Below are 57,671 nucleotides of genomic sequence, written 5' to 3' on the forward strand. Positions count from 1 at the left end.
CTTACGCTGCTTTCCACGGCTTTGCTAGCATTGTGCAGTGCGAAAAGCCCCAGGTTGCCTGTTACACCCTTAAGGGTATGTACCAGCGAATACGCTTTATCAAACTCACTCGTTTTCATGAATGACTGTAAATCATCGTCTAAACCACGATATTCGTCTGAAAACTTATTTAGTAAGGTTAACAACAGTGTTTTATTACCACTAAGCTGAGACATTCCGAATTCAATATCTAAGACTGTTGCCGACTGATCCATGTGTGTTCCTTTAAACTGTGATGCGTTAAGTGTATTTCAGAAATGCACAAATTAATAGAATCATAGCAAGCCAATACAAGTAAAGCGCTAAAAAGTCTGGTAATCTTCGGTGAATTGTCGGGCTAAAACGACTAAAAAAGCGTGTGTCAAAGCGTCACACACTAGACGTACCATAGAAGGATGAAGCATGTCAGTAATGCGGGCTACACGTATTTTCACCGTGTTTATTGTTTTTTGTAGTTTGGCAGCTTGTCAAAACACAAGTGATAAAAAGGGCGACAAGGGCGAAAAAGACACCACGGCAGTGACTATCGCCTATGAAAAGTATCAATTAGATAATGGCCTTACGGTTATTTTACATGAAGACCATTCAGACCCCCTAGTGCATGTTGATGTGACTTATCATGTGGGGTCTGCCAGAGAAGAGGTGGGGAAATCTGGCTTTGCCCATTTCTTTGAGCACATGATGTTTCAAGGCTCTAAGCACGTCGCCGATGAACAGCACTTCAAAATAATCACTGATGCAGGTGGCAGCCTAAATGGTTCTACCAATACCGACCGTACGAATTATTACGAAACAGTACCGGCAAACCAACTTGAAAAAGTATTGTGGTTAGAGTCAGACCGCATGGGGTACTTGTTAGAAGCGGTAAATCAAACCAAGTTTGAGAACCAACGTGAGACCGTTAAAAACGAACGTGCGCAACGTGTCGACAACCAACCTTATGGACTAAGACACGAACTTAACGGTGAAGCTATGTACCCTGAAGGGCACCCCTATTCTTGGATGACCATCGGTTACGTAGAAGACCTAGACAGAGTGAATGTTAACGACCTAAAAGCATTCTTTAAGCGTTGGTATGGCCCAAATAACGCTGTGCTTACCATCGGTGGCGACATTGATGTGGCCAAAACAAAAGCGTGGATTGAAAAATATTTCGGTGAAATCCCCCGTGGACCAGCAGTAGAAGAACCTGAACCTCAGCCGGTCACGTTACCGGAAACGCGGTATATGACCCTAGAAGATAAAGTGCATCTTCCGTTACTGCAAATTACGTTTCCTACGGTATATGCCCGTCATCCAGACGAAGCTCCCCTTGATGTGCTAGCCGATATTCTCGGTGGTGGAAAAACCTCCTTGTTTTACAAAAACCTAGTGAAAGAAGGTTTAGCGGTGCAAGCGGTTGTTTCTCACCCTTGTCGAGAGCTAGCTTGTGAATTCCAGTTACTCGCACTCGCCAACCCAGCAAAAATATCTGCATTGAGCGACTTAAGAAAGGTCATTAACACCACCTTGGCTGAGTTTGAACAACGGGGTGTGAAAGCTGACGACCTTGCGCGTACAAAAGGCAGTATTGAAGCGTCAACAGTGTTTGGCTTACAAAGTGTCGCAGGCAAAGTTTCAACCCTTGCTTCAAACGAAACCTTTCACCAAAAAGCAGATTTGGTGTCTGAAGACATTGCAAGGTACAACGCAGTAACGGCCGACGATGTTATGCGTGTATACAAAAAATACATTAAAGACGCCAATAGCGTCGTATTAAGTGTGGTACCTCAAGGGCAGCCGCAGCTTGAAGCCGCGAAGCCCAATTTCCAGCGCCCGGTAAGAACACTTCCTGAGCCTAGGGAAACCACAGAAGATCAGCTTAGTAACCTGACAACCCCTGAATCAAGTTTCGACAGAACCATAGCACCTGAAGCGGGTGATGTTCCTGTGGTGAATGTACCTGACTATTGGCAATCAAAGCTAAGTAATGGCATGGACGTGTTAGGTGTCACTATGGATGAAACGCCCACGCTGACCATGACAATAAGCATGGATGGTGGGATGCTACTCGATCCGAAAGGCAAAGAGGGTGTTGCCTATTTAACGGCGCTTCTCATGAACGAAACCACACAAAACTCCAGCAACGAAGAGTTAGCAAATGCGTTGGCAAAACTTGGTAGCTCTATTCGTTTCAGTTCAGCCGGACGCTACTCGCAAGTGTACATTTCCTCGTTAACCAAAAACATTGAGCCAACGTTAAGCTTATTGAAAGAAAAGCTCTTTTCCCCAGCATTTTTGCCCGAGGATTTCGCACGCATGAAAGAGCGGGTGATTCAGGGTCTTCAGCAACAAGCTAAAACCCCATCAAGTTTGGCAAGACGGGCGCGGGATTTGGTGCTCTTTGGAGGCCACAACCGGGTAAGTTTACCTGATGAAGGCACCATTGCTTCTATCCAAAGCATTACATTAGATGATGTCAAAGACTTCTACGCTAAGTACTACTCTCCCAGTAAGGCCAGCGTGGTCGTGGTTGGCAATTTACCCCAACAACAGGTAATGAAAAACCTTGCATTTATTGGCCAATGGCAAGGGCCTGAATACAGTTTTGAAGACTACAAAGCGTTTCCAGAATACGATACGCGCAACATTTTCTTAGTCGACAGCCCCTCAGCGGTGCAATCCATTGTTTATGTGGTTCAACGGGCGCTCGCCTACGACGCCACGGGCGACTATTTTAAAGCCAGACTGATGAACTTCCCATTGGGAGGCGGGTTTAATAGCCGAATTAACCTTAATCTTCGGGAAGACAAGGGCATCACTTATGGGGCTAATAGTGCCTTTTTAGGTGGGAAAACCTTGGGGTGGTTTGAAGTGAGTGCGGATGTAACCGCAGATCAAACCCAAGTCGCCATTAACGAGATGTTTGCCGAAATAGAAAACTATATTGAGCAGGGGCCAACTGACGATGAGCTTAAATTTATGCGCAATGCGTTTACGCTAAGTGACGCGCTAGAGTTTGAGACCCCCACCAGTAAGGCAAGGTTTCTTCGCCAGCTACAGAATTACAACTTGTCTAAAGATTACCGAAAAGAACAAGTTCGCATTATTCAAAGCATAACCAAAGATGAGATTAAAGCATTGGCTTCGCGCTACCTGATAGACGATAAAATGCAAATCATTGTAGTGGGAGATAAAGCATCGTTACTGCCCCAACTGCAATCACTTGGCATGCCGATAATTGAATTATCGGTAGAGGCGAACCACAAAGAAGCGCTAAACTAATACTTAATTCGCATTAGGTTAATCGCTTCCACTTGATTTTAATTTGCTGTTCCCCCATAACGGGGGGAACAACTACGCTATGGACTTGAACATTGACAGTAAACTCATCTTGTTTCGACGAGCGCCTGAATGCGCTTAAATCACCTGAATTTTTATCTTCTCTCAAGCAAATAAAGCGAGGCGTTGAGCGTGAAGCGCTGCGAATAAAAAGCAATGGTGAGTTGTCACAAGCGCCACACCCAAAAGCGTTAGGTGCGGCACTAACTCACGAGTCGATTACCACAGATTTCTCAGAGTCGTTACTTGAGTTTATTACACCGCCAGAAAGCCGTGCTGAAGATACTATCGCCCAATTAAAAGACATTCACAGGTTTACTATCGATAATATTGATGGGGAGCAAATATGGCCCCTGAGTATGCCGTGTTTTATTGAAGATGAGTCGCAAATACCCATTGCCTATTTTGGTGAGTCAAACGTGGGTAAAATGAAGCGGGTGTACCGAGTAGGACTTAAGAACCGGTATGGCAGTATGATGCAAGCTATTGCTGGCGTACATTTTAATTTTTCATTTCCCGATTCATTTTGGGCGTTATGGGCGCAACTTAATGGAAAAGATCATAGTCAGGAACAGACATCAGAAGACTATTTTTCGTTAATTAGAAACTATCGCCGTTTTTGCTGGCTTATTCCTTATCTATACGGTGCTTCACCCGCATTGTGTGGCTCATTTCTCGCGGGTAAAAGTCACGGGCTACCGTTTAAAAAAGTGGGTCAAGGCACTTACTACATGCCCTATGCTACTTCATTGAGAATGAGCGATTTAGGGTACACCAGCGCCGAACAATCATCGCTAAAAATCTGTTATAACAAACTCGATAATTATGTTGCCTTACTTCGTGAAGCGATGGGGACACCTTCTTCCCGATTTAGCCAGTTTGCTGCAGGAGAAGAGGGTAATTATCAGCAGTTAAGCCGCAATATATTGCAAATAGAGAACGAGCTTTATTCTCCTATTCGCCCTAAGCAACCCACTCAGTCTATGGAAAAGCCCACTGATGCATTAGTAAAGCGGGGCATCAATTATATTGAAGTGCGGGCGTTAGATGTTAATCCGTTTTCTGCTATTGGAATTAGTGAAAGTCAGTTTCATTTTCTTGATGTGTTTTTACTCAGCTGTCTTCTTATGCCAAGTGAAGCGCTTGATGAGTCTCAGCTGACTGAAGCAAAAGACAATATGAACAAAGTGGTATTGGAAGGGCGAAACCCAGAGTTAAAGCTGCTTCAAGGTGGGGAGGAGATAAGCTTACCCGCTTGGTGTGAAACCTTGTTCGCACAATTTAAGCAAGTAGCCGCTTTACTCGATACCGCTAATGAAACCGATAAATACATGGCAGCGGTAGACGAAGAATGGCAAAAAGTAATAGACCCAGCTAAAACGCCATCAGGCGTGCTATTGAATGCATTGCTTAAAGACGACAAAGATAATAGTGTATTCGGGTTAGAACTTGCAGAGCGTTACAAAGCGGAGATGGCGGGCTATGCTTATACCCATACCGACGCAGACGCTTTTCAAGCTGCTTCACAAGCTTCCCTCGATGCCCAAGCCGATGTTGAAGCTGCAGATAGCAAAGACTTCGATAGCTTTATTCGTGATTACTTTAACGAACCGCCAGCAAAAAAAAATGCCTGACAAGTGTCAGGCATTGAAAGGTTCCAGGGAAACACACATTTTACTAGAACATTAATTAAGACAAGTCATGCATCAAAAGTTCAAACCGTGGGTTCTTTTTTTAGCGACATTGGTCGTTGTTTTTCCGCTGCTCATCGCTGGGTGCGCCACCACGCCTCCTAAGGACATTAGTAACCTTTGCGAAATTTTTTACGAGAAAGACGATTGGTACGACGCTGCCGCTGACGCACGGGATAAATGGGGCGTTCCTATTCACATTCCAATGGCAATGATGTATCAGGAAAGTTCGTTTAGACATGATGCCTTGCCTCCCCGAGATTATGTATTTTTTGGCTTAATTCCGTGGGGCCGCGTGAGTTCTGCTTATGGTTACTCTCAAGCTAAAACACCAACATGGGCAGATTATATTCGCGAAACGGGTAATCGCGGTGCAGATAGAGACGACTTTGAAGATGCTATCGACTTTATGGGCTGGTTTATCTATAAGTCTCAAAAAGTTAATGGTGTGTCTAAATGGGACGCCTACGCGCAGTACCTGAATTACCATGAAGGCTGGGGGGGGTACAAACGCAGAAGTTATGACAGAAAGCCTTGGTTAAAAAAGGTGGCAGCGAAAGTAAAAGCACGTTCTTTGCGTTACGCAACCCAACTTAAAACCTGCGAAGAAGACTTGCAGAAAGGCTGGTTTATGAAACTGTTTACCTAGCCTTTACCCTGCGCGAATTAGCTTTCTATACCGCTTAATCTCTCACACACCCCACTGCATGATCCCGCGGACACTGTTCTAAATCGGACAGTCAAAAGTGTCCGCTGCGGACACATTTCTATTTCCTGTATTTAAAAAATCACTATTTATCAGTGCTTTAAATTATGGCATGTAAATCGTATTAGTCGTTGTAAGAAAAATAAAACGGCTAATGAGCGTACGTGTTCTTGTGTAACTGGATTGCATTGACTCGCAACAAGGTAAGCAAGGGGCTATGTCTGTTAGCGAACCCATTCACTATTCAGAGGGCTAGACCATGATGATGATGCTTTTTCACTACATAAGTCTTCCAATTTTGGTTTTGATTGTTGGCTTGGTTCTCGCCAATATCGAAAAACAAGGGATATAGGGCAACGCGATGATTAAGGATACAAGTAGTCAAGATGTCGTGGTAAAGCAGCAGCGTCGCCGCACGCCTTGGATAGTTTTTAGTGTGTGTGTGATTGCCATTGTCTGCATGGGGTACGTGGCCGTTTCTGCGCCTCCTGCGGCTATTTCTGTAGCGAAATCCTCATTAAAAGTACACAAGGTGTCAAAGGGCGACTTGGTCCGAGATATTGTGACCACGGGCAAAATAATTGCCGCTAACGCGCCGCAGGTTTATAGCCCAGAGCAAGGCTATGTGTTACTCAAAGTGACCCCCGGGGATTTTATTGAAGTGGGAGACACTGTGGCCATTGTTGACTCCCCTGAATTGCAAAGCAACCTGAAACAGGAGCAACTGGTACTTGCAAGCTTACGCAGCGATCTCGCCAGACAGCAATTGGATGTTAGGCGTCAAACGTTACTACTTAACAAGCAGGCAGATTTGGCAAAAGTTGAACTTGATGCAGCAATGCGTGAAGACAAACGGGCGTCCTTATCCATTCAAAACCACCTTATTAGCCAAATTGATTTTGAAGAGGCACAAGATAATTTAGCGCGAGCGAAAGTGACCCACAAGCATGCGCTTGCCGAAATTGAATTGGCAACCGATACCCTGGCTTTTGAGCTTAAAACCACCGAAGAGAAAGTGGCTAGGCAGGAGCTAGTGGTAGTAGAACTAGCCCGTCAATTGGCCAATTTGCAGATAAAGGCCACTGTGTCTGGCGTGGTGGGGAATGTGCGTATTCAACCCAATGCCCTGGTTGCCAAAAACGAATTACTCATGACACTAGTGGACCTTTCCGCCTATGAAGCACAGCTTAATGTGGCCGAAAGCTACGCGGGCGATCTTGGTATTGGCATGGACGTCGAGCTCACCATGGGAGGGCAAACAGTACTTGGTACCCTGGTTTCTATTTCGCCAGAGGTGGTAGAACGACAAGTCACAGCAAGGGTTCGCTTTCCTGAGAACAGTGTGCAATCTATTCGCCAAAATCAGCAGGTATCTGCTCGCATTCTGCTGGAAAACAAAACAGATGTATTAAAGGTGGCGCGAGGTAGCTTCTTGCAGGCAGGGGGACATACGGCCTATTTAGTGAATGGCGATGTAGCTGAACGTGTGGCTATTCAAATAGGGGCAACCAGTATGCGCGAAATAGAGATTTTAGGTGGCCTGAATGAAGGCGACGAAATAGTCATTTCTAATTATGAAAAATTCAACCAAGCGCCTTCGGTGCTGTTACGCTAAAACAAGGAACACACAATGTTAACCATGCACAACGTAGGCAAGATATATCAAACAGACAGTGTACAAACCCATGCATTAAGAGACTTTTCTCTTACGGTGAACGAAGGCGAATTTATTGCGGTAACAGGGCCATCGGGTTCGGGGAAAACCACCTTTTTAAATATTGCAGGGTTATTAGAACCCTTTACGTCAGGGCAATATACATTAGACGGTATAGACATTGGTGGTTTGTCTGATAATCAGCGCGCGGATATCCGAAACCAAAAAATAGGCTATATTTTTCAGGGTTTTAACCTAATTCCTGATTTAAATATTTACGAAAATGTGGAAGTGCCTTTGCGATACCGTGGAGTACCAGCAAAAGAACGTAAAGTGCGAATTTTAGAATGTTTAGAACAGGTGGGGCTAGCTAGCCGCGCCAGGCACTTACCTCAGCAGCTATCTGGTGGGCAACAACAACGGGTGGCGATAGCCAGAGCGCTCGCCGGAAAACCCCGTTTTTTGCTGGCAGATGAGCCTACGGGTAATTTAGATACCCTTATGGCGCGCCAAGTTATGGAGTTATTAGAAGAGATTAACCAAAATGGCGCCACTATCGTTATGGTCACCCACGACCCTGAATTGGCCCGTAGAGCCCCTCGCAACATTCAAGTGGTAGACGGGGAATTGGCCGATTTAACCTTTTATCAAGGGAAGCCAGCAACGTCTGCCTCAGCCCCTGAAAAAAGTGCCCATGAAAGCGTAGTGGGAGGCTAATATGTTTCTTCACTATATCGATTTAAGCATCAGAAGTATCAAGAGTACGCCTGTAATCAGCGTATTAATGGTGTTTGCCATTGCAATAGGTATTGGCTTAACCATGACAAGCCTTTCTGTGTTTCACATGATGTCGATGGATCCTATCCCTCACAAAAGTCAGGCCATTCATTTTCCTCAGTTAAACATTATGGATGAAGGCGGCGAATGGCATACAGATGATAATATTCCTTACCAACTGACTTATCAGGATGCCATAAACCTCTACAACGCAGACGCAGGCTTTCCTAGAAGCCCGAGTTTTCGCAGTGGGTTTTCGGTACACCTAAATACCCCTGACGTTAAGCCCACCATGGAACCTGCCCGTCTTGTTTATCAAGAGTTTTTCTCTATTTTTGAGCGGCCCTTCATTTTTGGGGCGCCTTGGTCGAAGGAAGAACAACAAAGCAAACCCTATGTCGTGGTTATTTCCGAATCCATTAACAACCGCTTATTCAATGGCCAGAACTCAGTGGGCAAATCCATCTATTTAGACAATAAAAGCTATCGTATTGTCGGTGTGGTTGAAGACTGGGATCACCACATTAAGTATTACGACTTAAATAACGGTGCGTTTAATAGCCCAGAAAAACTTTATGTGCCTTTTTCTATTGCGCCTTTAGAAGAAATAGGGACGTGGGGAAATACCAATGGGTGGAAACACGAAACCTTAAATGGCTACCAAAGCTTATTGCAATCTGAATTGGTCTGGGTGCAATTTTGGGTACAGCTTAATACGGCGGCCGAAAAAGAAGCGTTTAGTGCGCTGATAATGGCCTATATGGAAGATCAGCAATCGAAAGGCCGGTTTAATCGCGATAACTTGCAATACGCCCTTCGTAACGTCACCGAATGGTTAAAATACAATCAGGTGGTCTCAGAGGACAATCGTATTCTCGTTGGCTTGAGCTTTATGTTCTTGCTTGTCTGTGTGGCGAATATATTGGGCTTATTACTGGCTAAATTTCTAAAACGAGCGCCTGAGGTTGGCGTACGCCGCGCCCTTGGCGCCAGTAAGAAGCACATATTTGCGCAGCATATTGTGGAAGTGTCTGTTATTGGCTTAGCCGGTGGCATTTTGGGTATTGTGATTGCGCAACTTGGTCTGTGGGGCGTTCGTACTACCAACAGATATTATGAAGCCCTAGCTACCATGGATGTCTCTATGCTGTTAGCGGCGCCTACCATTGCCTTAATGGCAAGTTTCATAGCGGGTTTGTACCCTGCATGGCTGGTGTGTAGAACCCAACCTGCCATTTACCTCAAAAGCCAATAGGAGCGTATCATGCTAGAAATTAAACCTATATTTAATGCACTGCGTCGCTCAAAAGTGGGGGCTATTTTATTGTTTTTACAAATAGCGCTGACAACGGCTGTGGTCAGCAATGCCGCATTTATGATTAACGATCACCTGTCGTATTTAAAAGAAGATACCGGCTTTGTGCAGCAGGAGATATTTAGCTTTGGTCTTATGACATTTGGCAAAGACATCGATTTGCACCAACAAGCAGAACGAGATGAAGACATGATTCGCCGTATTCCAGGCGTGATAGATGCCGTGTTTATCCAAGCGGTACCGTTAACAGGAGGCGGTTCGTCCACCTCAAGTCATCTACGCCCACCGCCAGAAGAATCGAAATCATTGTCACTGGCCTACTATTACGCCGATGAACATACACTTGACACCTTTGGGGTTACCTTGCTGGAAGGGCGGAATTTTCGGCCGGAAGAGGTGGTTATTGGAAGCGATTTTGACGGACATGGTCCCAACACCGTTATTGTTTCTCAAGCCTATGCGCAGGAGATGTTTGAAGGTGAATCGGCACTGGGTAAAACTATTTATGTGTCGAGCCGGCCGCTAGAAATTATTGGCGTGGTTGAGACAATGAAAAGCCCCTGGCCGAGAGGCGATCGAAGTAGCAGAACCAGCATTATTCCTTTTATTAATGTGCAAAATTTTCACCGCGTGATGGTGAGAACCGAGGCGTCTGAGCGCGACAGTGTGATGAAGGTGATTGAAGACAAAATGCTAAGTCAGTATGACCAGCGGGTGATAATCAATATTAGGGGACTGGAGGAAAGCAAAAACAGTTACGATGCCACCGATGTGCTGATGATGCGTATGTTGATGGTTTTAGTGGTTATTTTAGTACTAGTTACGGCGCTGGGTATTCTTGGCCTTACGCAATTCAATATTAGTAAACGGACGAAGCAAATTGGTACACGTCGGGCATTAGGGGCGAGAAAGTCGGATATTATTCGCTATTTCTTAGTAGAAAATGCCATGATATGCACGGTAGGTTTGGTGATAGGGTCATTTGCGGCGTTCTTTTTGGGGCGTGTATTAATGAACGCCTATTCCATTAATGCCCTAGAAATGCAATTTGTTATCGGTACGGCTGTGGGAATATGCGTAATGAGCTTACTCGCCGTTATTGTGCCGGCAATGCGTGCCGCCAATATTTCACCGAGTATCGCCACTCGTAGTATTTAAGAGCGCAGATGAATGAAAAAAATCTTAATTGTTGATGACAACGCTGCGGTGTTGGAAGCCTTGTCATTACTTTTAGAAATCCACGGCTACCAGGTTGTTACGGCTAGTACACCGAAAGAGGCGTTACAAATCGTAAACTATCAAGCGATTAGCCTGGTGCTTCAGGACATGAATTTCAGCGCCGATACCACGTCTGGCGAAGAAGGCAAAACGCTGTTTTTTGCGCTAAGAGAGCTAAACCCTCTATTGCCGATTATCCTTATTACCGCATGGACCGAATTGGAGCATGCGGTGGCGTTGGTGAAAGCCGGCGCTGCAGACTACATCCCCAAGCCGTGGGATGACGTAAAGTTAATCACCACTGTAAACAACTTAATCGCCCTCGGTGAAGCCTCGGCCACTCATCAATCAGTGAAACAGCAGTCTACCCTTTACGATAGCGCTAAACAGGCCGCTCGCAGTGTGGGATTGGTGTATGAAAGTGCAGCAATGCAGCGAGTGGTAGATATGGCGTTGCAGGTGGCCAAGTCCGATGTACCCGTGCTTATAACAGGGCCAAACGGTAGCGGCAAAGAAAAAATCGCCGAACTCATACAGTCTCAATCCCCGCTGCGTCATGCGGCTTTTGTTAAGGTCAATGCGGGTGCGCTGCCTCAAGAACTGATTGAAGCTGAATTGTTCGGAGCTGAAGCCGGCGCATTTACCAGTGCGAACAAGTCCAGAATAGGGCGCTTTGAAGCCGCTAACGGGGGCACGCTATTTTTAGATGAAATTGGTACCTTACCCTTATCGGGGCAGGTCAAGCTGTTGCGCGTATTGCAAACCGGCGAGTTTGAAAAATTAGGCTCGGTAAAAACTCAGCATACTAACGTGCGTATTATCTCGGCCACGAACGCAGATTTAGCCAGTGATATTGCAAACGGGCATTTTCGTGAGGATTTGTTTTATCGCCTTAATGTTATCGAAATTAATGTGCCCCCACTTAGCGAGCGGGGTGACGATGCGTTGGCGCTGGTTCAACACTTTTTGCCTAACCGGGAAATTAGCTTAACGGGAAAGCAGGCCATTACTCAATACCCTTGGCCCGGTAACGTGAGAGAGCTAGAAAATGCATGCCGCAGAGTGGATATCTTACATCCGCATGGCCCGTTAAATGCCGACGCGTTTGGTTTACCCAGTAGCCATAGCGAAGACACCGTTTTGGTTAAAGCCGGAAGTGAGCCTACCGAGGCGGAAATTCAAGCCGCCTTAGTGCGCTACAATGGGGTAATTGCGCAAGTGGCGAAACATGTAGGGCTGTCGCGACAGGCGCTTTACCGGCGACTCGATAAATACAAAATAAGCTATAAATCGTGAAATCTATTAGAACCAAGCTGGTAGCAGCGTCACTGAGTGCGACGGCTATAGGGTTGTCGCCTATGCTCTATCTGGCCCCGCTGTCTCTAGGGGTGAAGATACTTTGTGTGTTGGGTGCGCTTGGGTTATGTGCCATTGTTGTGTACAAGGCCACTGAATCGATGAGCCAGAATATTCAAGCGTTAGAGGTAGGGTTACTCAACTTCAAAGACGGGGAATATGCCGCCACATTGGCATGTTCCACCACCGACGAATTCGCTCATCTCTGCGCCCTTTACAATGCATCAGCGCAATCACTTCGCAAAGAAAAGCAATGGTTGCATCAGCGGGAATTAATGCTCGATAAAGTATTGCAAAGCTCACCTGATGTATTGCTATTAGTGAACGATAAAAACGACGTGGTGTTTAGTAACCATCAAGCCAGAGACTTTTTTGCAGTTAATCAGCGCCTTGAAGGGCTTTCTTTGCCCCGTTTGCTTTCAAAGCAACCCCGTGCCTTAAGTGAAGTCATGCTAGACAGCCGCGAAGGGTTGTTCACCTTACCGCAAGATGAAAAGGGCGTCGAAACCTGGCATTTGGCGCAGGGCACATTTTTACTCAATAACCAGCAGCACACCCTTTATATTCTCAAGCAAATGACCCGCGAGCTAAACCGTCAAGAAGTATCAGTTTGGAAAAAAGTGATCCGCGTGATTAGCCATGAACTCAATAACTCGTTAGGGCCAATATCCAGTTTGCTACATAGCGGAAAAATCGTCGCCAATCAAAACCAAGACCCCCGTTTAGAGCGGGTGTTTCTTACCATTGAAGAAAGAATTGCTCATCTTAATCAATTCGTCCAAGGCTACGGAAAATTCGCTAAGTTACCCACACCTGTGTTTGCCCCCATCGAGTGGGCAAGTGTGATAGCACAGTTAAAACAGCAATATGAATTTACCCTGGATATGCCAACGCCGGTGAATTTGCACGCCGATGCCGTGCAAATTGAGCAATTACTCATTAACTTGCTGAAAAATGCCCATGAAGCGGGTGGTTCACCAAGGGACATCCACTTAGTCATTAAACAGCAGAATTCCCACGTGGTATTAGAAGTGTTAGATGCTGGAAAGGGCATGAGCGAACAGGTGATGACAAATGCCCTTGTACCTTTTTATTCTACCAAAGCGAATGGCAGCGGATTGGGGTTGGCCTTGTGCCGTGAAATATGTGATGCCCATGGCGGCCACCTTGTTATCCAAAACAGGCAGCAAAAAGGGCTATGCGTAAGGGTTATTTTCGACGGCGATGCAGGCAGGTAAACCTAGGTTATAGTAGATTTAAAAAAAAGGGGGAAGACAGGCGTCTTCCCCCTACGACGCTAAGCCAAGACCGTTTTTTACCCAACGTCGAACAGGCAGGATCTACTTTAATGAAAATGAGAATGATTTGCAATAACTTTTTGCGAATTATTTTCACGGTCTCCTCTCGCCCGTTTTTTCATGGAAAAATCGGCACAACAGGTAGGGCAGGAGACCCAATGCATTTTCTTTTAAGTAGTCATTCGCTAATAAAGCGTGGTCAGAGGTATCGCGCCCCTCAAAAATTGATGCAGATCAACAACGCAAAATGAAACCGGCCTTCGAGATAATCCCCTTGATCTAGATCATAAATGTCGGCTCCGCCTTCTTCTACTATGACGTTAGTTGAAGAGGAGACCAATTATGATGTGGGCAATGATTAAAGACCCTGTGGTTTGGGGATCGCTATTAGGTATAGGCATTATTGTAGGTATGATGGTGTATTACACCTATCTTTTCATGCACAACAGCGCCGACCAAAGTAAGTAAACACTATCACCCGCTTTACTGGCTAGGTGCAAAGGCTAACGTTGATGGTTTTGGCGCGGCATATTGATAAGTACCAAAAGCGCAGCTTGGCCGCCGTATTCTTGCGGAGCTTGGTGAAAAGCACGAACATGTGGGTGCTGAACAAGATAATGGGGTAGAGCGGCTTTCAATACGCCCTGACCAAATCCATGCATCACACAAACACAATCTACCGATTCTTTTCTTGCGGTATGAATGAGTGCGGCTAATTCTGCTTTTGCCATCTCTCGGGTTAACCCGTGTAAATCCAGCGTCATTTCGGGGGAGTAATCGCCCCGTCGCAATTGCTTTAAAATGTGGGTGGATTCACCTTCTTGGCAAAAGCGCATGGGCCCCTCTTGAGGCAAAGCAGCTTGGTACATATCAGAAAAGTGGAAACTCGCGGCCAATTGCTTGCTGTGCTTTATATTTCGACCAGATACCTGCTGTGACTTTTCAAACAGTTCAACCCGCTTATCTGGCTCTACTTTATCTTGGGTTAAGGGCTTAACCCCTTGCATGGCATCGGCAAATGAAAATGTCTCATCCTCAGTTTGGCCTTGGGTTTCTGTGTTCGATTTAGGATCAGAAATTTGCTTTTTAAAGGCCTTGAGTTCTTTTTTAAACGTTTTCATTCAGAATAATTACGCAAACTAATAGGGCTAAAACATTGCTAAACGCATAATTTAGTACGTTTGAGTACATAGTTAATTATGTGAATCGGCAGTAAGTTTGGGTATGATACCAGCTTTGAAATTTTTGATGTACCCAAACACCATGACCGATAAGTTTTACCTAGAAGAAGCCATTGAAGATCTACATACCTTGCTAGATATGACGCGATGGGCGACCAGCCGTTTTAATGATGCGGCCCTGTATTTTGGTCATGGTACAGATAACGCGTGGGATGAAGCCACCAGCCTTGTGATGCAGGCGCTGCATTTGCCTCATCCTCTTTTGGAACAAGTTGGAGAAAGCGTACTTGCTTCACGTTTAACCAAAAGTGAGCGGGAAAAAATAGCCGAACTTGTGCTAAAACGTGTACAAACCCGCATGCCACTTCCCTACATCACTAACGAAGCGTGGTTCTGCGGAATGCCCTTCTATGTTGATGAACGGGTACTTATTCCTCGTTCTCCTTTTGCCGAACTCATTCAAAACGAATTTGCGCCTTTTGTGGAAGCTTCACCCTCCAGTATCCTAGATATGTGTACAGGAGGTGGGTGTATAGCTATCGCCTTAGCGCATGCATATCCAGATGCACAGGTTGATGCGGTAGATATTAGCTCCGATGCTTTAGAAGTGGCAGATATCAATATCCAAGAGCATGGGCTAAGCCATCGTGTTTACCCTATTCAGTCAGATCTTTTTGCGAGTTTAACGGGGCAAAAGTACGACCTTATTGTGTCTAACCCTCCGTACGTTGACGCAGAAGACATGGCTGATTTGCCTGATGAATATCATCACGAGCCGGAACTCGCACTGGCAGCTGGGGAAGATGGGTTAGAATTGGTGGATATCATGCTGCGAGAAGCACCCACTTACCTCAATGATGGTGGCTGGCTATTCGTAGAAGTCGGCAATAGCGAAGTGCACATGAACCATAGATTCCCTGGTTTAGAGGTTATCTGGTTAGCATTTGAAAACGGTGGTTCAGGTATCTTTGCCGTGGGCAAAGACACACTCGTAACGTATTTTAGTAGTAAGGATTAATAGTTAATTATGTCAGGTAACAGCTTCGGAAAACTTTTCACTGTAACCACATTTGGTGAAAGCCACGGCATTGCCATTGGCGGTGTGGTTGACGGTTGCCCTCCGGGCCTTGAAATTACTGAAGAGGATCTTCAGGTCGATTTAGACAGACGTAAACCGGGGACATCTCGCTATACCACGGCGCGTAGAGAAGATGACGAAGTACAAATATTATCTGGCGTGTTTGAAGGAAAAACCACGGGTACCAGTATCGGTCTTTTAATTAAAAATAAAGACCAGCGCAGTCAAGACTACGGGAATATCAAAGACCGCTTTCGCCCCGGCCATGCAGATTACACTTACGACCAAAAATACGGTAGCCGTGATTACCGTGGTGGTGGGCGTTCATCGGCGCGTGAAACCGCAATTCGGGTTGCCGCTGGGGGCATAGCGAAAAAATATCTCAAGGAAGTTCATGGTATTGAAGTACTGGGTTATTTGTCTGAATTGGGCCCTATTGCCGTAGACAAGGTCGACCATAGCGTCACAAATACCAATCCATTCTTTTGTCCTGATGAAAGTAAATTAGAGGCGTTAGATGAATACATGCGCGACCTTAAAAAGTCGGGCGATAGCATTGGTGCGAAAGTATCAGTGGTCGCGAAAAATGTACCGGTAGGCCTAGGCGAACCTGTATTTGATAGACTAGATGCTGAAATTGCCCACGCCATGATGGGCATTAACGCTGTTAAGGGCGTGGAAATTGGTGATGGCTTTGACGTCATAAATCAAAAAGGCAGTGAGCATCGCGATACTCTGACACCTGAAGGGTTTTCTTCTAATCATGCAGGTGGCGTACTTGGCGGTATTTCCACAGGGCAAGATATTGAAGTACACATGGCACTAAAGCCCACGTCGAGTATTTCAGTGCCGGGTAAAACCATTAATAAAGACAATGAAGAAATCGATATTGTCACCAAAGGTCGCCACGATCCATGCGTAGGAATTCGTGCAGTACCTATTGCAGAAGCCATGCTGGCAATTGTATTGATGGACCATCTACTTCGCCATAGAGCGCAAAATGCTGGGGTAAGTTCGTCCACTAGGGCTATTCCCGGTCAAGCATAAGTTGTTGTCTTTTTGTTTTTGCGCCATAGGTGTTTCACCTGTGGCGTTTTTGCATATGGAGTTGTGCAGTGTCCATAAACAACCGTAATCTTATTGTGCTAGCGCTCACCTACTGGCTGTATTTTGGTCAATTGGGCGTGCTCGTGCCCTATCTTGGTATTTTTCTAGACGGTAGAGGGTTTTCTTCTGCGGAAATTGGTGAGCTGTTTGCTGTTATCACATTAGCGCGAATTCTTGGCCCGGGAATATGGGCAAATGTTGCTGATAAAACCGGTAACGCGTTAGGTGTGCTCAGGCTCGGCACTTTTCTCACGGTGCTTACTTTCTCCTCGGTATTCTATTTTTCTGGGTTTTGGGGGTTAACACTTTCCTTTGGTTTAATGATGATGTTTTGGACCGCAGTGTTACCTCAGCTGGAAGTGATCACCATGCAAGCCGTGTCTAAGAGCAAGGCCAATTATGGTCAAATTCGTCTGTGGGGCAGTGTCGGCTTTATCTGCTTAACTATTGCGGTGGGCAAGGCGTTAGACGTGTATTCCACCGACACGCCAGTGGTGGTGAGTATCGGCGTTTTAGCGTGTTTGTTTCTGATCACGCTTTTTATCTCCGCCCCTGGGGCTGCATCGAAAGCTGAAGCTGCACCGGGTCACATATGGCAGTATATGCGGCAGCGTCCTTTCGCCGTATTCATTTTTGCTTCGGTATGTCTACAAATATCCTTTGGCGCCTATTATGGTTTTTTTGCTCTGTATTTGCGGGATTTAGGCTACAGCGGCCAACAAACAGGCCTCTTTATCGCCCTGGGTGTTTTAGCTGAGGTGGGAATATTTTTAATAGCAGGTCGTTTAATACGCACATACGGTGTTTGGAATCTTCTTTTTGCCAGTATCGCCCTAACAGCAATACGTTGGTTTGCATTAGGGGTTATGGCTGAATCAGCCACGGTTATTTTTATTAGTCAGTTAGTGCATGCGCTCAGTTTTGGGTTAACCCATGCGGTGTCGGTGCATTTTATCCATCAGTACTTACCTTCTTCTTTTCATAGCCGTGGGCAGGCGGTATATATCAGTGTGGCGTTTGGTTTTGGCGGTGCATTGGGAAATTACATGGCTGGCCAACAGTGGCAGCAGGGCACAAATGCATTTGAAACATTCACAACCGCGGCGATATTTGCAGCGGTAGGGGCACTGTCGCTCTTGCTATGTGCTAAAAAAGCATTCGATGAACAAAAAAACACATAAATTGGGCAAAAGTGCACAGTGTAGACTAAAGTTTAAGTTGTGGAGTTTTTTAAGAATAGGCTTGTATGACGGATAGATTGCACCGAAATTTTGCACGCTCATCTTTTACCATTGAAACAATAGACAACGTCATTTTCAGTGAATTTACGGGTCAATGGGCTAAACCCATTACCACCCATTATGTGAAAGCAATAAAAGATAAAGTCTACGGCTTTGAGGGTATGCCTTGGTTTCATCTTGTTTTGCTCGATAAGTGGGAAATGTCTAGCAAAGAGTCAGCTGAAGCCTTTTCTGCTTTAGGAGCCTGGTGTTATGGACACAACATTAAAGCCACCTTGTTTGTGCATCAGCCTAACCCTATTAAACGTTACCAACTAGAGCAAATGATCCCTAACAAAGCAACGGGGTATCGAACGTGCTTTTTCGATACCCAAGCCGAAGCCTGCGACTTTCTGGCTACCTTGGATACTAGCCCGCCAAACCTTTGGAATAGGCGAGTTATGGGGCAGCGCTAATTAATTGGTTGGGCGGCGACAATGTGAAAGTCGCTTGACACTGCCATCACTCATTTCTTGCTCTAGAATAACATCAAATTTCCAAAGACGATGTAAATGGCGCATCACTTCATCCTTAGACTCCGCTAAGGGAACGTTGTTTTGTGCGATGTATCTTAGAGTTAGTGAGCGGTCACCCCGAATATCAACGCCGTAAACCTGAATGTTTGGCTCCAAATTACTTAGGTTATATTGTGCGGAAAGCTTCTCTCTAAGCATTTGGTAGCCACGTCCATCATGAATGGCTGACACCCGTAAATGATCACTTTGACTGTCATCTTCTACCGCAAATAGTTTGAAATCTCGCATGAGCTTAGGGGACAAAAATTGGCTAATAAAGCTTTCATCCTTAAAGTTTTCCATCGCAAAGTGCACTGTCTCTAGCCAGTCTTTTCCTGCGATAGAGGGCAAGTAAGTATAGTCTTCGTCCGTAGGGTTTTGGCACACCCGTTTAATGTCCATAAACATAGCGAAACCCAGAGCATAGGGGTTAATCCCTGAATAATATGGGCTGTTGTATTCAGGCTGCATGACCACACTTGAGTGGCTATGTAAAAACTCCATCATGAAGCGGTCGCTCACCAAGCGTTCGTCATACATTTTATTAAGTATGTGGTAATGCCAGAAGCACGCCCAACCCTCGTTCATAACTTGTGTCTGCTTTTGCGGATAAAAGTATTGTGAAACCTTTCGCACGATGCGTACGATTTCCCGCTGCCATGGCTCTAGCAAAGGCGCATTCTTTTCAATGAAGTAGAGCAGATTTTCTTGGGGCTCTTTTGGAAAGCGATGGGACGTTTTTTGCTTGTGTTGAGGAGAGTCCGGTAAGGTTCTCCAAAGTTCATTCACTTGTGATTGTAAGTAACTCTCCCTTTCTTGCTGGCGATTTCTCTCTTCTTGCAAGGAAATTTTCTGAGGCCGTTTATACCTATCAACACCGTAATTCATCAGTGCATGACAAGAATCTAAAATACTTTCAACTTCTTCTATGCCATATTTTTGCTCGCATTTAGCAATGTAATTTTTAGCAAATACAAGGTAGTCGATGATAGAACCAGCATCGGTCCACGTTTTAAATAAATAATTGCCTTTGAAGAAGGAATTGTGGCCATAACAGGCGTGTGCCATAACCAGTGCTTGCATAGTAATGGTATTTTCTTCCATTAAATAGGCAATACAGGGGTTTGAGTTAATCACAATCTCATAGGCTAATCCCATGTGCCCGCGGCGGTACTGTTGCTCGGTTTGTATAAACTTTTTCCCAAAAGACCAATGCGTATAATTTAGCGGCATACCAATACTGGCGTAGGCATCCATCATTTGTTCGGCAGTAATCACCTCTATTTGATTGGGGTAGGTATCCAGTTTGAAGTCTTTTGCAATACGGTCGATTTCAGCTTCGTATTGCTCAAGCAAGGGAAACGACCAGTCTGGTCCGTCGCTTAATTTGTGGGCGCTCTGGCTAAGTGGAAGGTCAGACGGGTTGCTTTTATAGGTGGGGAACACAGCCATGTTAAGCTCCTTGCGTATTCGATTGCTCTGTACGCTTAAATAGCTCTCTAAATACGGGGTAAATATCGCTCTGTGATTGAATGTGCTTACACACAAAATTATCGAAAGATTGGGCGACCTTTTCATACTCCCGCCATAAGCTCTGATGCTGGCGTTCAGTAATTTCTATGTAAGCGTAATAGCGTAAGCTCGGCAAAATATCCTTGCTCAATAATTCGCTACAGAAAGGAGAGTCATCGGCCCAGTTGTCGCCATCAGAAGCTTGTGCAGCATAAATATTCCAGTCGCTATCCTGATAGCGTTCTTGCACAATCTCATTCATCAGTTTAAGTGCGCTAGATACTATGGTGCCGCCGGTTTCTTGGGAGTAGAAAAACTCTTGTTCATCCACTTCTTTCGCTTGTGTGTGATGCCGAATATAAACCACTTCAACATTCTCATAGGTTCGCGTTAAAAAGAGATAAAGTAATATGTAAAAGCGTTTTGCCATGTCTTTTGTGGCTTGATCCATCGAGCCTGAAACATCCATTAAGCAAAACATCACAGCTTTGCTGGTAGGTACCGGTCGCTTATCGTAATTTTTGAACCTAAGATCGAAGGTATCTATGAAGGGCACCTTCTTAATCTTCGCACTAAGCTGTGCAATTTGGTGGCATAATTCAGCATAGTGGGGCGTATGGGTTTGATGTTCTTCTTCTAATGCATTTTGCTGTGCTTCAAGTTCACGCAATTGACGTCTGTCGCTGGCGGTGAGGGCAATACGACGCGCTACCGCGCCTTTTAAAGAACGAACAATGTCTAGGTTAGAAGGGACGCCATCGGTTTGGTAGCCCGCGCGATAGGTTTCGTGTTGAACAATTTTGTCGAATTGACTCTTTTTCAAATTGGGCAGGGCTAAGTCATCGAAGAGTAAATCCAAATATTCGTCTTTTGAAATTGAAAAAACAAATTCGTCTTGCCCTTCGCCATCGTTACTGGCATCACCTTCTCCCGCTCCTTGGCCCTGACCCGACGGGGGGCGATTAATTTTATCGCCCGCTACAAATTGGTCATTTCCAGGGTGAACGGTTTCTCTTTTACCCCCTTTACCTGTATGAAAAATGGGTTCAGAAATATCCCGGGTGGGAATACTGATTTTCTCCCCGGTATCAAGATCGGTAACTGAACGATTACCAACTGCATCGGAAACCGCGCGCTTAATTTGCTGTTTGTAGCGTTTTAAAAAGCGCTGTCGGTTTACGGTACTCTTCCCTTTGCTATTGAGCCTTCTGTCAATAAAATGCGCCATAAGCACCTGCTAATCAATGAGTGAACAGCCAAATTTGCGTCGCCCCTCAGCGAGGGTTACGACGCCTTACGCACCCGCAGATACCATTCACATAAAAGCCTGACTTGCTTTTGGGTGTAGCCTTTTTCTGTCATGCGATTAACGAAATCATCATGCTTTTTCTGCTCTTCAGCAGAACCTTTGGTGTTAAAGGAAATAACCGGTAGTAGGTCTTCGGTGTTAGAGAACATTTTTTTCTCAATCACGGTTCTCAATTTTTCGTAACTTGTCCACGCTGGGTTTTTACCACCGTTATTGGCCCTTGCTCTCAGTACAAAGTTAACGATTTCATTTCTAAAATCTTTGGGATTGCTGATACCCGCGGGCTTTTCAGTTTTCTCCAATTCTGCATTTAATGAGCCTCTGTCAAACAGTTGCCCCGTTTCTGGATCGCGATATTCCTGGTCTTGTATCCAAAAATCAGCATAGGTGACATAGCGATCAAATAAGTTTTGTCCATACTCAGAGTAAGATTCTAAATAGGCGGTTTGAATTTCTTTACCAATAAACTCAACATACTTAGGTATCAGGAACCCTTTAAGGTGTTCTAAATACTGCTCGCTAATTTCTTGCGGGAATTGCTCCCTTTCTATTTGTCGTTCAAGCACATAAAAAAGATGAACGGGGTTGGCAGCCACTTCTTGATGATCGAAGTTGAATACACGCGACAAAATCTTAAATGCGAAACGGGTGGACAGCCCCTCCATACCTTCATCGACACCAGCATAATCGCGGTACTCTTGGTACGATTTGGCTTTAGGGTCGGTGTCTTTAAGGCTTTCGCCATCGTACACCCGCATTTTAGAAAAAATGCTGGAGTTTTCTGGCTCTTTTAGGCGAGACAACACGGTAAATTGCGCCAAACATGCGAGTGTATCGGGGGCACAGGGCGCACCACTGAGCTCGCTGCTATCAAGCAATTTTTGGTATATTTTGATTTCTTCGCTTACTCGCAAGCAATAAGGCACTTTGACAATATAGACACGGTCTAAAAATGCCTCGTTGTTTTTATTATTTCTGAATGTCTGCCATTCTGACTCGTTTGAATGAGCGAGAATAAGCCCGTCAAATGGAAGCGCCGAAAAGCCTTCTGTCGGGTTATAGTTGCCTTCTTGTGTTGCTGTTAATAAAGGATGGAGCACTTTAATAGGTGCCTTAAACATCTCTACAAATTCCATCAACCCTTGGTTGGCTTTACACAACGAGCCTGAGTAACTGTATGCATCAGGATCATTTTGAGCAAACTGCTCTAATCGACGAATATCTACCTTGCCGACAAGCGCCGAAATATCTTGGTTGTTTTCATCTCCAGGCTCTGTCTTAGCGATACCAACTTGATCCAACACGGAAGGGTAAACCCTAACCACTTTGAATTGTGTGATGTCGCCATTAAATTCATGCAAGCGCTTGCGCGCCCAAGGCGACATAATTGTTTTTAGGTAGCGGGAAGGGATGCCATATTCCTGCTCTAGTAGGTGACCATCTTCTTGCGCGTCGAAAAGGCAGAAAGGATGATCATTAACCGGAGAGCCTTTCAATATATAAATAGGCACTTGCTGCATTAATGCTTTGAGCTTTTCAGCGAGTGACGACTTCCCCCCGCCTACAGGACCAAGCAAATACAGAATTTGCTTTCGCTCTTCTAACCCTTGGGCGGCATGTTTTAAATACGACACAATTTGTTCAATGGCTTCTTCCATTCCATAGAATTCATTGAACGCTGGATAGCGTGAAATAACGCGATTAGAAAAGATGCGACTCAGCGCAGGATCGGTGGAGGTGTCCACCATGTTAGGTTCACCAATGGCTTTGAGTAAACGTTCCGCAGCATTTGCATAAGCCATAGCATCTGACTTGCAAATATCTAGGAACTCTTGGATGCTGAACTCTTCCTGCTTTCGCTCTTCGTAGCGACTTTGATAATGTTCGAAGATACCCATAAATACCCCTAAAAAACGGTTGCCCGTAATTTCATCTTAGACGGTATTGGGAAAAATGGGAGGGATTTACACTAGACTTTCGACGGGTGACATGAAAAAGCCCGTTAATGTAAACGGGCTTTTAAAGGTATATTAAATAACGTAACTTCGAGATTACTTAGCGAAGTTTTCGTTACCAAATTCCCAGTTAACTAATGCCCAGAAGTTTTCTAGGTACTTAGGACGCGCATTACGGTAATCGATGTAGTAAGCGTGTTCCCAAAGGTCAACCGTCAATACAGGTGTGTATTCTTCGCCAGAGATAGGCGTTTCTGCATTGCTAGTATTAACAATGTCTAGGCTACCGTCTGCTGTTTTAACAAGCCAAGTCCAGCTTGAGCCAAAGTTATTAACTGCTTTGTCGTTAAACGCTGCTTGGAAGTCTGCAAACGAGCCCCATTTAGCGTTAATAGCTTCAGCTAGGTCGCCAGTTGGCTCACCGCCGCCATTTGGGCTTAGGCAGTGCCAGTAGAACGTGTGGTTCCATACTTGCGCCGCATTGTTAAATACACCACCTTCAGAAGACTTGATAATTTCTTCAAGGCTTTTGCTTTCCATGTCTGTACCTTCAACTAAGCCATTTAGCTTAGTTACATAGGTTGCGTGATGCTTGCCATAGTGGTAGTCCAGCGTCTCAGAAGAGATATGCGGTTCAAGTGCATTTTTTTCGTATGGTAATGCTGGTAGTTCAAAAGCCATATCGGTCTCCGTTTTTGGTTTCGTGTTTTGCGTCGTGAAGCTCGCTATGCCTGTTCGGCGAGCTTAATTCCTTCGTATATTACAACTAATTGTCCGCTTAATGATATCAAAAGCGTGACATAGATGTAGGGGTAAATTTTGATAACTCAATGACAAATTTATGAAAATTAGGTGCAATAATGAATACAACCCTGTTCTTCGCATTTATCGACCCAGTATAGGTAGAGGGGGGCGCGAATAACAGATCACCTTTTTTCAGCCACGCATAGTGACGTTTTCATCATAGCGTAGGGGAATTTCACGTTTCTGACCATGAATAGTCGCCCCATTTTGTGGTAATCTGCTCTTGATTTCCAACACGTTGGTTCCCACATTTATGTGAATCAACTTTCCGCTGAGAGGATCCAATGGATAATACTGAAACGCAATCCACTGTTGAACGAATTAAACAACAGATTGAAGAAAACGCTATTCTTCTATATATGAAAGGTTCACCTAAGCTTCCTAGCTGTGGTTTTTCTGCGCAAGCGTCTCAAGCGCTTATGTCGTGTGGCGAACCTTTTGCTTATGTAGATATTCTGCAAAACCCAGATATTCGTGCTGAATTGCCAAAGTACGCGAACTGGCCTACTTTTCCTCAATTATGGGTAGACGGTGAACTTGTGGGTGGCTGTGACATCATTATTGAAATGTTCCAGCAGAACGAATTACAGCCACTTATTAAAGAAGTTGCTGAAAAAAATAAGCAAGAAGACTAGTTTAAAAAATAGTATTAAAAAACCGGCTTTATGCCGGTTTTTTCAATTAAAAAGCCCTCATTTACCTTCACTTTTATCTCCCTCAAATACCTATAGACAGCTCAGAAAATAAAATCCTCTACGCCAATAAAATAAATAATTTTTTTCACTAAAATTGTTTGTTTTTTAGTGGCTTACGCTCTATAAAAATGCAGTGCTGACGTCTTGTTGTCAGTGTTGAAGGTATAAAAAATAACATCTCCCTGGGCACATTTTTCGCAATGAATTTGCACATAATAATAAAAATGGCTTACAGGGCAAATCCGGGAAACCATTATGAACACACGCTTGTCTTTATTGACAAAAAACGTCCGATCCGTGCTTGCTGCTTCAGCTGCATTTTCTGTTATGGCCACTGCGCCTGTTTATGCTCAAGAAGCGGAAACGGAAGCCAAAGCAGAAGATTATGAGCAAATAGCCATCGTAGGCTCTCGTGCAGCACCGCGTTCCGTTGCTGATTCTGCGGTACCTATTGATATTATTTCTGATGAAGAGTTTAAGCAGCAGGGCGCTACCGATATGGTGTCTATGATGCAAACTGTGGTGCCGTCATTCAACGTGAACGACCAACCAATTAATGACGCTTCAACCTTAGTACGCCCTGCCAACCTGCGTGGTATGGCATCGGACCACACCCTCGTTTTAGTGAATGGTAAGCGTCGCCACCGTTCTGCCGTGATTACCTTTTTAGGCGGCGGTTTATCTGATGGGGCACAGGGTCCTGATATTTCTGTTATTCCAGCGGCAGCGCTAAAGCAAGTTGAAGTATTGCGTGATGGTGCAGCAGCACAATACGGTTCAGATGCTATTGCAGGGGTCATTAACTTTGTTCTTAACGATGCCTCAGAAGGGGGCTCGTTTGAAGCGCGTTATGGCTCTTACTACGAAGGCGATGGTGACATGATTCAGCTTGCGGGTAATGTAGGCATGCCTTTATCTGAAAACGGGTTTATCAACCTGTCGGCTGAATATCGCACTGCCGACGACACCTCTCGAAGCGTACAGCGTGACGACGCCGCAGAGCTTATTGCCGGTGGGAATAGCTTTGTCGCTGACCCAGCGCAAGTGTGGGGGTCTCCTGAAATTAAATACGACGTTAAGTTATTTGCTAACCTAGGTTTAACGTTATCCGACACCAGCGAAGCCTATATGTTTGGTAACTATGCTGAACGTGAAGTGGAAGGTGGTTTCTATTTCCGTAACCCCCACAACCGTGGTGGTGTTTACGATGGTGGCATTGAAGCGGCCGATATTGATGGTGATGGCGTTATTGGTGAAGACGAAGGTTATCAATTACTTTTAGTGGGCGATTTAACGGGCGATATGTCGGGTAATTGCCCCACCGATATTCGTGTTGGTGACAATGTCCTTGATAACCAAACGTACATCGATCAAGTGCAGAATAACCCTGACTGTTTTGCGTTCAACGAAATTCTACCCGGTGGCTTTACTCCAAGGTTCGGTGGTGTGGTAACCGACATGTCGTTGGTCTTTGGTACCAAAGGTGAGCTAGAAAACGACATTACCTACGATGTAAGCCTAAACCTTGGGGAAAACGAAGTTGATTTCCTCATAAGCAATACGATTAACCCGTCGTTAGGGCCAGATACCCCTTTTGAATTTAGTCCGGGCCGTTATATTCAGTCTGAACAAACGTTGGATATCGACTTTACTAAGCCCTTCGAGATGGGCTTGTACGAACCTTTATTTGTTGCCTCCGGTTTCCAATATCGCCATGAAAGCTATGAAAGTATTGCGGGTGACACTGCGTCTTATGAAATTGGGCCACTAGCCACACAAGGGTTTGGCATAGGGTCAAATGGTTTCCCTGGTTTAGCGGCTAACAGTCAAGGTGAAGTGTCTCGTCACAACATTGCATTTTACGTAGACGCTGAAGCCTACGTGACTGAGAACTTTATGTTAGCAGCAGCATTGCGCTATGAAGACTATTCCGATTTTGGTGATACCACCAAAGGTAAAATTGCGTTTCGATGGCAGGCGCTGGAAGACATTGCATTTCGTGGTGCTTATTCAACTGGATTTAAAGCACCCACGCTGGGGCAAAGTAATGTTCGTAACGTGACCACCGCATTTGGTACTAACGGCGAACTTATTGACCGTGCAACATTGCCGCCTACCGACCCTGTCTCGGTGCTAAAAGGTGGGGAAGCGCTAACACCAGAAGAATCTGAAAGCATCACATTTGGTATTGTGGCTAATTTCGATAGTGGCCTATTTATTACTGCAGATTACTACAATATTGAAGTTACCGATCGTATCAGTACAGCATCGGGTATTGAGTTAACCGATGAAGATATTGCTATCTTGTTAGAGCAAGGTATCGACGATGCGTCTAGTTTCTCTGAAATCAGCTTCTTTACCAATGACTTTGATACAACCACTGAAGGTGTGGATGTGGTGGCTAACTACAGCATGGAAATGCTGGGTGGCGATACTAAGTTCTCCCTTGCGTACAACTGGACATCGACCACAGTGGATGAAGCATCACCGAATATTTCAGAAGAACGTATCCGCATGTTAGAAGATAACCTGCCAGCAGTGCGTTACAGCGCGACAGCGAATCACACTAATGGTGATTGGCGTGTGCTTGCACGTTTGAATTATTACGGTAGCATTTTTGAAGATCACTTAGATTCAGCGTTACCTATCGACAAGGTAGGTTCTGAATTTACCGTAGATTTAGAGGTAGCATACAATGTTTCGGAAGAGTTTACCGTGACGGTTGGTGCGAAGAACGCCTTTGATGAATACCCAGATGAAAATACCCAATATGCAGGCATTGCAGGTTCATTGTATCCGACTACGTCTCCCATCGGCATCAATGGTGGTTTCTATTACCTGAGAGGTATGTACACCTTCTAAAAACTGAAACCGGACAAAAGGGAGCGTTGCTCCCTTTTGTTTTTTTCTTACAGGGCTTTTAAATTTAATGCAAAAAGTACCATTAATTGGCATGATAAGTGTCTTACGTTCAGCAAATTGAAACACCATCCTAAAAATATGACCACGAAGTCGACAGTCGCCGAAACCTTTCTTAAATATCGCTCTAAGCTTATGCGTGCAGTGAGTGCTATTGTTGGCGCTGATGATATCGAAGACATCGTTCAAGAAGCCTTTATAAAAAGTTACGAAGCCGAGTTAAAACAAGAGATACGCTACGAGCGTACGTATATGCTAAAGACGGCGCGTAATTTAGCGTTGAACCATATTGCAAAAGCAGAAAATAAAAATAAACAAACTGTAGATGATATGGATTTTTTGCCTCACGAACTGGTGGGGTACAGCCTAGAAAAAAATGTAGAAAGTAAAGAGCGTTTTATTCACTTTTGCCGAGCCACAGATACGCTATCTGCGGATGTGAAACGGGTCTTTTTACTGAAAAAAGTTTATGGCATGCGACAGAAAGATATCGCTGAGTTGGTGGGACTGAGTGAAAGTACGGTAGAAAAGCATGTCGCCAAAGGTTTAATGTTATGTTCCCGCTATTTAGCCGAACTAGCAAAAGATAACGTGCCCGCCCCGTTATCTAAAAAAGACAATCAGGACATCAGCCGTAGTTAACATGAACAATATTCGTCAATTCTCCAGTAAAGAAGATATTCAAGAGCAGGCTTGTCTTTGGATTAGTCGTCTTGATCGCGAGTTAACAGGTAATGAAAAAGACGCCCTTGAAGCTTGGTTGAAAGAAAGTAAAGCCCATAGAAAAGCATTACTTGAAGCGGCCAGTTTGTGGGATGACATGTCAGTGTTAAACGAATTAAGTGGTTTGTTCCCTAGACAGCCTACCAGTGCTGCCAAAGAAGCAAAGCAAACACGACGACTTCGCACCCGAGCTAAGTGGAGTATTGCCGCCGCCTTTTTAGTTATGGCCGTGGCGGTAGGGGTGCTACTTGAACAAACATGGCTTAATAACACGCCCGTACTTGCAAGCATCACGGAAAAAGTAGAAACCGGTGTTGGCGAGCAAAAAAATATTACGCTTGCAGATGGGTCTAAGCTGCATCTGAATACCGACTCTATCGTTACCGTAGATTTCACGGAAAACGCGCGTAATATCGTGTTGCTAAGAGGCGAAGCTCACTTTGATGTTGCCCATGATACGTCACGCCCTTTTACGGTAACAGCGGGCAACAATACCGTTACCGCCGTGGGCACAGCATTTAACATGCAGTACGTAGATGATCAGGCTTTTGAATTGGTTGTTACCGACGGTAAAGTGTTGGTGGCAGACAGGTTCAATACGTTTAACCGCCAAGGTTCCTTGTTTAGTAATAAACCCAATTCAGAAGAAGGGTTATTGCTATACGCCGGTGAAAAAGCGGTGGTGAAGGGGAAAGTTGAAGAAAAAGAGAACCTTTCAAAAAATGACATTGATGACGATTTAGCATGGCAAAAAGGCATGATAGTGTTTAAAGGTGAACCTCTTGAGTCTGTGTTAGAAGAAATAGGCCGTTACACACCTGTACGCTTTTCTATTAGCGACGAGGGATTAAAGCGTCGGCGTGTTGCAGGCTACTTTAAAGTTGGTGACATAGAAGGCCTATTAGGGGCGCTTAAAAACAGCTTTAATATAGAATACGAAAAAATAACCGAAACCAGCATACAGCTTTCTGTGGCTTCAAGTTAAGTTGCACCGGTGTCGAGAAAGGGCCATCGCCACTTGCGCTTAAATGACTTTCTACCAACCCTGGGCTCGATGATGAGACAGACAAAGATATATCGCCTAGTCACAGGAATTTTACTCGTGGGATTGGGTTTCACGTCAGCGTCTGCCCAACCTTTATTGATTTTAAAGGGCGCCCGCTTGAGCATTACGTCTAGCTTAGCGCAGCAAAACACAACACCCGATGGCCCAATTACCTTTTCTATTCCTGCACAAGATGCCGATGCGGCGTTAACAGAACTTGCTAAGCAAGCGAATACCACTTTGTTATTTCCTTTCGACATTGCCAAACGAGTCAAGGCCAATGCGTTGTCAGGCTCTTTTACCCTTAATGAAGCCTTAGTGTTGCTACTAGAAGGCACGCCGCTTGCGGTAGTTACCAGCGCAGCCGGTGAAATAAGTATACGTTCCAGAGCGGCGTTGGAAGTGAAGGCGCAGGACGGCAGAAAAGTGGCCAAGAACAAGCAAGACGATGGAGAACATCAGCTAGAGCGGATTGCCGTTGTGGGCACACGAAGCACGCCAAGAAGCGTGGTAGATTCACCGGTGCCATTGGATATTATTGGGTCTGATGCCTTGGCTGCACAGGGTAACTCCGATGTACTCTCTATGCTAAGTAGTATGGTGCCTTCCCTAAGCGTTAACGACCAACCCATTAATGATGCAACAAGCCTCGTTAGGCCAGCGAATTTACGCGGTATGGCATCTGATCACACGCTACTACTGGTGAATGGTAAGCGTAGGCACAGATCGGCGGTTATCACCTTTCTTGGTGGCGGATTGTCTGACGGAGCTCAAGGGCCAGATATTTCCGTCATTCCAGCTTATGCGCTTAAACAAGTTGAAGTTTTGAGAGACGGTGCCTCGGCGCAGTACGGGTCAGACGCCATCGCAGGGGTCATCAATTTTGTGCTTAAAGATAGCCCTTCAGGTGGCAGTGTAGCCTTAAAAACAGGGGTATATTCTGAGGGCGATGGAGCGCTATTCCAGCTGCAAGCTAATCAAGGGTTTGCTTTAGGAAATCACGGGTTTCTTAATGCTACGGTTGAATATCGCCAGCAAGAGGGGACCTCCCGTTCAGTGCAGCGCGACGACGCAGCCGAACTCATTGATATGGGAAATACTGCAATAGCTAACCCTGCCCAAGTGTGGGGTGCGCTTGATGTGAATGAAGACGTGAAAATGTCGATAAATACCGGTTGGCGTTTTACAGATCACGTTGAAGGTTATACATTTTCTACTTACGCCCATCGTGATATAGCGGGTGGTTTTTATTATCGCAACCCACAAACTCGAGAGGGCGTATTCAGCCAAACCGACGATGTTTCAGGCGTGCGAACGCTGTTGGTGGGCGACTTAGATGGCGTAGGGCAGGGAATAGCGTGCCCCACCATCGTGTTGGATAGCACAAATGTGTTGGACAATCCGCTTTATCAGCAAATTGCCGATAATAGTACCGAGGTTGGCGCAAATTGCTTTGCCTTTAACGAGTGGTTTCCCGGCGGGTTCACGCCACAATTTGGGGGCACGATCACCGATGCATCACTGACCTCCGGCTTGCGCATTGACCTTAACAATGGCTGGGCGCTAGACGTGAGCGGGAGCTTAGGCTACTCGGATATTGCTTATACGCTGTCGGGCACAGTGAACCCTTCGCTTGGGCCTGATACGCCTCTGACGTTTTCGCCAGGTTCAGTGAGTCAAATAGAGCGAACGTTTAATTTCGACTTAACTAAGTTGATAGACACGCCGCTGGCGGAGCCTGTTAGTTTAGCGTTAGGGGCTGAGTGGCGCAGAGAAACCTACTTTCAGCATGCCGGTGATGAAGCGTCGTTTGAGGCCGGCCCTTTGGCCTACGATCCAAATACGGGGTTATCCCAAGGCTTTTCAATCGGCTCGAATGGATTTCCAGGTTATCAGCCTCAATCCGCAGGACATTGGAGTAGAAGTAACTGGGCATTATATTCGGATGTGGAATTGTTCGTGACCGATCCCTGGCAGTTGGCACTAGCGTTACGGGTAGAGCACTTTACCGACTTTGGATCTACATTTGATGGTAAGTTGAGTACTCGCTATCAATTTAATGATTACACCGCCGTTCGAGGCTCTATCAATACAGGCTTTAAAGCGCCAACGGTAGGCCAAAGCAATGTAATAAACGTGACCACCGCCTATGCTGCAAATGGCTTAGAAGACCAGGCAACGTTGCCGCCCACCGACCTTATATCTCAACAATTAGGTGCTAGTGCACTGCAACCTGAAGAGTCGGTGAACTATAGCTTTGGCGCTGTTATGCAGCTAAATGCAAATATCTTCGCCACGCTGGATTATTTTACAATACGTTTAAGCGACCGTATCAGCACAACCTCAGCGATTCCGCTTACCCAAGAAGATATTGACGCCTTAACGGCGTTAGGCAGAGAAGATGCAGTTAATTACAATGCGGCCAAATACTTCACGAACGATTTTGGTACGCGCACACAAGGCATAGACTTCGTCTTACATTACGAAGAAAACCTATGGGATTGGCAAAATAAACTTATCCTTGCCTATAACTGGACAGATACCCAAGTTGAACGAGTGACCCTATACCCCACCTTAGTCGATGGCGTTATGCAGTTGCGGCCTAACCTCACATCACAGCGTATTCGTATGCTAGAAGACAACCTGCCAGCCCACCGAGGTAGCGTTACCCTAGAGCAAAGTCAGGGCAGGCTTAATTTTATATGGCGAATGAATTATTTCAGTGATTTCTACGAAGACCATTTAGATGCGTCTGCGGGAATGGATATCTACGGCAGTGATACCCTTACATTTGATGCGCAAGTAACTTGGTACTATTCGCCAACAATGAGAGTCACCTTGGGGGCGCAAAACCTGTTTGATAATACCCCTGAAGAAAATCCCTTCAAAGGTGAAGTTGGTGCCTTGTACCCGCCCACATCTCCAGGCGGAATTAACGGCGCATTTTATTATTTAGGCTTTGAATATACGTTTAATTAATTAAATAACCGAGGCGGAAGTGGGTCAGAATGTTAAGAGGAAAGCTTTCTGGGGTGGTGATGATGCCATGCTAGGGCAGGTGACGTTTAAGTCGGCATTGGCAACCGTTGATTACTAGCCGACGTTTTTAAATAGCGAGTCATCAACAATGGTCTGGTCGATGATTTGTTGTGCCATTTGTATACACTTGCCACACTGTGAGCCTAACTCTAATTGCGCACGCAACTCACGCATGTTACCCACACCTTGATCTTGTACAGCAGCGCGGATAGTTTTATCGGTCACACCGTAGCACATACATACAAACATTCATCGTACTCCAAATAAGTCTGTAAATGATAATAATTGCTATTCATTGTTAAAGCAAGTCACTCATCGAAGATTTTGCATGAATTTTCCCCAAACCATCATTTTCCTAAAAACCGAGCAACCAATAAAAAAGGCGCCGAAAGGCGCCTGGTTCATCAGGATAAATTCAGGAAGCTTCGGTGAGGGGCCAGCCCCCTAATGCTTTGTAGCGGTTGACCATGTAGCAAAATAGTTCCGTCGTTTTTTGAGCATCATATAATGCACTATGCGCTTCTTTCTGATCGAAGTGAATACCCGCAGCACGGCAAGCCTTCACCAGCACGGTTTGGCCTAATGACAACCCAGCTAAGCTAGTGGTATCAAAGGAGACAAAAGGGTGAAAAGGCGTGCGCTTTATATTACACCTTGCTATTGCGGCATTGACAAAGCTCTGATCGAAGGTGGCGTTGTGCGCCACAATGACTGAGCGTTGGCAATTAGCGTCTTTTTGCGCTTTGCGTATGCCTTTACATAATTCTTTCATGGCGGCGCTTTCTTCTATGGCACCACGCAATGCGCAAGTTGGGTCAATACCGTTAAACTCGAGAGCAGCAGGTTCTAAATTGGCACCTTCAAAAGGGTCAATATGATAGTGAAAGGTAAGATCAGGATGCAGAATACCCTGTTCATCCATTTTCACGGTTACCGCTGCAATTTCTAACAAAGCGTCTGTGTTTGCGTTAAATCCTGCGGTTTCGACATCGATAACCACGGGGAAATAACCTCTGAAACGGTGAGATAAAGCATGTGAAGACTCAGACATAAACGCTCTTTTACTGATGTTAGACGATGACGAACATACACTAATTTGCTAAGTGTACCCTTATGCAGGTGAGGGATTATGTCAATTAAATAAGTGTGTATCCAGCGATGTTTCGCATTCGTTTCGGTTCAGATGTATAATTGATGGTATATCGAGCTAAACTTTTCTACACTTGGGGCGATATATTCTCTAGACGTTGTCATTTAACGGCCTACGTTTGGTTTTATATTCTTGTTAAGTAGGTGTGGCTGTGAAACTTAAATACTTATTTCTTTTCTGCTTGGTAGCGACGACTTCGGTCAGTGCGGCTATGCGCCAATATGCCGCTACCGTGGAAACATCGTCGTGGGAAGTCGCGGACGCCTCTCGTTTACAGTGTACCCTCAATCATGAATTACCAGGGTATGGAGCTGCAATGTTTACCAGCGTCGCGTCAAAACAACTCAATATGGAATTTGAGTTAGACATGCATTTGCTGCCCAACCATTTTGACGTTGCCGCTGTGTATTCGGTTCCGCCACGGTGGATGCCTGGTGTAGCACCAAAAACCATTGCAGACATGACAATTCGTAAACAATACAACGGTGACTTACCGCAAGACGCTGCTTGGACAATGTTGTCAGAACTCGAAAAAGGATTTTGGCCCACCATTTACTACAACGACTGGTACAACAAAAACGACAAAGTGAGCGTGGCGTTGAACGCAAGTAATTTTGCGCATGTTTACAACGAATTTGTACAGTGTGTATCAAACCTGCTGCCCTATAATTTTGATGATATTGCGTACACTGTATTGTCTTATCAAAAAAATAGTACTGAGCTATCAAAGTACTCGCAAAAGCGATTAACCATGATAGGTGAATATTTAAAAGAAGACAGCGAACTTGAACTGGTGCTTTTAGATGGTTACACAGACAGTTATGGCGGGCGCTGGAACAACGAACAATTGTCGATTAGACGCGCCAATGAAGTAAAATCCTACCTAACAACCCTTGGCGTGCCTGAAGACAGAATTCAGCTTACTGGCCATGGTGAAAAACGTCATATCGCGCCGAACGACACCCGGGATGCTCGGGCGCAGAACAGGCGCGTGGTAGTAAGATTATCTAAGGGTTAGTTCGACTTTTCTCGCCAGGTTTTCACCGTGGGAACCTGGTCTGTGAATACACCATCTACCGCCAGAATATCTTTTAACGTAGTAAGCAATTGCTCGCTGGTGAAACCAGGCGGTAGAGCATCCTTCCTGAAGGTGTAAGGGTGAATAATAAGCTTGTTTTGTTGCGCGAAGGCTAGCCAGGGCTGCGCTTCCACTTTTCCTGCTTTTAGCGCTTCTGTGTTAAGAAGTTGGCCGAGCCATGGCCCAATTCCATCCGCGTATTTAGATACTTCAGCCATGCCTGCTTCTGTACGAAGGTAGGTGTAGTCGGTCGCAGATTCTCCCCAACTATTATCGGCAATCAACATGACTAAATTGCCTTGGTAACCCAATTCATCACGTAATCGTTTCACTTCTGCAAAATCAAAGCACTGAAGATAACTGTTAGCGTTTTTATCTGTCATGCCGTAATCACCTAATGTAGCCAGCACAATTTTGCTGATATCCACGCCTTGCTCACGGTGCCATGCGGGTGATTTGATTTCAGGGTAAATACCAATATCAGTGTCGAATTGGCGGTTCAATTGCGTGATTAACTCAATATGTTCAGCTAATGTGGCAATAGTGAAATGGGCTTGTGTTCCCTGATAACGGTTTGGAAAAACTGGCGAGCCATCGGTATTTTGTCTTTCATGAACCCGTAAGCGTTTCAATTCCGCTAAAGTGAAATCTAGCGCATAGAAGCGACCATCGTCTCGTGCTCTATCACTGTAGACGTCTTCTACATTTGTCACGGTTTCAAGGTGTATGTCGTGCAGCACTACGGGCACACCGTCTTTTGTTATAACGACGTCTTGCTCTATAAAGTCAGGGCGCTGAGCGAAGGCTAAAGTGGCCGCTTCCAATGTATGTTCAGGTAAGAACCCCGAGGCACCTCTGTGGGCAATGATGTCGAAAGGCTCTGCAACACTTAGAGAACTCACTAGCGCTGAGCAGCCAATGAATATGTAACGGGTTAAGCTCATGGTCAATATCCTTGTTGATTATTTGGCTTGGATCAGTTCAATGGCGTAGCCATCTGGGTCACGTACAAATGCAATGATGGTTTGCCCGCCTTTTACCGGCCCAGGCTTGCGATAAACCTCAGCGCCCTGGTTTTCCAATTCACCACAAAACCCGTAAATATCTTCCACTTCAATGGCAATATGGCCATACGCATTGCCTTTGTCGTACGTGTTTTCGCCCCAATTGTAAGTTAGCTCAAGCACGGTGGCGTGGCTTTCATCACCGTAGCCAACAAACGCAAGTGTGTACTCATATTCTTTATTGTCTGAACGGCGTAGTAGTTTCATACCCATAAGTTCAGTATAGAAATGCAAAGAGGCATCGAGATCTTCAACTCGAAGCATAGTGTGTAACATTCTCATTATTTTTTCCTTCGCAGTTATTTTACCTGGTTAACGTAAATCTAATTTACGAAAAATGACAAATATTGGTAGGTTATAAGCCAAGTGTAATTGATTTTTATGATAAAAATGAGTCAAAGGAAGGGATTTGTTATTATCGGTGTTGTTGTGGATATTGCCGTTTTTATGCGCGTTTTTTAAAAATCGTTTGCAGGGGGGCAAATAAAAGGGATATTTAGAAAAATAAAACACAAGTTAGCTAGACTTGTACATTCAATCTGTGTACACTGGCCGCGCTTTAGATAATCAAAGCTATTTCTACTACTGCGTTGTACCCTCTTTATTCTTCTTTTTAAATCGAAGTTTTAATAGATATACATTTGCGTTACTAGCTAATACGTTATGTCTATTGCTTTTCGGTGAAATTCACCATTATTACTTTCATTAAAAAGGTTTATATTATGTCTGATACAGTTAACGGTACAGTTAAGTGGTTTAACGAAGAAAAAGGTTTTGGTTTCCTAACTCAAGACGGTGGCGGTAAAGATGTATTCGTACATTTCCGTTCAATCGCTTCTGACGGTTTCAAAACTCTAGCTGAAGGCCAAGCGGTAAGCTTCAGTGTAGAACAAGGTCAAAAAGGCCTTCAAGCTGCAAACGTTGTTGTTCTTTAAATAGAACTTTAAAATACAACGACAAAAGGCTAAGTTTTTTGCTTAGCCTTTTTAATTTATGCAGTACTTACGTTTTTATTTATTTTTGGTTTGATAAGAACAAAATTTTGAAAGGAATTTTAAAACGAATAAAAAACTAGCAATATTATTATAAAAGAAAAATTATATGTCTCATTCCATTAACGGCGCTTCGCTCCGTACACTCCCTCCTATTTCGACAATCTCAGTAAATAAATTTAACGTTGTATTTACCGATACAGAATGTCAAAAATCTATTCAGTTTCGAAACAATAAAGACACGAAAGTTTTTTTACATTGGTTGCTTAATACCACTGTTGAAAGCATATATGCCTAACGCATCTGTCCTACCAACAACGCAATTTAATACGTATCTCGTTAAATAACTCACAATAAGTTAAAAAGCGAATAAGCCGCATTGTGCTTTTGCGAGCTTGTGTATATATTTTGTTTAGTTGTATTCCAACTCGCAATGGAAAGTCCCTAATAAAAGGGGCGAGAACCTTTATTGGTGATAGGGATTATTTTTTGCTTTCTTACCTTCAATGTTTAAGGGCGCTGTGTTTTTTTAGCCTAGCCGTGGTGTTTCCGGTGTTAGGTGAAGTCGTTGACTTAAAGAATGGCAAAGTGACCCTCCAAGACTCCCATATTTGGCGAGAGTTGCCTGCTAGTATTGAGCTAGCGAATATAGACAGTGCGACATTGCTACTGCCACTTCAAACGGGTTATGAGCACCTACCTATCGCCCCTTCGTTAGGCGGGGAGTCGGGTTCCTACATCACTAAACTATTGTTAAAGCCCTCCGCTGACGGGCGTTATTTTGTGGTCATTAATGCTAATTTCATCGATATCGGGTTATCTGCCTATGTGTCAGGCTCGCAGTCACGCCCCCAGCTTGAGGTTTTTTCACAGTTAGCAGATGATGCTACGCCCCATCTTTTGCACTTCCAGAGTTTCGCTATTCAGGTGAATGAAAGTGAAACCGTTGAGTTATGGTTAGTCATCAAGGCCAAGCAATTTCCTACACCTGTCTCCATTTCATTTTACGACCCAGCCACGTTTTATGAGTACCAAATTTATAATAATGGTTTGTCTATTGCCGCCATAACCACCATGACACTACTGGCACTATTAGCCATTCTGGTGTATTTGAGTACAAAAAAGCGGGTGGCGCTTACGTGTGCGGGTTATTTAGGTTTACATGGCATTGGCTGGGCTGCAGCTTCGGGATTGCTTGACGACTTGTTTAATATTCCCACAAACAGTACCTACTGGGGAATGATGCTGTTTCCTTTTGCCATTGCGTGTGCAGGGCAGTTTGTGTCTGACCTTTTTGATTGCCCATCTAACCATAAAAAGCTCTTTCGGTTTCTACGCGTTTTTAGTGTGATAAGCGTGGTTTTGGGTGTCACCATGTGGTTTTTACCATTTACTACGGGGTTTCTTATTTCCCACTTGCTGGCGATGGTATGGATGATACTCACTCTCAGTATTGGCGTGACTATGCTTAAAATAAGAGACTATCGAGCAAAGTATTTTTTAACAGGTAACCTGCTTTATAGCGCGTCGCTCGGCTACTACATTAGTGCCCACAGCCATTATTTTGGTGAATTGCCCTATTCAGAGTCGGCAGTAGTGGTTGCGTTGTCGGTAGATTGCATTTGCATTTTATTGTGCTTAGCCGAGTGGTTTAAACTGCAACAAATAGAGTTTAATCGAAACTACTATCTGTCTCGAACCGATGCAATGACCAAGCTGGGTAACCGTTTTGCGTTATCTGAGTGTATTGAGCAATTGAATGGCTTTTATGTGGTGGTTTATGTTGATTTAGATGGGTTAAAAACAGTAAACGACAGAAACGGCCATCAAGAGGGCGATAAACTTATCGTTGAAACCGCCAGACTTATGCAGCGGTCATTCAGCCATCGGGGAAGCGTATTTCGCTCGGGCGGTGACGAATTTGTGAGTATTTTACATGCCCAATCCGCCCCTGAGTTAGAGGAATTAACCAAGAGTTGCCGATCGCATATGGATGCATTGTCTTACGAACTTAGTCAGGCTTGGCGTAGGGCAGGGGTGAGTTTTGGTATTGCGACCAGTGTGGAATGTGATTCTGCCAAAGACTGTATTTTCCTTGCCGATAAACGTATGTACCAATACAAATCAATAAATAAGAAACTGGCTTAACGGGTTGATGTTGCTCACACAGTACTCTTACTGTGTTGGAACGCGATAGGTTTGGTATAGGTCGCTACTGTTAGCGGAAGAAGATTTTTGACTGGTGAGTACAATGTTTCCGTTCAACGAAAAATGCCCCTCTTGGCTCTGTATTGTGACAAAGGGCTTTTCCGATTGGTTTTTATAAAATTGAATTTGGTTCTGTTGCCTATCATAAAAGGCAATATGTTGACCACTTTTTCTCACGTTAAATTGCCTACCGTAGAAGGCGGGGACGTTTTCTTTAGGCATTGTAAAGGGAGTCGCGTTACCTCCGCTGTACCATTTGTCGTCCTGGTCTACCCATAACCAATTGTCTGCGAGTGCGTGGTACTGAATACTTTTCCATTTAGGGGGTAAGCGCACCATTGAGTTATCTTCCAAATGGTACTCAACTACTTGCCATGTAGCATCCAGTTTCACACTAAAGGCAAGAACCTTAGGAGACTTAAAAGACACCCCTCTATATTCTTTTTGCGGCAACGGTAACGGTTTGGCTTTCCCCGATTTCACATCTATCACATGTATGGCGTTTAAGGTAAGCGCTGCTATTTTCCTTTGATCCGGTGACCACGCTAAATCTAAATAGTGTCTGCCATCTTCAAAGTGTGTAATTTTGCTTCGCTTTTGCGTATTACGGTTAAATAACCATAACTCTTCATTGCCAGAGCTTAAATTGACATAGGCAGCGTGGTTAGCATCTGGAGACAATACGGCGAGCCTTTCATCAACGCTATCGTTTAGCATCGACACTGACTGTTTGTCTGCCAAATTGTACTCATCTACGTTAACGTTATACGTAAAAGCGGTGAACACATAGTCCACCCCGTTACTGTGGCGCTCAGGTCTATGTAATTGAAGGGGGCCAGTAAATAGAACGGTTTTCTCTCTGCCATCAAGGGTATATTGAACAATGTCTCGGGCAGGGTGCTCTCCCATCAACACAACATGTTGACCATCATGAGACCAAATTCCGCAACAAATATAGGCGTTAAGTTTAAATAACAGGCTTAATTGCTGTGTTTCTAAATCGAGCTGATAGAAGCCTTCCCATTGTTGTTTGTCAGGTGAAGAAATAAGCAGTTTGTTTTCTGTCGGGTGGATATCAAATTGATTATTGCCGGCTAGGTGAATATCAGGCTGAGGGAGCCATTGCGTTGTATTGTCGTCAAGGGAGAGCGAATATAGAGAGTAGGGCATGCCTTGTGCCTGAGACTCAGCAAAAATAAGTAAATTGTCGTTGTGGGTGAATTTTATTCTGCCATAACTGCCTGGGTTACAGGTATAGATAAGCTTTGGGGCAGACATCGACATACCATTAAACTCGCGAATGAAATATTGGCAGCTTTCCGGGTTACCCACTAAATAAACCAATTGAGTACCCGTGTCGTTCCAACTGGCTGGCCCAACGCCTTTTTCTTGTTCATGCTCAATTTCTACTTGTTCGCCAGACAGGGTGTTTTTCACATAAAGCCGAAACTTTTCACCATCATGGTTCATGTAGGTGAGGCGGACGCCATCGGCAGCAAAGCTTGGAAAATACTCACTGCCTTTATTCGATGTTATGGCTTTCGCTGACAGAACGGCGGGTGCTACAGACGGTTTCAAAAAAGAAAACCAAGCCAGAATGCATATAGCGCAAAGCAGAAATATAAAGAGGTAACGCTGGGCTTTTGATTGTTTAGGTAAATGGGGCGTTTGCTGAGTGTCGCCGGTGTTAGCTGCAGTGATTTGGCTTGCGCCTGCAACAAATCGATAGCCTCTTTTGGGCACGGTGACAATAAACGCTGGATTACGCGCATCATCTTTGAGCGCTTTTCTAAGTTTAGTTACGAGTTTGCTAACGGTATTATCACTAACAAACCGACCCCGCCAAACCTCTTCCAATAATTGTGCTTTACTGACAACAAGGTTTTGATGGCGACAAAAGTAAGCTAAAAGTTCGCTTGTCATTGGCTCTAGTCGAACCGCACTATGTTCTTTGGTTAAGGTTTGTTGATGTTCACAAAACTCAAAACCTTTTATTTTCCAGCGCATACTATTCCATTGTTGCCAAAAAAGTTCTTTTAAATCAAAGAAGTCACAAAAAGTCATAACTATTCATTTCATAGTCAGGACTTCACCTTACCCACTTTATACAGTGAAACCACAATTACACTTTATAGAGATAGCACACGAATGAAAAAAATAAGTCTCATGGCGGCGATGATCTATTTGATCAGTATATCACTAAACTTTTTCCAAAATACTTACGCTGATACACACCCTGAAACCACGTACACAATGCCTGACATTATCGCATCTACCGATTTAAGTCAGGCAGATAACATTGAAAAAATACTGTCATCAGAAGAACTGAAAAGAGATTTGCGTGCATTTGCACGTTCTCTAACCCAGAGTGATATTGTGAAGCAAAGCCTGTTCAACAGAATAGCCTTGCTGTCTTTAAGGGATGAATTAGATCACATCAATGAAACGGTTACCCAATCTAACCTTGGTGTCGAATTTATTCACTATCAGTTGTTTCATCAAACGTGTTTGGCACTCAAGAACAAAACACGAACACAGCCAGCCTTCGCTGACGAAACGCAGGGGTTGCAGGGGTTAATAACACATCAATTTGAACGTCTCAGTGACGAGGAGTTTGTGCAGATGTCGTTGGCCCTTGGGTGGTCAGTGCCCAATGCTGAACGCTATGTGGTGAACGTATACAAGCAGCTTCAGGGTAAGGGTTTATTGTCACAAAGTGACATGATGAATATTGCGGTGAATACCCATTTGTATCATGTGCTGAATAGGGTGATCCCCGTTGCCAATAAAGTGATTAAGCAAGAGCAAGATAGGCGATTTATTATTCAACCTGACGTGTTGATAACCCTTGAAAATGACATCGAATTGTCGGCCACTATTGTCAGGCGCCGAGGCCAAAAAATGCCTAATACCACAGCGTTGCAATTCACTATTTATGCTGACGAAAAGGCGCATATAAAAACGGCCATGCACGCCGCTGCACATGGATACATTGGTATGGTAGCCAATTCACGGGGCAAGCGTTCAAGCAGTAATGCTATTGTTCCTTGGGAGCACGAAGGAGAAGATGCGGCCGCGCTTATTCATTGGATAACCAAGCAGCAGTGGAGCAATAAGAATGTGGTTATGTATGGCGGCAGCTACAATGGTTTTACGCAATGGGCAACGGCTAAGCATATGCCAAAAGGGCTGAAAGCAATGGCACCTTATGTGGCGGCAAATTTGATCACTGGCTTGCCTTATGAAAATAACATTGCCTTAACCGGAAATTTCCAATGGCCGCTATATGTAACCAATAATAAGACGGTAGACAATAGCGTTTATAACGATTGGCAGCGCACAAACGCGGTTATCTCTGAGTTATACACCAGCGGTCGGCCCATGGTAGATATCGATGACATAGCAAACAGGCCTAGCCCTTGGTTACAAAAATGGTTAGCACACCCAGAAGATGATGCCTTTTATCAGCGTATGGTTCCCCATCAGGAGGAATACAAAGCGATAGACGTCCCGGTATTAACCATTACTGGGTACTTTGAAGGGGGGCAAATTTCAGCCCTTAACTATTTAAATGAACACTATAAATACAATGACCAGGCCAACCACACGTTATTAATTGGCCCATATAACCATTGGTCGGCACAAAATAAACCCCGCTCGCATCATGGGAATTATAAGCTTGACCCTGTGGCACTTGAAAAAGACACGGAAGAAGTGGTTTTTGCGTGGTTTGATCACCTGTTGAAGGGAGCAAAAAAACCAACGTTAGTGCAAAGTAAGGTGAATTATCAAGTTATGGGGGCGAATGAATGGCGGTTTGCCGACTCGCTGCGTGAGTTGAATCAACACACGGTAAGCTTTTACATACAAAAAAACACGCCGAATAAGATGCAAACATATTCGCTAGGCCGCGTTGTGCCATTACGCTCGCAGCAATACATCGAACAGGTTATTGATTTAGCTGACAGAAGCGAGCAACGAAACCTGGCGCCTAGACAGGTTATTGGCAGCCGCATCGACAAGCAAGGTGGGATACAAATAGAAACCGACGTGTTCGAACAAGATATGGAATTAACCGGGGCTATCACAGGCTATTTCGATATTGAGGTTAATAAACACGATGTTGATATTGGTTTTAATTATTATGAAGTGACCAGAAATGGCGAAGTAATTCACCTCAATAATTATCGCAGTAGAGCGAGTTATGCCGACGATATGGGCAGCAGAAGGTTGCTTACTCCCCACAAAAAGCGGCGCGTTCCAATTGTGAATGCACGTTTTACGTCAAAGCTTATCGAAAAAGGCAGTAAACTCGTTTTGGTTTTAAATGTGAATAAGAATATGGACGCTCAGGTAAACTTAGGGACGGGGAAATCAGTCAATCACGAGGATATTTCACAAGCGGGTGAACCATTAACACTGAAATGGTATTTATCGTCACAAATCAATCTTCCCCTTAAGCCATGGGTGAAGAGCGAATAAATCGTACTTCACCCATGGCTGTTGGATGAAAAAAGTTGTGATTATTTCTTGGCCGCTGCGAATAATGAGATAACAACATTTGATAAGAGGTATCTGGCGGCTAAAAAAAACGTAGTGGAGAAGTGTATATAGAGGGGTTGCGAGCCCACATATTCATAAATACGAGTATGTGATTGGACTTTGGTAACGGATGGAGTGGCGAGCGTGAATGAACAAACCTAAGAAAACGCTTTTTGCTGAAGCTATGGAGCAACATAAGGGCATTGTATTTAAAATTGTGAATTCATATTGCCAAAATCGAGATGAGCGGCAAGACCTTGCGCAAGAAATACTGACAACCATGTGGCTTGCTTATGATAACTACGACAACGAACACAAATTTTCTACCTGGATGTACCGCATTGCATTAAATGTCGCCATTTCTTACTACCGCAAAGACAGTAAGCGAATAGGCAGAGCAAGTGAAGATGAAGAATGTCTTGTTCACATTGCTGACTTCTCACAACAAGAAGAGCGAAGCGAGGAGGTGATGTTGCTATATCGATTCATAGGGCAACTGGATACGTTGAATAAAGCCATCATGCTGCTTTATTTGGAAAGTGAGCCGTATGACAGCATCGCACATAGTTTGGGAATAAGTAAAACCAATGTCGCTACACGCATTAGCCGAATTAAAGAGACATTAAAAAAACAGTTTGAATCACAGGATGTTTAATATGAATTTAGATAACTTCAAAGAAACGTGGCAGCAACAAAATAGCGATACAGCAGCCATTACGATTAACCAAACAATGCTGACCGATATGAAAGTAAATAAACAAATGAAAGCGCTCAATAATATGAAGTGGGCGCGAATTATTGAGGGTGTCGCGTTCTTCGCTATTATTGTTCTTTTGGGGCAGTATATCGCTACTGACTTTAGTCTTTCAGCGCCCACCATATCGGCCGTTGTTTTAACTATTTTTGCTATTGTTGGGCTGGCGGGAAACATTGGTCAAATCGTGCTAATTTCAAAAATTGATTACGCCAAGCCGGTTAGCCAGCTGCAAAAAGATATTTACCGGGTCTGTTCACATAAACTACAACTGACTAAGCTGTTATTGATGTCAGTACCTTTTTATCTGGCGTATGTATTTATAGGGTTCGATGTACTGGTGGGAATTGACTTGTTTCCACATTTAGAGCAACACATGATTTGGATTTATTCTTTATCATCACTACTGCTTTTAGCTGTAACCACCACGCTGCTAACTAAATTACACTACGACAATATTGAGATTTCATGGGTTAAAAACACCATTAGAGTTATTGTGGGAGAGCGTTTAGTCAATATGGCTCAATTTATTAATAATATTGAATCTACCCACCGCTAACCGCCACGCTGTGGTTCTACTCTTCTAGCCTTAACGCCAATGCAGTACGCAGACAGCTTAAGGCTGGGTTTATTTTTTACCACATGAGATTAGGCGTTGAGGCTCAGTTGCCAGTACCCAACATCTAACCACTGATCAAATTTAAAGCCTACCTTAGAAAAATGCGCAACTTTTACCATACCTAGTTTTTCATGCAAGCCAACACTCGCTGGATTTGGCAAGGTTACGCCACCAATGACACTGTTTATTCCTAGAGTTTTCAGCTTATTAAGGAGCGACGTGTATAACACTGTACCTAAGCCTTTTCGTTGAAACTCATTAGAAAGGTAAATTGTTGACTCTACAGAAAAGCGATAAGCGCTTCGTTCCTTCCATTTCGTAGCATACGGATACCCAATAATCGTCTCGTCTATCACTGCCACAATACATGGCAAATTAGCCTCTACTACTTTTTTTAGCTGAATAGACTATAAAGCGACAATTAACTTGAACGGTTCGCTAGCACCGAACAGGAGTAGGTTTGTAGTTTGTTTAACCCATTCGTGGTTATCAGCCAGGTCATGCAGGCGTGTTCGCCGATAGTCACCAATCAGACAAGCTAGAACGACTTTGCCGATATATTGCACGACCGGCCATCAGTGAGCAACGATTGAGTATGACGAATGCAGGTAAGGTGCGTTATGAACTCAAAACGCCCTACAAGGACGGCACCACCCACGTATTTTTCACTCCACTGGATTTTATAGGCAAACTAGTGGGACTCGTGCCACCGCCCAGACTCAACTTGACTCGCTTTTATGGCGTATTCGCGCCCAATAGCAATGAGCGTGCGCAGGTTACGGCTTCACAAAGAGGAAAGAACAGTCCGAAATTAGCCGAGAATGTAGAAGGTAGTGATAAGCCGTATCATGCAAGAAGCATGAGTTGGGCACAGAGACTCAAGCGAGTCTTTAATATAGATATTACTGTTTGTGAGGCGTGTGACAAGACCCATGTAAAGATTATTGCTTGCATTACACAGCCCAACATTATTCATAAAACATTAGCGTATTTGGATAAACAAGGCTCTTCTTTCACTGCCAATTCAACCAGAGCGTCACCTTTTTAAAATTCAGAGCCAAAAACGATAGTAGATGATTACACTATTCAAAGAGACTTTGATTTTGGTGCATAACATAAAAAGCAAAGATGCTTTTTCTTAGGTAGGTTAAGTTGCATTCCACAATAAATATTTCAGTACCAATGGTCAGCTAAATCAATAACGCCAATGCTACCCTGTTCTCAAATTTCATCGATAAGCGTAACCAACGACCACTAGACCACACCAAAATATAACTGCGACAAAGGGGAGTAGATAGTGTTAATTTGACTTATACTTTCACTATAAATACTGCTATAGTTAATTTGATTAAACTTGATTAAAAAAAGTAACCATGGAAGCGTTTATTGTTCTTTCTAGTTTTGCCATCGCAATACTAACTGCAAAATCCTTTATTCGATTTTTTCCATCAATTCTTCCTCCTCAATATGGCCGTTTGGTAACATTAGATGGTCTAAGAGGTTTTTTGGCATTTTCCGTTTTTATTCATCATTTCGTAATCACCTATTATTGGAAAGTCGATGGGGTTTGGCGACGCCCGGAAAGTGATATTTATCAAAATTTTGGTAAAGTGGGAGTGGTACTATTTTTCATGATTACTGGTTTTTTGTTCATAGACCGACTTATTTCAAAAAAGAAAGTTAATTGGTTTTTTCTTTTTAAATCAAGATTATTTCGAATTCAGCCTTTATATTTTTTCGCTCTCATAATAGTTTTAATTTTGTCACTCAAAAACACTAACTTTCAGATTGGTGATTGGCAAAGTTTTTTTAAAGATATCGTCTTGTGGCTATTATTCTATGGCCGGTCAATTAACGAATTTGCTGATTCGAAACGAATAATTGCATCAGTAGATTGGACTTTAAAATACGAATGGCTTTTTTACCTCTCTTTACCTTTAATACAACTTGTATTTAAAAGTAAAATATTAACTCTTATGATATTTTTTGGTGGGGTGTTATATTTATTTCTCTACCCATTAGAAGTGCTAGGAATAAGCTCTAAGTTTTTTCTCTACTTTTTATTTGGGGGGCTTACAGCGTACTTACTAAAAACCCTTAGAAACGATTTTAACTATGATTCAACGTCTGTATCCATCGCGACCTTAATTCTTATTTTAATTATTACCCTATACCCCCGCACTTTAGACCTAGCACATTCCATACTAATATTTGTCTTATTTTTTCTCATTACTAACGGAAATTCAATTTTCGGTATTCTTCGGTGGAAAAGCTGCAGAGTACTTGGTGAAGCAAGTTATAGCATATATTTGCTGCATGGGATTGTTCTGTACGTGCTGTTCACTGAGATAGAGTTAGTTGACTTTAAAACAGCGTCTTTTATTGAATATTTGACAATACTTCCAATAGTATCAATTATCGTAGTTATTTTTTCTTGCTTGACATTTTTAACAATAGAACAGCCTTTCATCAAGCTGGGGAAATCAGGCGTTAAGAAAAAGCAAAATACAGTTAGTAGACCGACCAATTAATGCGCTTGCTCAATGACGTAAGCGCAGCTACACCTAAATGAGAGTTCCCCACCGCGTTTAGCGCGGGAGAAAAAACACATATAGAAAAGCGACCAGGTATCACGGCAATTACTCCCCCGCCAACCCCGCTTTTCCCAGGTAAACCAACCTTAAAGGCAAAACTCCCCGCTTCGTCGTACATACCGCTTGTAGCTAACAACGCATTAACTTGACGATTTTGGTCTGGGTTTAGTACCTGTTCGTCGGCACATTTAGGGGAAGTGGACAATATGAAGTGGGCGCGAATTATTGAGAGTGTCGCCTTCTTCGCTATCATTGTTCTTTTGGGGCAGTATATCGCTACTGACTTTAGTCTTTCAGCGCCCACCATATCGGCCGTTGTTTTAACTATTTTTGCTATTGTTGGGCTGGCGGGAAACATTGGTCAAATCGTGCTAATTTCAAAAATTGATTACGCCAAGCCGGTTAGCCATCTGCAAAAAGATATTTACCGAGTCTGTTCACATAAACTACAGCTGACGAAGCTGTTACTGATGTCAGTACCTTTTTATCTGGCGTATGTATTTATAGGGTTCGATGTACTGGTGGGAATTGACTTGTTTCCACACTTAGAGCAACACATGATTTGGATTTATTCTTTATCATCACTGCTGCTTTTGGTTGTAACCACCACGCTGCTGGCTAAATTACACTACAACAATATTGAGATTTCATGGGTTAAAAACACCATTAGAGTTATTGTGGGAGAGCGTTTAGTCAATATGGCTCAATTTATTAATAATATTGAATCTACTAACCGCTAACCGCTAACCGCCTCGCTGTGGTTCTACTCTTCTAGCCTTAACGCCAATGCAGTACGCAGACAGCTTAAGGCTAGGCTTATTTCTTTCTACTCCCTGACAGTTTTGCCATGTTATAGGTGTCTTGGTTGATGTGTGAATTTAGACCGTTCATGCTCAGGGATAACGTACTTAACCATTTCTTTTTCACACGCTCCGAAAGAGTGAAAATTGTTGCGCCCTTGTCTTAAGGTTATAGCGTGATTGGGGCCCGAAGGTACATCCACATTATCTAGGTCTTGCCCATCATCTTCCCAAAAGCAAATTGGGCAGATTAAATCGGCCCCACGCTCAGGAAGCGAGAGGTAATCGCAGCACGGACATTGCTCATGCAGAGCAGCACGTTTAGGCTCGTACCACCGAATTCGTCTGTTTTTGAGGAAGCTGACGATTTTACCTAACATTTTTACTCAACATTGCAGAGCCTTATAAATTCTTAAACAGTAAAGCAGATTTATGAGTTAAAACATCGCGAAAAATGGAAAGACGCACGTTATCTATTCCTTAGTGAGAAGTCGTGCTATGACCATAATTATCGCTCACATAATCGCTTTCAAAATCGGCATTAATGGCTAACGATTGGCTAAAGGTGCTTTTCGCCATCTTTTTATCGCCTTGCGAAAGATAAGCAAATGCCAGGCTGTCGTATACCTGCGGGGCCTCTGGGAACAGTGAAACCAAATACTCAAACATATCAAACGCCTCAGCCCATGATTCTGTTTTAATCAGTTCCATGCCTAATTCATTAATGGTGCGACCGATAAATCGTGTATAACCGCTATCACTGTAAGCTTGCTGGAAGTGCTTGGCAAACCCCTGTTTTCCATACTTTTGGTAATACTCAAAGGCAAAGTTTTTTTCTAGTTGTCTAATTGCCTCATATTCACCTTGTGTAAGAAAAGACAGCACTCTACCTGATATGTACTCTGCAACTAAGTGATCAGTGTTTGCCAACACGACGATTTCATACCCATTGAGCAAGTCAATATCTACTGCAGCGCTCACTCCCAGCCCTCCACCATATGCACCCCATTGGGAACCATCCATGCCAAATAATCTACGATTAAGTGAATCTGTGTTTTCCAGTAATTTATTGGTATAAAAGAGCGCGTGATAAAACCTTTGCACATCTTCAACGGTAGATTCAATGCCACCATCAGGACTTGGGTGCTCAGTCACACCAACGTGTCTTAACACGCTGTCATACTGGTAGGCATATCGCTTAGATTGATGTTGGTGAAGCGCCAGAGGCCTAAACGTCGTGGACGACATCCCAATACGATTAAAGATATCGTCTTGCAGTAATACCTCGAATGGTTTACCCGTAACTTTTTCAAGAATGACACCTAACACGACATAGCCATAATTAGAATACTTACGGTCAGTGCCCGGTTCGAATAGAAGCGGTCTGTTTATTAACAGTTTTAATTTCTTGTCGAGCGTATCAAAGGCCAGCGGATTCTCGCGATACTCGGCCACAAAAATATCAGCAAAACCGGCGCGATGATTGAGTAAATGCTCAATGGTGATTTCATCAATATTATCCTGCATGAACCCCAAATCAAAAGTAACCAGCTTATCGTTCAAGGTTAACTTGCCTGCTTGAATTTGCTGCAAGATAAGAACCTTAGTGAAGTCTTTGACGATTGAACCGAGATTAAAGCGGGTTTTAGCACTGTTCTTAATTTGGTTTTCTATATCCTGAAAACCATAGGACGATAAAAACACCTTTTCGCCATCTTTTGTAATCAGCAGATTACCCGAGAACCATCCCATCTGATGATATTGCATGGCAATCCTGTTCGCGACCTCAGGAATGCTCGTGTTTTTATCTTGCTGCTTATTCTCGAATGTAAGCGCGAATGAGCAACCGCTAAAGAATAAAGCACCGGCTAACAGAAGATTACGAACCATTTGATGAATACCTATGTGTGTTAAAAAACTCGCGAAGTCCCAGTACATTTTTACATTTTGTCGATAAATATATCGTCATCAACAATATAACCGTAATTGCGAAGGGAAGCCTCATATTTACTAGAAAAAATGGGTGCTGGGTATACACCCTCTATAAAGACGAGATATGACGTGCCACAAAGCACGGGGAATACAGCGTTGCAAGGCTGAAGCCAACTCGCGTCAATGTTGCATTCATGCGCTCGATGCAGGGTTGTTATTTAAAACAACAGCGGAAAGCTGGTTTAACACTAGATTGATGCCAGTATTGACCAAATGGGTAACACACCGTGAGCCTATTCCTTTACCTGTGACATTTCGCCCGAATCGATAGCCAATTTCAGCAGTGCCATTGGGGTGAACTTCTTTAATGTTGGCGCGAGCAATTATGCAGTTGTTTTGAACAAGCACATAGGAATAAGTGAGTCAGCCAGATGTTAGCGCCTTGTTAGGCATAGTAGCTTTCCACGAAGTACGTGACACCTAGTGAAACGATAATGAAAGTCGCATTGATTGAAGCCCGAATAAACCAAGCAAGATGCCCATAAGATGTGCCTGCTTTTTGTGACGCTATAACCATTAAGCCCATTAATCCAAACCACGGCGTAAAAAATACAATGATATTCCATTTTACAACTGAGACCGCCAAATCATGAAGCGCTCCGCTGACTAAAAATGTGATAAGAATAGAAAGGGAAATAGGAAGAAAAGAGGCTAGCGGTCGCATGACATTGCGGGATAAGTAGTAGCTCCAGATGGGGTTCCAATACTGCCAAAAAATGGGGAAAGATTTTGCTCCGAAAGAACGTGAAAGCATGTTTCTCATAGAGTGACTTGCACCCAATGGAACTCCATTTCGCTTTTTAACGTACTGTGAAAGTGACAATGTGCTTCGCATGGTGGATTCCATATGTTAACGCCTCATTCAGAGGCAACAAAATAGTTGTCTTTTGTCCTGCTGCAATTGTCCACTTCCCCTTTAATGGGGCAGTTCTAAATTAGCGTTTTCGCCGTTTTTCCAACTAATTTAACATAAGTTCCGGACCCCGCCACCTACCGCAATTCCTAATACAGTCCACACAACTGCGTCTAGCGAACGAAGTGAGTGTGTTGATTGGGTAGTTATGCGTTGCGCTCACTCATTCCTCTGACAACAAAGAAGTAATAAACTAAAAAGCCTAACCATGAAAAGAATAGTGAAACGAGGCACCAAACTAATTTTTGTACTCCCTTAGCTTTCTCTGATGTTAGGGCAATTAGTACTGGTAAAAGGGTTAGGCTGAAAAGCATAATAAAAATGATAATTTGCCAAATACTCATGTTAAAAAAGAACTCCTTATCTTTTGTCCCTCGCGAACGCAGCGAGTGTTAATGCGTATGTTAGTTTTTATGCTACTACAAACAGTGAATAAATTAACAACCACAGAATTTGAAACCCGTAACTAAGCCTTTGGTAAAGGCCAGGTACACTTTTAAGTTCAAGTGCTTTTGTTAGTTTATAAGAAAAATACAAACAGCCACAGATACACAAAGCGGAAAGGTATCGAAGTGGTATGGAATAAAAACTAGAAAAAGTCACTATTAACGGCGCAATGATGAATGAAACGAGCATAATTAAGCCTGACCACGTGTGTATTTTGCAACTTGGGGAAGGTGAAGGAGTATATGCGTCGGCGTCCATCGGAAAGAAGCCACAAACCCAAGTACACACACCGTGGATAACTACCATTACGCCTATGGCTACAGTGGGTAAATGAGGCTGATGGGTGATAATCAAGTAATACCCAAAAAGAACGAACAACGCACCTAAAGGGTAGTTATTTATTGCAGGCGACAGTTTTTGGGTAGGGCTACCAAAAGCGCCGAGTTCACTACAAAACTGTTTTGAATGGCTGTAGTTTGGATAAAAGCGAGAGGCAATATAAATACCTATCACAATCCAAATCGAAGCAATGATCCCCGCGTAAGCCAAAATATTATTCAAACCTAATTCCTCCTTGAAACACTAACGGCCCGTAAAACGGGAAAAAATACGTAGGCTATAATACTGAGCGAAGCAAAGGGAGCCTACGTGTTTTTGTCCCAAGGAACGCCAGCGACTGAGTTAATGCGTTTGTTAGTTGCCGTAAATTAAATAGGCGTGCTAACATCTGTGTGTACATTTCATAAGGAGTTTACCATGGATACCCGTATTCAGTTTAGAGTAGATGAAGAAACTAAACGGCTAGCTCAGACAATGGCCGAAAGCCAAGGACGCACTTTAAGTGACGCTTGTAGAGAGCTTACGGAAGAACTCGCTGAACAGCAACGAAAAATAATTACTCATGATCAGTGGCTTACTGAAGAGATTAATGCCGCGTTCAGTAAATTAGAGAGTGGGCAAAGCAAGTTCATCAGTCATGAAGAAGCGAACTTGGACATGGAAGCTCGAAAAATGAAAATTAGGAATAAAGCCAAAAAATGATCTTATGGGAAAAAAGTTCGTTGGACGATCGTGAGGCTATTTTCGAATTTTTATACGAATTTAACCCATTAGCAGCAGAACAAACTGATGCAATAATAGAGAAGAAAGTTGAAAACTTGAACCAGCAACCTCTTATGGGAGTAGAGAGAGAGGGTATACCGGGAAGATTGTTAATAATTCCAGAGCTTTCAATGATTGTTTCATATTTCAGAAAAGACGACATTATTCACATTCTTCGAGTTTTACACCAAAAGCAAAAATTTCCTGTAGGCAACTAACGCTAAGCTTTGGGGCGCAGATGCGTGGGGCATAATGGCGAAGCCGCCCCACGTATAGGCGTCCCAGCGAACGAAGTGAGCGGCAACAGCGTATTGTTAGCTGCCATGGCCTACTCCCCGCTGTTTCATATAATTTGCGAGCTGAACTGAATCGTTGTTTTGGCTACCAAGTAATGCTTTATAAACGCCAACTTGATCTTCGCTTTTCTTGTGCTGACCCAGTTTTTCTTTTCCGTGAATTTCGGTTACAACTACTTTGAATCCAACCACTGCCTTTAATAATCTTTGAATATATTCTTGCGGCATGAGTTCTGAGCTATCTAATATCTCAGGCTCGTACTTATGAACTAATGAGTTTATTGCCCTTAGCGTTTCAGTTGCATCCAGTTCATGAAATATTCCAAAACAATGCACTGACGCGTAGTTCCATGTTGGGACCGCTGGTTTTGAAGAATACCAAGTAGGAGAAATATATGAATGCGGCCCATTAAATAGAACAGATACTTTCTTTCCAGATAAATCTTTCCATTGTGGGTTAGCTCGAGCCATGTGCCCAATTATGCAGCCACTTTCATTTTCTGAGGTATCAAAAATTAGAGGAAGGCGCGTTGCCTCTAAATCTTGAGTGATTAACGTACCAAAACCAAACTCCGATATAAACGCACTAATTGAATGAATATCTGGCATTTCCATGTTTTTTGGGGTGTACATTCAAGTCCTTAATGCTAATGGCAGCTAACACCGTTTTAAGCGGCGATTTACCGTTCTTGTAAATTGTCCGCTTTAAAACTTTTGTTAGGTGCTGTCACTACATTTACTTAGTCTAATGATTAAGAAACACGATACAATTACTAAAACAACACCAAAAGCGATAAGTTGCCAATTCGTATGCAAAAGATCCAAACTATACCGGTATGAGCGCCAACTACTGCCGTCACTGCTATAAATTGGTGATGCCAGCCATCGGTAAACTCGAAACAATTCCCTATATGTCCCAACTAACAAAAAGCATCCACCTGTTAGAAACGAAATCCTAGCAACCCAAACTACTAATTGTAATTGCGGATGATGAACTTTATTGAAAGGTAAAATATTCAATTATCCTCCTTGACCCTAACGACTTAATGTGCGGAAAAAATCCTTTAGGTAAGATGGAATATATCCACCTATTACCCTTATGATTAGTCCCACTTTTGCATTAAAAAGTTTTGGGATCAACATCATTATTCACAAGTACTGAAGTCATTAAATTTAAATACGGAAAGTTTCTTGTTTATTTTAGTAGGCAGCCCGACTCTTGCGTTAACCTGACATAGGTATTCAGTAAAGCACGTATAGCTGCCATGCATATTAAGGCAGTGTGTTCACGATGACTTAAAATTTTTTCGCTTCACTTTCAGTCACTTTTTCTACTTTCTCGGCGCGTTACCTAAGGTTAAGTCTTGGCACATCATAGCGAGTAGACCTATTGACGTTGTTAAGCCTAAGCTTGATAGAAGCTAGAGTGTGCCCATTCGCTCAGGTCTACTGTAAAACTCTGTTACGAGCGCACCCATTAATATTCAACGATTTGTTGTTTATTAAGCAATACGATTTTTGGTTTGATTGAAAAAGGCGAAATAGGGCATATACGTATAGGCTACTTAGCATCGGCGTGTTTTAGCTTTATAGGGAAATTGGTTAGGTTGTTCTCCACACAATTTCCAAATGTGCGTGTCCAGCTTGTAGAGATGACCTCACAAGAGCAAATTAACGCATTCGATAAGCATGAAATAGATGTTGGATTTTCTCGCCCTATCCCTAGCAATATGAATACGCGGCTAGATTGTCTCAATATCTATAATGACCGATTAGTTGTAGTTGTTCCTGAACTACATGCATTATCGACATATGAACACATCGCGATATCTGATTTAAAAGATGAAAACATAATATTACTCAACCGAATGAGTGCAGTAGGGCTTTTCAATAAAATAAGTGGAATATTTCATCAAGAAAAAATAAACCCTAACATCATTAGCCAACCTTCTAATATGCAAACTTTGTTAACGGAAGTCTCGGCTGAGTTGGGAATAGCCATTGCGCCTTCCTGTGTTGCAAACCTCTATACAAAAGGGTGTCTACTCGTGCCATTGATGGGGGCAGAGATTAAAGTTCCGCTTGAAATTCAATATATGACAAACAATACCAGCATCATTGTTGAGGAGTTTGTGAAAATGACTATTCAAAATAAAAAAGCTAATCAACGACTTGAGTTAATGCCGGATATCTTAGTGATGCTTCTTTATTTTAAATAAATGCCTGTAATAGGCTTATAGGTAGGCTCTCAATACTCTGTCTTGTCTTTAAACTCACACAAATCTTCGATAATACAAGAACCACATCTTGGTTTACGGGCAATACAGGTGTAACGTCCGTGCAAAATCAGCCAGTGGTGCACATCCACTTTAAATTCTTTAGGCACCACTTTTAGCAGCTTTTCTTCTACTTTTTCGACGGTCTTACCCATGGCGAATTTTGTGCGGTTACTTACGCGATAGATGTGGGTGTCTACTGCTATGGTAGGCCAGCCTAAAGACATTGGTGATAGATAGAAATACCTGCCCTTTGGCGTGAGGAACTGCTCAAAATGAGTTTTGAATGCTAACAATGTAGGAGTATATTTACGTTTATTGACGCCTAAAAGTTTCTAGTTTTACCAACCTCAATTGCGGTCCCAATATATGAGTAGCAACTTCCGGTTAATAAAAGATTTAATGCTACCGCTCATTACTAACAGCAAAACACTGAGTAAAAATATACAAATAAGAATACTCTCCTCACATTGAGCTGTTCAAATATTGTGCTACCATGATTGGAGTAAATTTTACTAGGTCTGATTTAATTGCCGCTCACGGATGTCATATAATGTAAGGGACTATTCAATGAAACTTATCATCGTTTTTACCGCTTTAATCTCGCTATCGGCCTATGCAAATCAAATTAACGATCAGACTAATTCAAACCTAAATTCTAAGCCACCTCAAGTCCTGCAACAACTCTCTTCTGTTGAAAGAAGTATAAAATATGGTGAGTCGCACAGTTACTTAATAGAGACAAAGGGTAGTCACTTTATTTTCGGTGAAGTGGAGCAAGACAGCATTGACGTTAAAATTCAGGTATTTGCACCCAATGGTTTAGAAATCAACGCCTTTAATGAAACTAAAGTTGGTTATGAACCCTTCATCATTGATACCCAAATAAGTGGACAATATAAGATATTGCTGAGCGCGTCCGAAAAAGATTCTAGCGGTATGTACTCAATTAGGCTTATCCGCAATGAAGTCATAGCCTCTGATCTTAATAAACGCTTAGAACAGCTCTTGAGTCCTTATGATAAACAAACTACGCCAGGTGCGGTTTTTGGTGTCTTTGAGAAGGGAAACGTTACCCATATTCAATCGGTAGGTATGGCAAATCTCGCACATACTATTCCATTTGAAGTTGATATGCCCACTAATATAGGGTCAGTCTCTAAACAGTTCACCGCAATGGCTATATTACTCCTTGAGAAGCAAGGAAAGCTAAGCTTGACTGATGATCTTAGAAAGCACTTGCCTGAATTGCCAGAATTTAGTGATAAAATTACCATCAAACATGTGCTTACACACACCACAGGCTTACGAGAAATTTTCAATTTGTTAGGTATGCGTGGTTGGACAGGCGAGGAGTTTATTGAAAAAAATCAAGCCTTAGAGGTTGTAAAGAAACAAGTAGAGCTGCAAGTCAAACCTGGTGAAAAGATGAATTACAACAATACAGGGTTCACCTTATTATCCATCATTGTTGAGCGAGTTACAGAGCAAACATTTTCAAAGTGGATGAAAGAAAATATTTTTGAACCGCTCGACATGAACAATACCTATGTAAGACGAGACCCCGGCCACATTATTCCCAGGGCAACGCAGGGCTATGGCGTCGATGAAAATGGCTTTAGAGAGGTTGGCGATTTGTACTCCGCAGTGGGGGCCGGCGCTATTTATACTACAGTCGAGGATATGGCTAAGTGGTCACAAAATTATATCACGGGTAAGTTGGGTGGAAAAAATGTCATAACCAAGTTAACAACACGAGGCGTGCTTAATAATGGTGAAGAGCAAACGTATGCATTGGGCTTATCCGTAAACGATTACAGAGGTCTGCTACGGTATATGCATAGTGGAGCCGATATGGCGCATTATACCAACTATGTATTCTTTCCAGAGATTGACAAAGGTCTGTTTTTAAATACCAATAATACAGCGTTTAATATGAGTATTTGGAATAGGTTTGTTGACGAGGTTGTTGGCAAAGATTTTGTCGAATCAACGGAAGGCAATGCTGAAGAAGGAGAGACAAAGATCATTGATTTACCTGCTAATCATTTGGCTAAATTAACAGGTAAGTATAAGTCAGAATTACTTGGAGTAGTTGCAGACATAAAAGCCACCGAAGAGCAGTTGAAAATCGCATTTGACGATGGAGATGCTCAACCGTTAACTACATATTCAGAGAAGGAATTTGGCTTTAACGACGGTCAGTACAAATTAACCTTTTTAATGAACAATGACGAAGCAAGTGCACTGACAATAAAGACCAGCTCAGATGACTATGAGTTTAAAAAGTTGGAACCGTTTGACCCAA

The 57,671-nt window shown here is 43.5% G+C and carries 52 protein-coding genes and 1 pseudogene (2 of these 53 only partly in view); 32 read left to right on the forward strand and 21 right to left on the reverse strand.

Annotated features, from left to right (window positions below):
- A protein-coding gene (locus tag EP13_RS05870) for an Hpt domain-containing protein (protein WP_044056486.1) crosses the window boundary here: on the reverse strand, positions 1 to 254 show its 5' portion. 304 nt of this gene lie to the left of the window's left edge; only the first 254 of its 558 coding nucleotides appear in the window; the start codon lies at positions 252 to 254; its stop codon lies off the left edge, out of view.
- A gap of 196 nt (positions 255 to 450) precedes the next feature.
- Between EP13_RS05870 and EP13_RS05875 the strand changes: the two genes are divergently transcribed.
- The 10 genes from EP13_RS05875 (at position 451) to EP13_RS19055 (ending at position 13,843) form a co-directional block, all read left to right on the forward strand.
- Positions 451 to 3,303 carry a M16 family metallopeptidase gene (locus tag EP13_RS05875; protein ID WP_156026798.1) on the forward strand — a complete coding sequence of 951 codons (2,853 nt, stop codon included), beginning with the start codon at positions 451 to 453 and terminating at the stop codon, positions 3,301 to 3,303.
- A gap of 92 nt (positions 3,304 to 3,395) precedes the next feature.
- Complete coding sequence (gshA, locus tag EP13_RS05880) at positions 3,396 to 4,994, forward strand: glutamate--cysteine ligase (protein ID WP_044056488.1); 1,599 nt, start codon at positions 3,396 to 3,398, stop codon at positions 4,992 to 4,994.
- A 67-nt stretch (positions 4,995 to 5,061) separates the two neighbouring features.
- The gene (locus tag EP13_RS05885; RefSeq protein ID WP_044056489.1) at positions 5,062 to 5,700 is read left to right on the forward strand and encodes a transglycosylase SLT domain-containing protein; all 639 of its coding nucleotides are present in this window, start codon (positions 5,062 to 5,064) and stop codon (positions 5,698 to 5,700) included.
- 418 nt (positions 5,701 to 6,118) lie between these two features.
- Positions 6,119 to 7,372 (forward strand): efflux RND transporter periplasmic adaptor subunit, encoded by a 1,254-nt coding sequence (locus tag EP13_RS05890; protein WP_044056490.1) that lies wholly within the window; start codon positions 6,119 to 6,121, stop codon positions 7,370 to 7,372.
- A 15-nt stretch (positions 7,373 to 7,387) separates the two neighbouring features.
- Positions 7,388 to 8,128, forward strand: a complete 741-nt coding sequence (locus EP13_RS05895) for an ABC transporter ATP-binding protein (protein ID WP_044056491.1) — start codon at positions 7,388 to 7,390, stop codon at positions 8,126 to 8,128.
- A gap of 1 nt (position 8,129) precedes the next feature.
- On the forward strand, positions 8,130 to 9,443 hold the full coding sequence (locus tag EP13_RS05900; protein ID WP_044056492.1) for an ABC transporter permease: 1,314 nt from the start codon (positions 8,130 to 8,132) through the stop codon (positions 9,441 to 9,443).
- Positions 9,444 to 9,452: 9 nt separating this feature from the next.
- Positions 9,453 to 10,661, forward strand: coding sequence for an ABC transporter permease (locus EP13_RS05905; protein ID WP_044056493.1), 1,209 nt, complete (start codon positions 9,453 to 9,455; stop codon positions 10,659 to 10,661).
- A gap of 12 nt (positions 10,662 to 10,673) precedes the next feature.
- Complete coding sequence (locus EP13_RS05910) at positions 10,674 to 12,017, forward strand: sigma-54-dependent transcriptional regulator (RefSeq protein ID WP_044056494.1); 1,344 nt, start codon at positions 10,674 to 10,676, stop codon at positions 12,015 to 12,017.
- Positions 12,014 to 13,315 (forward strand): sensor histidine kinase, encoded by a 1,302-nt coding sequence (locus EP13_RS05915; RefSeq protein WP_044056495.1) that lies wholly within the window; start codon positions 12,014 to 12,016, stop codon positions 13,313 to 13,315. Before EP13_RS05910 ends, EP13_RS05915 begins: the two co-directional genes overlap by 4 nt.
- A 402-nt stretch (positions 13,316 to 13,717) precedes the next feature.
- Positions 13,718 to 13,843: a DUF3149 domain-containing protein gene (locus EP13_RS19055; RefSeq protein WP_081869453.1), complete on the forward strand. Its 126-nt coding sequence runs from the start codon at positions 13,718 to 13,720 to the stop codon at positions 13,841 to 13,843.
- A 35-nt stretch (positions 13,844 to 13,878) separates the two neighbouring features.
- On the opposite strand, the gene smrB is transcribed toward EP13_RS19055, so the two are convergent.
- Complete coding sequence (smrB, locus tag EP13_RS05920; RefSeq protein WP_052364302.1) at positions 13,879 to 14,496, reverse strand: endonuclease SmrB; 618 nt, start codon at positions 14,494 to 14,496, stop codon at positions 13,879 to 13,881.
- A 142-nt stretch (positions 14,497 to 14,638) separates the two neighbouring features.
- Between smrB and prmB the strand changes: the two genes are divergently transcribed.
- The 4 genes from prmB (at position 14,639) to EP13_RS05940 (ending at position 18,437) form a co-directional block, all read left to right on the forward strand.
- Positions 14,639 to 15,574, forward strand: a complete 936-nt coding sequence (gene prmB / locus EP13_RS05925) for a 50S ribosomal protein L3 N(5)-glutamine methyltransferase (protein WP_044058775.1) — start codon at positions 14,639 to 14,641, stop codon at positions 15,572 to 15,574.
- Positions 15,575 to 15,583: 9 nt separating this feature from the next.
- Positions 15,584 to 16,681 carry a chorismate synthase gene (aroC, locus tag EP13_RS05930; RefSeq protein ID WP_044056496.1) on the forward strand — a complete coding sequence of 366 codons (1,098 nt, stop codon included), beginning with the start codon at positions 15,584 to 15,586 and terminating at the stop codon, positions 16,679 to 16,681.
- A gap of 68 nt (positions 16,682 to 16,749) precedes the next feature.
- Positions 16,750 to 17,922 carry an MFS transporter gene (locus tag EP13_RS05935; RefSeq protein WP_231401157.1) on the forward strand — a complete coding sequence of 391 codons (1,173 nt, stop codon included), beginning with the start codon at positions 16,750 to 16,752 and terminating at the stop codon, positions 17,920 to 17,922.
- A 65-nt stretch (positions 17,923 to 17,987) separates the two neighbouring features.
- Positions 17,988 to 18,437 carry a hypothetical protein gene (locus tag EP13_RS05940; RefSeq protein WP_044056497.1) on the forward strand — a complete coding sequence of 150 codons (450 nt, stop codon included), beginning with the start codon at positions 17,988 to 17,990 and terminating at the stop codon, positions 18,435 to 18,437.
- Here the strand turns inward: EP13_RS05940 and EP13_RS05945 are convergent, their stop codons facing one another.
- From EP13_RS05945 to sodB, 4 genes are all read right to left on the reverse strand, one after another.
- The gene (locus tag EP13_RS05945) at positions 18,438 to 19,988 is read right to left on the reverse strand and encodes a SpoVR family protein (protein ID WP_044056498.1); all 1,551 of its coding nucleotides are present in this window, start codon (positions 19,986 to 19,988) and stop codon (positions 18,438 to 18,440) included.
- Position 19,989: 1 nt separating this feature from the next.
- Positions 19,990 to 21,276, reverse strand: a complete 1,287-nt coding sequence (locus EP13_RS05950) for a YeaH/YhbH family protein (protein ID WP_044056499.1) — start codon at positions 21,274 to 21,276, stop codon at positions 19,990 to 19,992.
- Positions 21,277 to 21,332: 56 nt separating this feature from the next.
- On the reverse strand, positions 21,333 to 23,255 hold the full coding sequence (locus tag EP13_RS05955) for a PrkA family serine protein kinase (RefSeq protein WP_044056500.1): 1,923 nt from the start codon (positions 23,253 to 23,255) through the stop codon (positions 21,333 to 21,335).
- Positions 23,256 to 23,408: 153 nt separating this feature from the next.
- Positions 23,409 to 23,993, reverse strand: a complete 585-nt coding sequence (gene sodB, locus EP13_RS05960) for a superoxide dismutase [Fe] (RefSeq protein WP_044056501.1) — start codon at positions 23,991 to 23,993, stop codon at positions 23,409 to 23,411.
- Between the two features lie 407 nt (positions 23,994 to 24,400).
- Here sodB and EP13_RS05965 point away from each other — a divergent pair, with 407 nt between their 5' ends.
- The 5 genes from EP13_RS05965 to EP13_RS05985 all read left to right on the forward strand — a co-directional run bounded on the left by EP13_RS05965 (position 24,401) and on the right by EP13_RS05985 (position 32,477).
- Complete coding sequence (locus EP13_RS05965) at positions 24,401 to 24,751, forward strand: Grx4 family monothiol glutaredoxin (RefSeq protein ID WP_044056502.1); 351 nt, start codon at positions 24,401 to 24,403, stop codon at positions 24,749 to 24,751.
- Between the two features lie 315 nt (positions 24,752 to 25,066).
- Positions 25,067 to 27,673 (forward strand): TonB-dependent receptor plug domain-containing protein, encoded by a 2,607-nt coding sequence (locus tag EP13_RS05970; RefSeq protein WP_044056503.1) that lies wholly within the window; start codon positions 25,067 to 25,069, stop codon positions 27,671 to 27,673.
- Between the two features lie 138 nt (positions 27,674 to 27,811).
- On the forward strand, positions 27,812 to 28,372 hold the full coding sequence (locus EP13_RS05975) for an RNA polymerase sigma factor (RefSeq protein WP_081869562.1): 561 nt from the start codon (positions 27,812 to 27,814) through the stop codon (positions 28,370 to 28,372).
- 1 nt (position 28,373) lies between these two features.
- Complete coding sequence (locus EP13_RS05980; protein WP_044056504.1) at positions 28,374 to 29,438, forward strand: FecR family protein; 1,065 nt, start codon at positions 28,374 to 28,376, stop codon at positions 29,436 to 29,438.
- Between the two features lie 177 nt (positions 29,439 to 29,615).
- Positions 29,616 to 32,477, forward strand: a complete 2,862-nt coding sequence (locus EP13_RS05985) for a TonB-dependent receptor (RefSeq protein ID WP_231497929.1) — start codon at positions 29,616 to 29,618, stop codon at positions 32,475 to 32,477.
- A 114-nt stretch (positions 32,478 to 32,591) separates the two neighbouring features.
- Here EP13_RS05985 and EP13_RS05990 read toward each other — a convergent pair whose 3' ends face one another.
- On the reverse strand, positions 32,592 to 32,786 hold the full coding sequence (locus EP13_RS05990; protein WP_044056505.1) for a bacterioferritin-associated ferredoxin: 195 nt from the start codon (positions 32,784 to 32,786) through the stop codon (positions 32,592 to 32,594).
- 166 nt (positions 32,787 to 32,952) lie between these two features.
- Complete coding sequence (rnt, locus tag EP13_RS05995; RefSeq protein ID WP_044056506.1) at positions 32,953 to 33,588, reverse strand: ribonuclease T; 636 nt, start codon at positions 33,586 to 33,588, stop codon at positions 32,953 to 32,955.
- A gap of 244 nt (positions 33,589 to 33,832) precedes the next feature.
- Between rnt and EP13_RS06000 the strand changes: the two genes are divergently transcribed.
- Positions 33,833 to 34,705 carry a flagellar protein MotY gene (locus EP13_RS06000; RefSeq protein ID WP_052364303.1) on the forward strand — a complete coding sequence of 291 codons (873 nt, stop codon included), beginning with the start codon at positions 33,833 to 33,835 and terminating at the stop codon, positions 34,703 to 34,705.
- Here EP13_RS06000 and glpQ read toward each other — a convergent pair.
- Together glpQ and gloA are read right to left on the reverse strand one after the other, a co-directional pair.
- Positions 34,702 to 35,709 carry a glycerophosphodiester phosphodiesterase gene (gene glpQ / locus EP13_RS06005; protein ID WP_044056508.1) on the reverse strand — a complete coding sequence of 336 codons (1,008 nt, stop codon included), beginning with the start codon at positions 35,707 to 35,709 and terminating at the stop codon, positions 34,702 to 34,704. The two genes, EP13_RS06000 and glpQ, sit on opposite strands and share 4 nt — an antisense overlap.
- Before the next feature lie 18 nt (positions 35,710 to 35,727).
- Positions 35,728 to 36,111: a lactoylglutathione lyase gene (gene gloA / locus EP13_RS06010; protein WP_044056509.1), complete on the reverse strand. Its 384-nt coding sequence runs from the start codon at positions 36,109 to 36,111 to the stop codon at positions 35,728 to 35,730.
- 440 nt (positions 36,112 to 36,551) lie between these two features.
- Between gloA and cspE the strand changes: the two genes are divergently transcribed.
- Together cspE and EP13_RS06025 are read left to right on the forward strand one after the other, a co-directional pair.
- A complete protein-coding gene (gene cspE, locus EP13_RS06015) occupies positions 36,552 to 36,764 on the forward strand; it encodes a transcription antiterminator/RNA stability regulator CspE (RefSeq protein WP_044056510.1) in 213 nt (70 codons plus the stop codon).
- A 546-nt stretch (positions 36,765 to 37,310) separates the two neighbouring features.
- Positions 37,311 to 38,969 (forward strand): GGDEF domain-containing protein, encoded by a 1,659-nt coding sequence (locus EP13_RS06025; RefSeq protein ID WP_044056512.1) that lies wholly within the window; start codon positions 37,311 to 37,313, stop codon positions 38,967 to 38,969.
- 27 nt (positions 38,970 to 38,996) lie between these two features.
- Here the strand turns inward: EP13_RS06025 and EP13_RS06030 are convergent, their stop codons facing one another.
- Complete coding sequence (locus EP13_RS06030) at positions 38,997 to 41,093, reverse strand: winged helix-turn-helix domain-containing protein (RefSeq protein ID WP_044056513.1); 2,097 nt, start codon at positions 41,091 to 41,093, stop codon at positions 38,997 to 38,999.
- Between the two features lie 84 nt (positions 41,094 to 41,177).
- Here EP13_RS06030 and EP13_RS06035 point away from each other — a divergent pair, with 84 nt between their 5' ends.
- The 3 genes from EP13_RS06035 to EP13_RS06045 all read left to right on the forward strand — a co-directional run bounded on the left by EP13_RS06035 (position 41,178) and on the right by EP13_RS06045 (position 44,884).
- Complete coding sequence (locus EP13_RS06035) at positions 41,178 to 43,511, forward strand: CocE/NonD family hydrolase (protein ID WP_052364304.1); 2,334 nt, start codon at positions 41,178 to 41,180, stop codon at positions 43,509 to 43,511.
- A gap of 208 nt (positions 43,512 to 43,719) precedes the next feature.
- Positions 43,720 to 44,226 carry an RNA polymerase sigma factor gene (locus EP13_RS06040; protein ID WP_044056514.1) on the forward strand — a complete coding sequence of 169 codons (507 nt, stop codon included), beginning with the start codon at positions 43,720 to 43,722 and terminating at the stop codon, positions 44,224 to 44,226.
- A 1-nt stretch (position 44,227) separates the two neighbouring features.
- The gene (locus EP13_RS06045; RefSeq protein ID WP_044058780.1) at positions 44,228 to 44,884 is read left to right on the forward strand and encodes a hypothetical protein; all 657 of its coding nucleotides are present in this window, start codon (positions 44,228 to 44,230) and stop codon (positions 44,882 to 44,884) included.
- A gap of 89 nt (positions 44,885 to 44,973) precedes the next feature.
- Here EP13_RS06045 and EP13_RS06050 read toward each other — a convergent pair whose 3' ends face one another.
- On the reverse strand, positions 44,974 to 45,318 hold the full coding sequence (locus tag EP13_RS06050; RefSeq protein WP_231497930.1) for a GNAT family N-acetyltransferase: 345 nt from the start codon (positions 45,316 to 45,318) through the stop codon (positions 44,974 to 44,976).
- Between the two features lie 134 nt (positions 45,319 to 45,452).
- On the opposite strand from EP13_RS06050, the gene EP13_RS06055 reads away from it, so the two are divergent.
- Both EP13_RS06055 and EP13_RS06060 read left to right on the forward strand, forming a co-directional pair.
- On the forward strand, positions 45,453 to 45,992 hold the full coding sequence (locus EP13_RS06055) for a transposase (protein ID WP_408605301.1): 540 nt from the start codon (positions 45,453 to 45,455) through the stop codon (positions 45,990 to 45,992).
- Positions 45,993 to 46,317: 325 nt separating this feature from the next.
- Entirely contained in the window at positions 46,318 to 47,475 is a 1,158-nt protein-coding gene (locus EP13_RS06060; protein ID WP_052364305.1) for an acyltransferase family protein, read from the forward strand.
- Here EP13_RS06060 and EP13_RS19235 read toward each other — a convergent pair.
- Entirely contained in the window at positions 47,456 to 47,845 is a 390-nt protein-coding gene (locus EP13_RS19235) for a glutaminase (protein WP_332309688.1), read from the reverse strand. The two genes, EP13_RS06060 and EP13_RS19235, sit on opposite strands and share 20 nt — an antisense overlap.
- On the opposite strand from EP13_RS19235, the gene EP13_RS06070 reads away from it, so the two are divergent.
- Positions 47,745 to 48,278, forward strand: coding sequence for a hypothetical protein (locus tag EP13_RS06070; protein WP_197035948.1), 534 nt, complete (start codon positions 47,745 to 47,747; stop codon positions 48,276 to 48,278). The genes EP13_RS19235 and EP13_RS06070 overlap by 101 nt on opposite strands.
- 110 nt (positions 48,279 to 48,388) lie before the next feature.
- On the opposite strand, the gene EP13_RS19420 is transcribed toward EP13_RS06070, so the two are convergent.
- The 6 genes from EP13_RS19420 to EP13_RS06095 form a co-directional block, all read right to left on the reverse strand.
- Entirely contained in the window at positions 48,389 to 48,718 is a 330-nt protein-coding gene (locus EP13_RS19420) for a CPCC family cysteine-rich protein (protein ID WP_081869458.1), read from the reverse strand.
- A 100-nt stretch (positions 48,719 to 48,818) separates the two neighbouring features.
- The gene (locus EP13_RS06075) at positions 48,819 to 50,228 is read right to left on the reverse strand and encodes a serine hydrolase domain-containing protein (protein WP_044056515.1); all 1,410 of its coding nucleotides are present in this window, start codon (positions 50,226 to 50,228) and stop codon (positions 48,819 to 48,821) included.
- Between the two features lie 234 nt (positions 50,229 to 50,462).
- On the reverse strand, positions 50,463 to 50,678 hold the full coding sequence (locus EP13_RS19425; RefSeq protein WP_052364307.1) for a GNAT family N-acetyltransferase: 216 nt from the start codon (positions 50,676 to 50,678) through the stop codon (positions 50,463 to 50,465).
- A 37-nt stretch (positions 50,679 to 50,715) separates the two neighbouring features.
- The gene (locus EP13_RS06085; RefSeq protein ID WP_044056516.1) at positions 50,716 to 51,165 is read right to left on the reverse strand and encodes an MBOAT family O-acyltransferase; all 450 of its coding nucleotides are present in this window, start codon (positions 51,163 to 51,165) and stop codon (positions 50,716 to 50,718) included.
- A 224-nt stretch (positions 51,166 to 51,389) separates the two neighbouring features.
- Complete coding sequence (locus EP13_RS06090) at positions 51,390 to 51,587, reverse strand: PLDc N-terminal domain-containing protein (RefSeq protein ID WP_044056517.1); 198 nt, start codon at positions 51,585 to 51,587, stop codon at positions 51,390 to 51,392.
- A gap of 67 nt (positions 51,588 to 51,654) precedes the next feature.
- Entirely contained in the window at positions 51,655 to 52,251 is a 597-nt protein-coding gene (locus EP13_RS06095) for a DUF998 domain-containing protein (RefSeq protein ID WP_044056518.1), read from the reverse strand.
- Positions 52,252 to 52,446: 195 nt separating this feature from the next.
- Between EP13_RS06095 and EP13_RS06100 the strand changes: the two genes are divergently transcribed.
- Both EP13_RS06100 and EP13_RS06105 read left to right on the forward strand, forming a co-directional pair.
- The gene (locus tag EP13_RS06100) at positions 52,447 to 52,731 is read left to right on the forward strand and encodes a type II toxin-antitoxin system TacA family antitoxin (RefSeq protein WP_044056519.1); all 285 of its coding nucleotides are present in this window, start codon (positions 52,447 to 52,449) and stop codon (positions 52,729 to 52,731) included.
- On the forward strand, positions 52,728 to 53,009 hold the full coding sequence (locus tag EP13_RS06105) for a type II toxin-antitoxin system RelE/ParE family toxin (protein ID WP_044056520.1): 282 nt from the start codon (positions 52,728 to 52,730) through the stop codon (positions 53,007 to 53,009). Before EP13_RS06100 ends, EP13_RS06105 begins: the two co-directional genes overlap by 4 nt.
- A 96-nt stretch (positions 53,010 to 53,105) precedes the next feature.
- Here the strand turns inward: EP13_RS06105 and EP13_RS06110 are convergent, their stop codons facing one another.
- Positions 53,106 to 53,720, reverse strand: a complete 615-nt coding sequence (locus EP13_RS06110; RefSeq protein ID WP_044056521.1) for an FMN-binding negative transcriptional regulator — start codon at positions 53,718 to 53,720, stop codon at positions 53,106 to 53,108.
- Between the two features lie 890 nt (positions 53,721 to 54,610).
- Between EP13_RS06110 and EP13_RS06115 the strand changes: the two genes are divergently transcribed.
- Entirely contained in the window at positions 54,611 to 55,306 is a 696-nt protein-coding gene (locus EP13_RS06115) for a LysR family substrate-binding domain-containing protein (protein WP_052364308.1), read from the forward strand.
- Between the two features lie 29 nt (positions 55,307 to 55,335).
- Here the strand turns inward: EP13_RS06115 and EP13_RS06120 are convergent.
- Positions 55,336 to 55,587 (reverse strand): annotated as a pseudogene (locus EP13_RS06120) (endonuclease III); the annotation flags it as partial.
- Positions 55,588 to 55,933: 346 nt separating this feature from the next.
- Between EP13_RS06120 and EP13_RS06125 the strand changes: the two are divergent.
- A protein-coding gene (locus EP13_RS06125) for a serine hydrolase domain-containing protein (RefSeq protein WP_044056522.1) crosses the window boundary here: on the forward strand, positions 55,934 to 57,671 show its 5' portion. 272 nt of this gene lie beyond the right edge of the window; the window shows 1,738 of its 2,010 coding nt (coding positions 1–1,738); it begins with the start codon at positions 55,934 to 55,936; its stop codon lies off the right edge, out of view.

This window comes from Alteromonas australica (assembly GCF_000730385.1).
In the GTDB taxonomy this organism is placed as follows: Bacteria; Pseudomonadota; Gammaproteobacteria; order Enterobacterales; family Alteromonadaceae; genus Alteromonas; species Alteromonas australica.

Bases quoted from the DNA above. Each gene is read 5' to 3' on its own strand.
- EP13_RS05990 (WP_044056505.1), bottom strand. From the start codon at position 32,786: ATGTTTGTATGTATGTGCTACGGTGTGACCGATAAAACTATCCGCGCT.
- EP13_RS05950 (WP_044056499.1), bottom strand. From the start codon at position 21,276: ATGGCGCATTTTATTGACAGAAGGCTCAATAGCAAAGGGAAGAGTACC.
- EP13_RS05905 (WP_044056493.1), top strand. From the start codon at position 9,453: ATGCTAGAAATTAAACCTATATTTAATGCACTGCGTCGCTCAAAAGTG.
- prmB (WP_044058775.1), top strand. From the start codon at position 14,639: ATGACCGATAAGTTTTACCTAGAAGAAGCCATTGAAGATCTACATACC.
- sodB (WP_044056501.1), bottom strand. From the start codon at position 23,993: ATGGCTTTTGAACTACCAGCATTACCATACGAAAAAAATGCACTTGAA.
- EP13_RS19420 (WP_081869458.1), bottom strand. From the start codon at position 48,718: ATGTTAGGTAAAATCGTCAGCTTCCTCAAAAACAGACGAATTCGGTGG.
- smrB (WP_052364302.1), bottom strand. From the start codon at position 14,496: ATGAAAACGTTTAAAAAAGAACTCAAGGCCTTTAAAAAGCAAATTTCT.
- aroC (WP_044056496.1), top strand. From the start codon at position 15,584: ATGTCAGGTAACAGCTTCGGAAAACTTTTCACTGTAACCACATTTGGT.
- EP13_RS19235 (WP_332309688.1), bottom strand. From the start codon at position 47,845: ATGGTGGGCGCTGAAAGACTAAAGTCAGTAGCGATATACTGCCCCAAA.
- gloA (WP_044056509.1), bottom strand. From the start codon at position 36,111: ATGAGAATGTTACACACTATGCTTCGAGTTGAAGATCTCGATGCCTCT.
- EP13_RS05940 (WP_044056497.1), top strand. From the start codon at position 17,988: ATGACGGATAGATTGCACCGAAATTTTGCACGCTCATCTTTTACCATT.
- EP13_RS05945 (WP_044056498.1), bottom strand. From the start codon at position 19,988: ATGGCTGTGTTCCCCACCTATAAAAGCAACCCGTCTGACCTTCCACTT.
- EP13_RS06070 (WP_197035948.1), top strand. From the start codon at position 47,745: ATGAAGTGGGCGCGAATTATTGAGAGTGTCGCCTTCTTCGCTATCATT.
- EP13_RS05955 (WP_044056500.1), bottom strand. From the start codon at position 23,255: ATGGGTATCTTCGAACATTATCAAAGTCGCTACGAAGAGCGAAAGCAG.
- EP13_RS06045 (WP_044058780.1), top strand. From the start codon at position 44,228: ATGAATTTAGATAACTTCAAAGAAACGTGGCAGCAACAAAATAGCGAT.
- EP13_RS19055 (WP_081869453.1), top strand. From the start codon at position 13,718: ATGATGTGGGCAATGATTAAAGACCCTGTGGTTTGGGGATCGCTATTA.
- EP13_RS05875 (WP_156026798.1), top strand. From the start codon at position 451: ATGCGGGCTACACGTATTTTCACCGTGTTTATTGTTTTTTGTAGTTTG.
- EP13_RS06030 (WP_044056513.1), bottom strand. From the start codon at position 41,093: ATGACTTTTTGTGACTTCTTTGATTTAAAAGAACTTTTTTGGCAACAA.
- EP13_RS06100 (WP_044056519.1), top strand. From the start codon at position 52,447: ATGGATACCCGTATTCAGTTTAGAGTAGATGAAGAAACTAAACGGCTA.
- EP13_RS05895 (WP_044056491.1), top strand. From the start codon at position 7,388: ATGTTAACCATGCACAACGTAGGCAAGATATATCAAACAGACAGTGTA.
- rnt (WP_044056506.1), bottom strand. From the start codon at position 33,588: ATGTCTGAGTCTTCACATGCTTTATCTCACCGTTTCAGAGGTTATTTC.
- EP13_RS05910 (WP_044056494.1), top strand. From the start codon at position 10,674: ATGAAAAAAATCTTAATTGTTGATGACAACGCTGCGGTGTTGGAAGCC.
- EP13_RS06075 (WP_044056515.1), bottom strand. From the start codon at position 50,228: ATGGTTCGTAATCTTCTGTTAGCCGGTGCTTTATTCTTTAGCGGTTGC.
- EP13_RS05885 (WP_044056489.1), top strand. From the start codon at position 5,062: ATGCATCAAAAGTTCAAACCGTGGGTTCTTTTTTTAGCGACATTGGTC.
- EP13_RS06085 (WP_044056516.1), bottom strand. From the start codon at position 51,165: ATGCGAAGCACATTGTCACTTTCACAGTACGTTAAAAAGCGAAATGGA.
- EP13_RS05900 (WP_044056492.1), top strand. From the start codon at position 8,130: ATGTTTCTTCACTATATCGATTTAAGCATCAGAAGTATCAAGAGTACG.
- EP13_RS06035 (WP_052364304.1), top strand. From the start codon at position 41,178: ATGAAAAAAATAAGTCTCATGGCGGCGATGATCTATTTGATCAGTATA.
- glpQ (WP_044056508.1), bottom strand. From the start codon at position 35,709: ATGAGCTTAACCCGTTACATATTCATTGGCTGCTCAGCGCTAGTGAGT.
- EP13_RS05890 (WP_044056490.1), top strand. From the start codon at position 6,119: ATGATTAAGGATACAAGTAGTCAAGATGTCGTGGTAAAGCAGCAGCGT.
- EP13_RS06110 (WP_044056521.1), bottom strand. From the start codon at position 53,720: ATGTACACCCCAAAAAACATGGAAATGCCAGATATTCATTCAATTAGT.
- EP13_RS05980 (WP_044056504.1), top strand. From the start codon at position 28,374: ATGAACAATATTCGTCAATTCTCCAGTAAAGAAGATATTCAAGAGCAG.
- cspE (WP_044056510.1), top strand. From the start codon at position 36,552: ATGTCTGATACAGTTAACGGTACAGTTAAGTGGTTTAACGAAGAAAAA.
- EP13_RS06060 (WP_052364305.1), top strand. From the start codon at position 46,318: ATGGAAGCGTTTATTGTTCTTTCTAGTTTTGCCATCGCAATACTAACT.
- EP13_RS06105 (WP_044056520.1), top strand. From the start codon at position 52,728: ATGATCTTATGGGAAAAAAGTTCGTTGGACGATCGTGAGGCTATTTTC.
- EP13_RS05975 (WP_081869562.1), top strand. From the start codon at position 27,812: ATGACCACGAAGTCGACAGTCGCCGAAACCTTTCTTAAATATCGCTCT.
- EP13_RS06040 (WP_044056514.1), top strand. From the start codon at position 43,720: ATGAACAAACCTAAGAAAACGCTTTTTGCTGAAGCTATGGAGCAACAT.
- EP13_RS05970 (WP_044056503.1), top strand. From the start codon at position 25,067: ATGAACACACGCTTGTCTTTATTGACAAAAAACGTCCGATCCGTGCTT.
- EP13_RS05965 (WP_044056502.1), top strand. From the start codon at position 24,401: ATGGATAATACTGAAACGCAATCCACTGTTGAACGAATTAAACAACAG.
- EP13_RS06090 (WP_044056517.1), bottom strand. From the start codon at position 51,587: ATGAGTATTTGGCAAATTATCATTTTTATTATGCTTTTCAGCCTAACC.